The organism is Streptomyces sp. PsTaAH-137 (assembly GCF_003259365.1).
In the GTDB taxonomy this organism is placed as follows: domain Bacteria; phylum Actinomycetota; class Actinomycetes; order Streptomycetales; family Streptomycetaceae; genus Streptomyces.
This window is the reverse complement of record NZ_QLLY01000009.1, coordinates 125,259-181,189: the sequence shown is the minus strand read 5'-3', so window position 1 is coordinate 181,189 and position 55,931 is coordinate 125,259. Positions and strand designations below refer to the sequence as shown.

Sequence of the window (55,931 nt, the reverse complement as noted above, 5' to 3'; positions counted from 1 at the left end):
TGACGCTGAAGCACGTCCACTGGAACGTCGTCGGGCCGCACTTCATCGCCGTCCACGAGATGCTCGACCCGCAGGTCGACAAGGTCCGCGCGATGGCCGACGACGTCGCGGAGCGCGCGGCCGCCCTCGGCGGGGTCAGCCAGGGCACGCCGGGCGCGCTCGTGGCCGCCCGGTCGTGGCAGGACTACAGCGTGGGCCGGGCCGACGCCATCGCCCATCTCGGGGCGCTCGACGTCGTCTACACCGGGATCCTTGAGGACCTGCGCAAGGCGATCTCGGCGGTCGGCGCCATCGACACCGCCACGGAGGACCTCCTGATCGGCCAGCTGCGCGACCTGGAGCAGTTCCAGTGGTTCGTCCGCGCGCACCTGGAGACGGCGGGCGGTTCGCTGCGCACCGGCTCGGCCGACACCGAGGCGGAAGCAGCCCACCGGGCCGTCAACTAGCCGTCCACCAGGGCGCGTTCGCGAGTGAATCAGGTCACGTCGACCACGCCGCGCGCATGGACCGTGACAGGCGGGGCATGGGGAGGTACCTCCCCCCGAGCGAGAGCAGGCCTTCCATGCTGATGCCCGACGCCACGTTCGTCCGTACGCTGCTGAGCCGCTACGCCGATCTGCAGATGCGGTACTGCGAGCGCCCGTCGCAGGAGTTGCGCTGGCAGCTCGACGACGTGACCTACACGCTGTGCGTGTGCACCGGGACCCGGACCATCCGCGACGCCCTCGCCGCCGCCGACCTGGTCCTGGAGCAGGCCGCGGCACGCGGGTCCGACGAACCGCAGGCCGCGTGAGCCGCACACACGAGTTCACGCCTGTTTGAGCCGGGTCGGCGAGGGCACCCGGAGTGTGATCCCGTCATCCGCGAGAGCGGGATCCGATGAGCTGGGGGCGCGTCCTGGGACGAGGACGCGCCTCCGTCGTCATGTCAGGGTGAGCGCAGCGAGGGCCCCGGGCCGAGGGGCAGGCCGAGGCCGTAGAAGACGCCGAGCACGGCCGGTCACGCCACCAGGAACGGCGCGACGAGCACCGAAAGTGCCCGGCCTCAAACAGACCTCCGGCGGACGTGACCTGCTCGTCCTTCGACGATCCGACCCGGCCGCTCATCGGGTTCCCGGCGTCGGTGGTCCACTGCGGGGCCGTTCCCACGGAGGCCCTGCCGAACCGACGCCTCGCACAACTGGTGCTGCACACGCTCGAGCCCGCGGGCCGACTGCTCGACCGACGCGGGCACAGCGTGGCAGCGGTGCTGCTCAACTCCATCCGTCCGGACGGGCGTTGAGCAGCCCGCGGCCCGTCAGACGCGACCGCCGGTCAGTCGCGTGAGCGGCCCCTGGGCGCCGCGCTCCGCACGGCGCCCGGCCGCGTAGGAGCCCACCACCAGAGCCGTGGCGCCGGCCGTCACACCGGCAGCGACGACCTTGTGGTCCTTGAGCGCGGCCCAGGCCGTCGAAGCGGCCGAGGCGGCCTGTCCCGCAGCCGCCGTCGCGGCGGAAGCCGCCTGACCCGCAGCCGACGTCACCGTGGAACGGGCGCCGTCCAGCGCGGCGGTCGCCGTGGTCGCCGCGTGGGCTCCCTCGGTGCCGACCGCACGGGCGACGCGGCCCGCGCCCGCACCGGCCGCCTCCGCCTTGGCCGCGAACTTTCCCGCGGTCTTCTCCGCAGCCTTCGCCGCGGCCGGCTGTGCCGTCCCGGCGGTCGGTGCGGCTGTCTCTCCGTTGTCCTGTGTGTTCGCCATGGTGTGCGAATAGCCGGATCCGGCCGGGACAAACAGCGGGACTCCCCCGGGATGTCGCTCGCATGGCGCCGGTCCGGCCGGTGGACGACGATGGGCACAGGCCGAAGCGAAGGAGCAGGCATGGCTCAGGACAATCCCGACTACCGTCCCGTGGTCTTCCGGGACAAGGCCGCCGGCTACGCGTTCTTGACCCGGTCCACGGCGCGGACGGACGCGACGATCGAGTGGGACGACGGGGAGACCTATCCCGTGGTCGACGTGGAGATCTCGGCGGAGAGCCATCCCTTCTACACGGGGAAGGCGCGCACCGTGGACACCGAGGGGCGCGTCGCGGCGTTCGAGCGCCGCTACGGCAAGGACGAAGGCTGACCGTCGATCGGGCGGTGCGGGCTCATCCGGACACACTCGTGGAGCGGCCCAGGTACCAGACCGGCCCCGGGTCGGGGACCGTCAGTTGCCGGAAACCCAGCCGGTCGTAGAACGCCCGGGCCGCCGTGTTGGCCCGCACCATGCACAGATGGACGGCCGGCACGTCGTGCTTGTGCAGCGCGTCCAGGAGCGTGTGCATCAGGGTGCGGCCGTACCCCCTGCCCTGCCAGGGCGGCAGCAGGTCGATGTGCAAATGCGCCGGGAACGCCGCGAGTTCGTCCCTGACCATGCGTTCGGGGGTGTGCAGCAGCCCGGTCATCTCCTCGCTCGGTGTGCGGGCGGCGCCGTCGACCGGCGGATAGCGGTCCGCCACTCCGGGGAGCCATTCGGTGCGGAAGCGGGCTACGAATCCCGGGGTGTCCGGGACGCCCAGGACGTATCCGACGGCGGTTCCCTCACCGTCGTCCAGGACGAAGGCGAAGTCCGGCTCCAGGTGGACGTACGGGTAGGCGAAGATCGACGGCATCAGTTCGCGGTCGGGGTACAGCGACGACGAGTCCTGCCCCTGATGGGCCGTCATGACGCAGATGTGCCCCAGCGCTTCACGGTCGGAGGACCGGTAGGGGCGGACGAACGGGGTGTTCTTCATGCGCCGCACCCTGCCACGGTGGGAGCGCTCCCGCAGCGGGTTTTCCCGGTCGCCCATGGTCTCCGCCGGTCTCCGGGCGGCGCCGCCCACCACTCCGACGGTCCACACCCGCCCGGTGTACGTCCCGCACACCGGGTAGGGCTCACCCGCACACCCGTCACCCTCACGAGGAGCAGCCCGTATGCAGATCGATCTGGCCGGACGGACCGCGCTGGTCACCGGCTCCACCCAGGGCATCGGCGCCGCGATCGCCACCGGTCTCGCCCGGGCCGGAGCCCGCGTCGGCATCAACGGCCGTACGCGGGAACGGGTCGACGAGGCCATCGGCCGGATCGGCGCCGACGCCCCCGGCGCCGATCTGGTGCCCGTGGCCGCCGACGTCACCACCGACGAGGGAGCCCGGCACGCCGCCGAGGCACTGCCGCGGGTCGACATCCTCGTCAACAACCTCGGCATCTTCGACTCGGCCGACCCGCTGGAGATCAGCGACGAGGAGTGGCGCCGCTACTTCGAGGTGAACGTGCTGGCGGCGGTCCGGATGATCCGCCAGTACCTCCCGGGGATGACCGAGCGCGGCTGGGGCCGGGTGCAGAACATCGCCAGCGACTCGGCGGTGGTGATCCCCGCGGAGATGATCCACTACGGCATGTCCAAGACGGCGCTGCTCGCGGTCACCCGCGGCTTCGCGAAACAGGCGGCCGGAACCGGGGTGACCGTCAACTCCGTCATCGCGGGGCCCACCCACACCGGCGGCGTCGAGGACTTCGTCTACGGCCTGGTCGACCGGGACCTGCCCTGGGAGGAGGCCCAGCGGACGTTCATGCGCGAGTACCGCCCGCAGTCGCTGCTGCAACGCCTCATCGAGCCCGAGGAGATCGCCAACATGGTCGTCTACCTCGCCTCGGCCCAGGCGAGCGCCACCACGGGCGGGGCGCTGCGCGTGGACGGCGGCTACGTGGACTCGATCCTGCCCTAGGCCGTGTCCGGCGGAGCGTGTCGCGCTCTAGCGGGCGATGCCGCCGCCTCCCATGTAGAGGCCCCGCTTCCCGTCGCTCTCGAAGCTGTCGCCGTCCAGCCGCGTGACGCCGTCGGTCGACAGGCCGTGGCCGGTGCCGGGCAGCACCCACGCGGAGCTGCGCACCTCGTCGTCGCCGGGCGCGGTCACCGTCAGGTCGGCGCGGTGATCGCCGTTCATGTCGACGAGGCGCACCGACAGGCCGAACGCGCCTCGGGTGCGCCTGTCGCCACCGATGTCGCCCGCGTCGACGACCTGGGCTCCCTCGCCGGTCAGGCCGTCGGGGCCGCCCAGCAGGAGCATCACCTGTTCCGGGACGGTCTTCGCGTGCGCCTCGTCGCGCGAGAAGCCGGCGACCACGTCCGCGTAGCCGTCGCCGTCGACGTCGCCGGTGTCCAGGGAGGTGTAGGCGGCGTCCTCGTTCCCGGGATTCTTGACGACCGCACCCGGCACACCCGGGGTGTCGCGGTCGATGGTCACCGACGGTTCTCCGTTCCCCGGACCGGTCCTGGAGCCGTACACGACGCTCACCGCGCCGTCGCTCACCTTTCCTCGCCGGGGACTGAGCACGAGGTCGGCGAGGCCGTCGCCGTCCACGTCGCCGACCGCACCGGCCGCCGCGTCGGGCAGGTCGACGCCGTCCGGCTGGACGAGACCGCCGCGACGGGCGTGGAAGTAGCTCACCGGCCGGCGTTCCTCGTAGGTGGCGGTGCCGAGCGGCTCGTCGTGGTGGAAGGCGATCAGCTCGTCGGCGCCGTCGCCGTCCAGGTCCCCGGCGACGAGGTCCTCGTAGTTCGCGGACCTGATGTGCTGCGCGGGCCGGCGGGGTGCAGACACCGGGCCGGTGCTCGCCGGCGAGCCGTCGCGGGTGAAGGGGCCCTTGAGCAGGCCCTTGTCGGAGCCGAGTCCGAAGACCAGGTCGGCGTGCCCGTCGCCGTCGAAGTCGCCGGCGACGAGCCGCTCCTCCAGGATCGGGTCCAGTGCCCAGGAGACATGACTGCCGTCGGTGCCCGGGACGCGGGCGGCGCTCTTCAGCCCGTCCGGGGAGCCCCACATGATGATCACGCTCGGTTCGTCGTCGTAGACGGCGGTGGCGAGGTCGGTGTAGCCGTCCCCGTCGAAATCGCGGGCAGCGACCCACGAACCGAAGTAGGCCTCGTAGTCGGCCTTCCCCGGTATCGCGGCGTCGTTCTGCGTGAGGTGCTGGCAGCGGGCGAGACCGGTACCGTCGCCCGATCCGTAGGCCACCGCGATGCTGCCGCCGCCGGCGTTCTCCACGTCGCCCAGTGCGCCCATGGCCAGGTCGGGGTGACCGTCACCGTCGAAGTCCGCGGCGGGCGCGGTACCGGCCGGTGCCCGACCGGACGTCGCCGGGGCGGCGGAGGGCGCCGTGCCGTGCGCCGTGGTGTGGCAGGTGCCGGGCGCGGCGATGCCGGGGGCGCCGGACCGGGCCAGCACCACTCCGCCCGCGACGGCGACCGCGGCGACGGCCGCACCGGCCGCGATCATCCACCGGCGTGTGCCGCCACGCTTCCGCTCCGCCTTCGGCTCATCCTGTTCGACGTCCATGTGATCAAGCACGTCTCCCCGATGTCCTGCGGTTCCGGGCACCTGGTTCCGAATGGATCACCGGCTCACCGGATCAGGGGTGGAGTCGGCTCGGACTCCACCCCGCGCTTCGGTCAGCCGAGGAAGTCGGCGACCATCGCCGCGAACTCGTCCGGGGTGGCGAGCCGGACGCCGAGGCTCTCCGCCTTGGCCCGCTTGGCTCCCGCGCCCTCTCCCGCCACGAGGAGGCTCGTGTTCTTCGAGACGCTGCCCGACGACTTGCCGCCGGCCCGCTCGATCAGCTCGTTCATCTGATTGCGGGAGAGCTCCTGCAGGGGGCCGGTCATCGCACCCGTGACGACGACCTTCAGGCCCGCCAACGGACCGGCGTCGGCGGCAGGAGCGTCCGGGTCGTCGGCGGCGGGCGGGGTGGCGCCGGGCTCCGTCATGCTCAGGCCGGCCGCCGCGAGCCGGTCGATCTGGTCCGCCAGCTCCGCGAGTTCGGCGACGATGACACGGGCCTTCTCGGCGCCGATGCCGTCGACCCGCTGCATCGCCTCGGCGTCCGCCGCCCGGATGCCGTCCATCGTGGCGAAGTACCGGGCGATCCGGCGGGACATGGACCGGCCCGTCCCGCGCACGCCCAGGGCGCACAGCACACGCGACAGCGGCTGGCTCCGGGCCGCTTCCAGCGCCGCCATCAGGTTGTCGGTGCTGGTCTCCCCCATCCGCTCCAGTCCGAGCAGCTGCTCACGGGTCAGCCGGTCGAAGAGGTCGGGCAGGGCGGTGATCAGACCCGCCTCGACGAGTTGGACCACGCGGGTGTGACCGAGGCCCTCGATGTCGAGCTGGTCGCGCCCGGCCGCGTACGCGATCGAGGCGACGAGATGGCAGTTGCGGCCGCGCTCGCAGCGCCAGCGCTGCTCACTGGTGTCGATGCCCGAGCCGCACTGCGGGCACTCGGCGGGAAAGACGATCTCCCGCTCGTCGCCGGTGCGCAGGTGGGCGACGGGGGCCTCGATGCGCGGGATGATGTCGCCCGCCTTGTAGACCATCACCTGGTCGCCGAGGAGCAGGCCGCGGCGGGTGATGTCCGCCGGGTTGTGCAGGGTGGCGTACGTGACGGTGGAGCCGTCGATCTCGACCGGCTCCAGGACGGCGCGCGGCGCGATGATGCCGGTGCGGCCCACGTTCCACTCCACGTCGAGCAGCCGGGTGATCTTCTCGACGGCCGGCAGCTTGAACGCGACCGCCCAGCGCGGCGCCCGGGTGCCGGAACCCGCCGCGCGCTGGTCGGCGGCGAGGTCGGCCTTGACGACGATGCCGTCGATGCCGAAGGGCAGGTCGGCGCGGAGCCCCGCGATCCGCTCGACCTGCTCCACGACCTGGTCGACGGTCGTGACGACGACTCCGGGCACCTGGGTGCTAGCCGGGGTGTTGACGCCCCAGTCCGCGGCCCGGTCCATGAGGGCGCCGTGCGCGGAGTCCTGGAGTGCGGCAGTGAGGGCTTCGTCGGTTTCGGGCAGCGGCAGCAGTCCGTAGCCGAAGAAGGTCATCGGCACCGTGTAGGCCCGGTCCTTGGCGCGCAGGGTGCCCGCCGCGGCGTTGCGCGGGTTGGCGAACGGGTCGCCGCCGTGCTCGGTGCGCACCTCGTTGGCGTACTCGAACTGAGCGGCCGTCATGAGGACTTCGCCGCGCACCTCCAGCGTGACGGGCTCGGTGAGCCGGTCGGGCAGGCCCTCGATGGTGCCGATGGCGTGGGAGACGTCCTCGCCCGCGGTGCCGTCGCCGCGGGTGACGAGCCGGGCGAGGCGTCCTTCTCGGTAGCGGGCGGCGATGGCGAGGCCGTCCAGCTTCGGCGAGACGTTCCAGCTCGCCACCGCACGGCCGATCCGGCGCTCCAGGGAGGCCGCCCAGGTGGTGAACTCCTCGCCGGAGAACACATTGTCCAGGCTCAGCATGGGCACCGTGTGCGGGACGTCGCCCTCGACCGCGCCGCCAGCGACCTTGCCCGAGGGCGAGTCGGGCAGCACCTCGTCGGGGTGCTCGGTCTCGTACACCGTGATCGCCCGCACGAGCCGGTCGTAGGCGTCGTCGTCCAGGGCTGAGGTGCCGCCGTCGTAGTACGCGGCGGCGGCCCCGCGCGCGTCCCGCACCGCCTCGGCGTAGGCGGTGGAATCGGGCAGCGCGGGCAGGCCGGAGGGACCGGCGGAAGTCGTCGTCATGGAGTTCATCCTGCCTGGTGCCACTGACAATGACGGGTCGTCAGGCCAGGGACAGGTCCGCGTGCCGGGAGCGCGGCGCGGCCGCCGTCTCGCGGGTGAGGGCGACGACGGCGATGTCGTCGGTGAGGTGGTGGGTCCAGTCGTGGACGTCCCTGTTGAGGTGGGTCACCAGCGCGCCCGGTTCGGTGCCGGCGGCCACCTCCAGGCGTTCGGCGAGGGGGTAGAACTCGCCGGAGGAGTTGCGGGCCTCGCTGAGCCCGTCGGTGTGCAGCAGGAGCGTCTCGTCGGGGGCTAGTCCGACCGTGGACGGCCGCGGAAGGTCGTCGCCGAGGGCGCCGAAGCCGAGCGGCAGCAGGGCCGGTACGGCGATCTCGCGCACGCTGCGCCGGGAGACGGCCAGGGGCGCGAGGTGGCCGCAGTTGACGACCTCCACCGCGTCGCCGCCGGTTCCGTGCTGGATCAGGACGGCGGTGGCGAACAGTTCCTCGTCGCCGCGGGCGCCCGCGGCGCGCACCAGTTGCCGGTCCAGGCGGGCGGCGAGTTCCCCGAGGTCCGCGACCTCGTGCGCCTGGCACCGGAAGGCGCCGAGGACGTCGGTGACGGTCTGTACGGCAGGCATGCCCTTGCCGCGCACGTCGCCGACGAGGATGCGGGTGCCGAAGGGGGTGTCGACGGCTTCGAGGAAGTCGCCGCCGATCCCGGTGCCGACGGTGGCGGGCCGGTACAGGCCGGCGAGGCGCAGACCGCCGAGCCGGGGCGGGATCGGGTGCAGCACGGCGTGCTGCAGCGCGCCCGCGGCCTGCTCGGTGCGGGCGTGCCGTTCGGTCTGCTGGCGCCGCAGGAACGTCAGGACACCGGCGAGGACGCCGATGGCGAGGGCGGTGACGACGGTGCCGGGCCGCTGTGCCACCTGCTCTCCGGCGAAGCCGCGGAGGAGCAGGTACTCCAGGCCGGCCGTGCCCGCGACGGCGAGGGCGACGGCGGGCCGTCCGACGACGAGCGCCGCGGCGGCCACGACGCCGACGGCGACCCACAGCAGTTCGCCGATCTCGGCGGAGGCCGGCCCGCTGCTCAGGACCGAGGTGGCGGGCATGGCCTGCGCGGCGGCCGTGCCCAGGACGATGGCGGTCGGGTGGAGCGCGGAGAAGGCGCCCAGGCGGGAGTGCGGCAGCGCGGCGAGGAAGCCCGCCATCTGCGGGGTCTGGGCGGTCATGATGCCGAAGCCGACCAGGGCGGACATCGCGCAGCACATGGCCGTCGCCGGGCCCGCGCCCGCCGGGACGGAGTGCAGCAGGGCCAGGCCCACCGCCGCGAGAGGCAGCCCGAGTGAGCAGCCCGTCAGCGGGGTGAAGGCGGTGCGCCGGGCGAGCAGGCAGGCGGCGGCGCCGCCGAGGCCGAACGCGGAGACGGCCAGGACGCTCTGGGTGCGCGTGCCGCCGCCCGCGAGGACCAGCGCCGGGAGGACGAGGGCGACGACGATCTGGGTGAAGCCGAGGACGACTCCGGCGGCAAGTGCCGTGCCGGGCTGGCGCAGCGGGGCGCCGGTCAGGCGCCGTCGGCTGCGCGAGCACAGCAGACCGGCGGCGACGGCGCCGGGCGCCGCGGCGAGCGGCGCGAGGACCCACGGGTCGGACCAGCCGCGTACGGGCGCGAGATAGAGGCCGGTGATCAGCAGCACCGCCGCGCCGAGGCAGCCGGAGAAGAGCACGTCGAGGCGGGTCGAGGTGCCCGAGACGGCCGTCTCGGGCACGATCCGCAGCACGGCGACGGTGCCCGCGACGGCGAGCACGGCGAAGGCGAGGGAGACGGTCCGCCAGCCCAGGGCGGAGACGATCAGCGAGGCCACATTGCTGATACCCAGGAAGACCAGGGACATGACCGCGAGCCAGGTGCCCATGATGCGGCGCAGCCGGCCGGGCAGCGACAGGGACGGGACGAAGGCCAGGCAGGTCACGAAGATCGCGGAGGCGGCCATGGTGACCAGGACGCGTCCGGCGATGTACGCGGAGGGCTGCGCGACGAGGGCCACGAACAGGCAGCCGGTGGCGAACGCGGCCAGCGACCAGACCAGCACCCGGCGGCGGCCGAGCCGGTCGCCCGCCCGTCCGGTGACGAAGAGGGCGACGATGCCGGCGACGGCGCCGAGCACCTCGCCCACGGCCATCGACTCCCGGCTCACGCCGAGCTCGCGCGAGAGGGACGGTCCGGCGGCCGCCCTGAGCACGGGGCCGATCACGTACAGGGCCGCCAGGGCGCCGAGCACGGCGTACACCCGCTTCGGCGCGTGTCCGGGGCCGGGCGGGCCCGCCGCTCGCACGACCATGTCCCTCGCCACGTGACCGCCTCTTCCTTTCCTCGCGCCCCCTGTCGCTCGGCCCCCGAGCGTGCGCCCCTGATGTCGCACCTCTCATGGGATGCCCGACCGTGCGGCATTTATTCAGAGTGCTAAGTTTTAAGGTCTAAAGTCACGGCCCGTGCGGGCGAACGGCCCGGAGCGGATTCGTATCCTGCCCTTGTGATCAACCCGCCTCAGGACGCCACGTTGCGCCAGGTTCTCGACCAGGACGAGGACGGTGTGCTGCGCCTCGTCCTCGCCCCGTCCGGGCCCGACGTCCCGGTGCGCGGGGTGCTCATCGGCGACGAGGACGCCGTCCGGCCGCACGACGGGTATCTCGTGCTCGGGGCGGGTCTCGCGCCGGACCCGGCCGTGGCGGCGGAGCGGGTGCGGGAGCTGGCGCGGCGGGGTGTCACCGCTCTCGTCCTCAGGGACACCGGCGACGGGCCGCCCCCGGAGGAGATCGTCGCGGCCGCGCGCGAGACCGGGCTGGGCCTGCTGGTGCGGGCCGGGTGGGCGGACTGGGCGGACGCCGTCGAGCTGGTCCGTTCCGCGTGCGCGTTCGCGGCGCTCGGCACCGGGGACCGGCTCGTGGGGGACATCGCGGGCGGCGGGCTCGCCGTACTGGCCGCCGAGGTCGCCCGGTACTGCGGCGCCTCGATCACGGTGGAGGACACCCTGTTCCGGGTGCTCGCGCACTCCGCGACCGGCCCCGACGCCGATCCCGTCCGGCAGTCGACGATCCTCGGCGGGAAGGTCCCCGACTGGCGGGTGGCCGAGCTGCGGCGGGCCGGACTGCTGCGCGCGCTGTGGAGTTCCCGCGACGTCATCCACCGCGCCGCGCAGGGCGGCGATCCGGAGCGGCTCGTCGTCGCGATCCGCAACGGCGGCGAGATGCTCGGCTCGATCTGGGCGGCCGCCGACGGCGGCGGTTTCACGCCCGAGGCGCCGGAAGCGCTGCGCCGCGCCGCCGAGGTCGCCGTGCCGTATCTGCTCCAGCACCGGCTGCGCGTCGGCTCCGAGCGGCGCCGCGAGCAGCACGCGATGCGCGGGCTGCTGTCCGACGAAGGCGACCGGCGCACCCACCTGTGGTCGCTCGGGCTCACGGTGCGGACGCCCTGCGCGGTGGTCGTCGCCGAGCAGGAGGAGTCCACCGCGCCCTTCCCCGAGCGCGTCTTCCAGGCGCTCGCGCTCCAGGCCAGGGCCCACCGGACGGGCACCCGTTATCTGCGCGGGAGCCGCCGGCTCACCGTGCTGCTTCCGGTGCCCGACGGGCAGGACCGGGACGCGGTGACACTCGCCCGGGACCTCGCCTCCCTGGCCGCCGCGATGCCGGACGCCCCGGCCGTGCGGGTCGGCGCGGGCCCGGTCGTGGACTCGCCGCTGGCCGCCGCCGAGTCCGCCGAGGAGGCCCGGCTGGTCGTGCGCGCCCTGCGGGAGCGCGAGGCGCGCGCCGCGCGGGCCGACGACGAGCCGCCGCTGCGGCACGCGGGGCCCGAGGACGTGCGGCAGAGCGTGGCGGTGCTCCGGGTCCTGGACGCGGTCCGGCCGCTGTGGGAGCGGCACGGCGGTCCGGTGCACGACATGGTCGCCGCCGATATCGCCTCCGGGGGCGATCTGGTCCGGTCGCTCACCGCCTATCTGGACGCGGCGGGCGACATATCGCGCGCGGCGCAGCGTCTGGTGCTGCACCCCAACACGCTGCGGTACCGGCTCAAGCGGGTGCGGGAGCGCTTCGGCCTCGACCTCGACGATCCGGACACCCGGCTGATCGTCACCCTCGCGATGCGGCTCGCCACCTCGGACGGCGCCCCGGACGCTCCGGAGGTTTGACCCGTTTCATGGGGGTGTTCGGAACGGTGCACAAAAGAAGACCGCTGTTTTGGCCCGGGGTACGAAGACGGGCCCGCTCGGCGGCGGTCAGGCTCGGGGCACCTCCCCCGTTCCCGTGACGAAGGCCGCCCCGTGACTCTGGATTCCGCCACCTTCCTTGACCCGCGTACGGCAGAGGAGCGCGTCGCCGCGGTGCTGCGGCACGCCGTCGACCGGAGGCTGGTCGGCACCGAGCAGCCCGTCGCGGGCTTCCTCGACACCGACGGCATCCGGGCGTCCGTCGCCGCGCTGCACGCCGCGTTCGGCGAGGTCCCCGACGTACTGCACACCTTCGCGGTCAAGGCGTCGTCATTGATCCCCGTCCTGCGGCTGCTGGCCGATCTGGGGATGGGCTGCGAGGTGGCGAGCCCCGGCGAGCTGCGGCTCGCCCTGGACGCCGGCTGCGCGCCCGACCGGATCGTCCTCGACTCCCCCGCGAAGACCCGCGAGGAGATCGCCGAGGCGCTGGCCCTGGGCGTGGCGCTGAACGCCGACAACCTCGACGAGCTGGAGCGCGTCGACGCGCTGCGGCCGGCCGGCAGCGCGTCCGTGATCGGGCTGCGCGTCAACCCGCAGGTCGGCTCGGGCTCGATCGGCGCGATGAGCACCGCCACCGCCACGTCCAAGTTCGGCGTCGCACTGCGGGACGCGGGCGCGCGCGAGCGCGTGGTGCGGGCGTTCGCCGAGCGGCCCTGGCTGACCCGGCTGCACGCCCATGTCGGGTCGCAGGGCTGCCCGTTGGAGTTGATCGCCGAGGGCGTCGCGGAGGCGTACCGGCTCGCCGAGGAGATCAACGCGGCGGTCGGCCGGCGGCAGGTCACCAGCCTGGACATCGGCGGCGGCCTGCCCGTGAACTTCGCCGACGACGACGTGCGTCCCACCTATGAGGACTACACGCGCGCCCTGCGCGCCGCGGAGCCGGGCCTGTTCGACGGCCGGTACGGCCTGGTCACGGAGTTCGGGCGGTCGCTGCTCGCCAAGAACGGCTTCATCGCGGCCCGCGTGGAGTACGCGAAGGAGGCCGGGGGCCGCCGGATCGCGGTGACGCACGCGGGCGCGCAGACGGCGACCCGCACCGTGCTGATGCCGGGCGCCTGGCCGCTGCGGGTCGGCGCCTTCGACCCGCAGGGCCGGCCGAAGGGCGGCGCGCCCGTGCCGCAGGACGTGGCGGGGCCGTGCTGCTTCGCGGGGGACGTCGTCGCCGAGGACCGCGCGCTGCCGCCGCTGGCGGAGGGCGACTTCGTCGTGCTGCGCGACACCGGCGCCTACTACTTCTCGACGCCCTGGGCCTACAACAGCCTGCCCCGGCCCGGTGTGCACGGATACACCACGGACGCCGGGGGAAGCGTCCGCTTCGCGACGGTCCGCGACGCCCAGACGCTCGACGAGATCGCTGCCGAGAGCGGCGCCCGGCACGCCGACGGGCTCACCGGCCTGTCACACCCCTGAGCGAGCGCGGCTCTCTTCATCAGGGGCGCGGAACAGCACCCGTCGGCCCCGCACCCGGCCACCACCCTTCAGTCCCCTCACCACGTGCCGAGGACCTGCCATGCCCAGAACAGCCGCGGCGCCGGACGCCGCCCCCGCCCGCTCCCGTCCCCTGCGCCGCCCGCTCGCCCTGGGCGCCGCCGTCCTCGCGCTCGTCCTGAGCCTGGTCGCCGGCCTCACCACGAACGCCCCCACGGTCTGGGGACTGCTGCCGATCGCGCTGTACGCGGTGCTCGCCCTCACCGGCCTGGACCTCGTCCTCGTGACCGGCATCGCCCTGGTGAGCGCCGTCCTGGTGGCCCTGCCCACGCCCGGGCAGGCCGGTGACGTCCTGGGCACCTCCGTGACCGACCCGGTGACCGTCATCGGCCTGATCATCGTGCTCGGGTCTGCCGCAGGTGAGGTGCTGCTGCTCACGGGCGTCGCCGACACGCTCGTACGCGCCATCATGCGCACCGCCGACGGCCGCGGCACGACCGTACTGATGTACGGGATGATGGCGGCCTGCATGGTCCTGGTGGCCGGGCTCGGCACCCTCGCCGGGGCGCTCGCCATCGCCGCGCCGCTGCTCGTCCCGGTCGCCGCGCGGGCCGGGTTCACCCGCTCGGCGACGGCGGCGACCATGTTCCTCGGCGGCTGCGCGGGTCTCGCGCTCGCACCCTTCGCGGGCTCCAACATCGCCATCATGAACACGGCCGACACCGGCTATCTCACCTACGTGGCCGTCGGCGCGGGCCCGCTCGCCGTCCTGTCGCTGCTGCTCGCCGCCGTGGTGGTGCCCTGGGTGCAGCGCCGCAGCGCCGCGCAGGGCGACCACTACCGGCCGGAGGAGGTCACCGAGGAGCGGCAGGCCGAGCCCACGCCGCACGAGGCCGCCCGCACCCGCCGGGCCACGTGGACCTTCGTCGCGGCGCTCGCCGCCACCGTCTGCTACGCCACGGCGACGAAGGCGGACACCACGTTCCCGCTGATCGCCCTGCCGCTGCTCATCGTGGTGACCGCGGCCGCCGCCGGGCTCTCCCCGAAGCGCGCCGCCGCAGCGGTCCTGACCGGCGCCCGCCGGATGCTGCCGATGCTGCTGCTGTTCTGGATGCTCGCCGCCCTGTTCGGCTTCATCGACCTGCTGCACCCGTACGACGTGGTGCTCGACCGGTTCGGCCCCGGCCTGCGCGACATGTCTCCGGTGCCGTTCGCGCTCGCCGTGGCGGCGCTCGGCTGGGTGGGGGTGCCGGGCGCGACGGCGGCCCAGGTCATCCTCATCGGCGAGGTGTTCGGCCCGCTCGGCGACCAGCTGGGCATCACCCCGGCCGCCTGGGTCGTCATCCTGCTGTGGGCCTCGAAGGCGGACACCTACGGCCCGCTGCCCAACGCCAACATGGTCGGCGCCATGGGCATGGCCCGCGCCACCCGGCTCCCCTATCTGCTCGGCACCGGCTGGGCGCTGCTCGTCCCGGCGTGCGCGCTCTACGCCGTTCTGCTCATCCTCATCCTGTGACACCCCAGTCCGCCGCCCGACCCGCTCCCCCGCGTTCCTCAGGAAGTGATCCGACATGACCGATCCCACCGCCCCGTACGACGTGCTGATCACCGGCGCCACCGTGATCGACGGCACCGGCGCCGCCCCGCGCCGCGCCGACATCGGCGTACGCGACGGCCGCATCGCCCATGTCGGCGCGCCCGATCCGGAGGCGACGGCCGCAACGGTCCTCGACGCGACCGGTCTCACCGTCACCCCCGGCTTCATCGACCTGCACTCGCACGCGGACTTCTCCGTGCTCGCGATGCCGGACGCGGAGGCCTGTCTGCGGCAGGGCGTGACGACGGTGGTCACCGGCAACTGCGGTCTGTCGCCGTTCCCGACGGCGCCCGGCGAGGAGCCCGAGGACGGCGGGCCCGGCACGCTGGCCGGGGCCCAGTGGACGGACCTCGACGCGTTCGCCGCGGCCGTCGACGCCGCGCGGCCCGCCCTGAACGTCGCCCCGCTGGTCGGGCACGGCGCCCTGCGCACCGCGGTGACCGGCGCCGCCCGCACCCCGGCGGGACCCGCCGAACTGGACGCCATGCGCGCCCTGTTGGCCCGCGCCGCCGAACAGGGCGTCTTCGGCATGTCGACCGGACTCATCTACGCGCCCGGCTCGTTCGCGACCACGGACGAGATCGTCGCGCTGGCCACCGAGGCGGCACGGCACGGGCTGCTCTACGCGACCCACATGCGCGACGAGGGCGACCGGCTCGTCGAGGCCGTCGAGGAGGCGATCGGCGTCGCCGAGGCATCCCACGTACGGCTGCAGATCTCGCACTTGAAGGCGATGGGCCCGGCCAACCACGGCAAGGTCGACACCGCCCTCGCGCTGATCGACGCGGCCGCCGCCCGCGGGCTGGACGTGGCCTGCGACGTGTACCCGTACACCGCGTCCTCGACCCGCCTCACCTCGCGGCTGCCCGACTGGGCGATGGACGGCGGCCCGGGCGCCCTCGTCGAGCGGCTCGCCGATCCCGCGACCCGCGAGCGGATCCTCGCCGATCTGCGGCCCGCCGTCGGCCGGACCTTCCTGCCCGAGGGCGTCGTCCTCGCGATGCTGGGCCCGGGCCGCTACAGCGACCGGGTCGGCGACAGCATCGCCGACATCGCCCGGGACGAGGGCACCGAGCCCGCCGCCGCGGTCCTCGACGTGCTCGCAGCGCACCAGGGCGAGGTCATGATCGTCAACCACGCCATGGCGGAACGGGACGTGGAGACGGTGCTGCGCCACCACGACGCGGCGGTCGCCAGCGACGGCTGGGTGCTGCACGCGCCGGGCGACGGCCACCCCCACCCGCGCAACTTCGGCACCTTCGCCCGCGTCCTGGCCCGCTACGTCCGGGAGCGCAAGGTGCTCGAACTGGCCGACGCCGTACGGAAGATGACGTCCCTCCCGGCATCCCGGCTGCCGCTGCCGGACCGGGGCACGCTGGCCCCCGGCCAGGTCGCCGACCTCGTCGTGCTCGACCCGGAGCAGGTCACCGACACGGCGACGTTCGCCGATCCCTGGCAGTACGCGACCGGTGTCCGGGACGTCCTCGTGGCCGGTGAGTTCGTGCTGCGCTCCGGCGCGACGACGGACGCCCGCCCGGGCCGCACCCTGCGCCGGTGACGGCGCCGGTGACGGCGCCGGTGACGGCGCCGGTGACGGCGCCGGTGACGGCGCCGGTGACATCGGTGGCGAACCTGTGACAAAAGGGCGGGCAACGCATCCGGCGGGTCGCGGGTCGTAACGGGTACGGCGCGAGACGCCGGGGCCGGGTGGTCCGGCCGAACGACCTACACGGGGGATGACACCGATGAACGTACGAGAGAACCGGACCCTGTTCGCGGCGGGTGCGGCGGCGGCCGTCGTGGCGGTCGCCGCCCTGGCCGCCCCGGCGTCGGCGGCGGGCACGCCCCGCTTCCTGTCGCCGTCCGAACTGCCGCCGCACGCCTCGTCCGCCTGGACCGCGGGACCGGTCACCGCCGGGCAGCCCGACCCGCTGCCGCTGTGCGTGGGCGACGCACTGCCGTCGATCTCGGTGCACCGCGTCTACCGCACCGACCTCGACACCGGCGCGCTCCAGGTGACGGTCGTCGAGCGGGACGCGCAGGCGGCCAAGGCGTTCGTGGCGCTGCTGCGCCGGCATCTCGACAACTGCGCGAAGGACGTGACGGCGGCGGACCCCGAGGTCACCGCCACGCAGAAGTACTACGGCAAGCTGTCCGTGGAGGAGGGTGCGTACGTCTACGGCGTGCACACCGAGGCCTCCTGGGGCGCCTCCGACATCAACCTGTTCTCGGTCGGCCGGGACGGCGCGGTCGTGACGGTCGTCCAGTGGGGTGAGATGGGCTCCTTCGCGCAGGCGCCGGTGGCCGCCTTCAAGAAGACGACGGTGACGGCGGTGAACAAGCTGCGCTGACGCGACGGCGCGCGCTCAGGAGTCGGGCACGGTGAAGTCGCACCACACCGCTTTGCCCTCGCCGCGCGGCTCGACTCCCCAGCGCGACGCCATCGCCTCCACCATGACCATGCCGCGTCCGGAGGTGGCCGTCTCCCCCGGTGTGCGCCGGTGGGGGCGGGAGCTGGAGCGGTCCTTGACCCACAGGCGGACGACGCGCGGCGGTCCGGCGAGCACTTCGAGGGTGAGCACGGCGCCGCCCTCGGTGTGCATGAGGGCGTTGACGAGCAGTTCGCCGGCGGCGGTCTCCACGTCGTCGGCCATGACGCCGAGCCCCCACGCGGTGAGGTGTTCGCGCAGGGCGGCCCGCGCGTCGGCCAGGCCCTCCGGGTCCGCCTGGTGGACGTAGCGGTGCATGCGGGGCGCCTGGGGCGTGCCCGAGTCCGGCACCCGGCGCAGCACGACCAGTGCCACGTCGTCGCCGCTGCCCCACTTCTCCCACAGGGAGCGGGAGAGGTGGTCGGCGACCTGCTCGGCCGTGGGCGGCCCGGCGCCGAGCGCGTCGGCGAGTGCGCGCAGCCCGTCGTCGATGTCGGCGCCGGGCTCCTCGACGAGGCCGTCGGTGCAGAGCACGAGGGTCTCGCCCGGGACGAGGTCGAGTCGGGTCTCGGGGAAGTCGTCCTGCTCGAACTCGGTGGCCAGGCCCAGGGGCAGTCCGCCGCGCAGCCGGGGAATGCCGACCCGGCCGTCGGTGTGCCGCACGAGCGGGGGCAGATGTCCGGCCCGCACGGCGCGGACGATGCCGGTGGCGGGGTCGAACTGGGCGTACGTGCACGTGGCGAAGCGGTCCGTGTCCAGTTCGGCGAGGAAGCGGGAGGCCCGCGAGAGCACCGTGGCGGGCGGGTGTCCCTCGCCCGCGAACGCCCGCAGCGCGATCCGGAGCTGGCCCATGATCGCGGCCGCGTGGGTGTCATGTCCCTCGACGTCGCCCACGACGATGCCGAACCGGCCGCGCGGCAGCACGACGACGTCGTAGAAGTCACCGCCGACCTGACGGCCGCCCCACGCGGCGTGGTAGCGGACGGCGAGTTCGGTGTCGGGGACCTCGGGGACGGACTTGGGCAGCATCGTGGACTGGAGGCTGCGGGCCAGGTCGCGTTCCTCGTCGAAGAGGATGGCCCGCTGGAGGGACTGCGCGACGATGCCGGACAGGCCGATGCAGAGGTTGCGGTCGGCGTCGGAGAACTCCCGGCGGCCCCGGTAGAACAGGGCGAGCCCGCCGATGGCGCGGTCCTGGGCGACCAGCGGCAGGAACGCCGCGGCCTCCAGTCTGAGCCGGTCGATGTAGGGGGCCAGACGGGTGAACCGGTGGGCGAGGTCGGACAGGTCCCCGACGAACCGGGGCTGCCGGTTCATGACCACCTCGGCGAGCGGCAGGGAGTCGTCGATCTGGTGCAGCTTGAGTTCGTCGAGGGCCTGCATCGACTGGCCCACCAGGGCGATCAGCTTCAGGTCGGAGCCCTCGACCAGGCCGAGGACCAGCCCGTCGGCGGCGAACCGGTCGAGGCCGCCGGCGCCGGACAGCACGGCCACGACGTCGTCGACGGTCACGGCCCGGGACAGCGCCTCGGTGGTGCCCTGCACCATGAGGGCCACCCGGCGGCGCTTGCCGTCGGCCCCGTCGAGTCCGGCCAGCTCGGCCGGTTCGTGCGGGGCGGCGCGCACCACGCCGACGATCCGCACGGCCCGCCCGCCCGCGTCGCGCAGGACGCGGCCCGAGACATGGGTGAGGCGTGCGGTGCCGTCCCGCATGGCGATCTGGAAGTACGCGCCGTAGACGTCGCTGCCGGTCGCGACCGCCTCGTTGATGACCGCGGTGACCCGGACGGCCTCCTCGGGCGGCATCCGTGACAGCACGGACTCCGCCGTGTCCCGGAACTCTTCCCGGGGCAGGTCGAGGACGGCCAGGCAGTTGTCGTCCAGGCGGAGAGCGCCGCCCTCCAGGTCCCAGTCGAAGCTGCCCATGCCGGTCAGCCGCAGTCGCTCTTCGAGGCCGATGTCCGGCTCGTGTGCAGGGCCCATATGACTCTCCGGTGTACCGCTTCGTCACCATATCGGCACGTCGACATCTGCGCGCGGCGGCCCGGAACGCCCCTCCGCGGGGATCAGTAGCGACCCGCCGTGCCCAGGTACTGCTCGGCGAACGCGGCGGCGGCCCGCGGCGAGGTGAACAGGCGGCGCAGCCTGGCCAGGCTCGTGCCCGTACGGAACGGGTCCCCCGCGGCGGCGCCGTGGTACACCTCCGACAGCCACTGGGAGAATTCCTGGTAGTCCCAGACACGGCGCAGGCAGGTGGGCGAGTAGTCCGTCAGGGCGGTGCCGTCGGGGTCGGGGCCGGTGAGGCGGGCCGTGAGCGCGTCGCCGAGGAGGAAGGCGTCGTGCAGGGCCAGGTTCATGCCCTTGGCCGCGATGGGGGCGACGAGATGGGCGGCGTCCCCGGCGAGCAGGAGCCGGCCGACGGTCATCGGCTCGACGACGTAGTCGTGCATGTCCAGGATCCGCTTCTCGACGAGGCGGCCCTCGGCCAGGGGCGCGGTCCCGGAGGCGGCGAGGCGGCGGTGCAGCCGGTCCCAGATGCGGTCGTCGGGCCAGGCGTCCGGGGTGTCGCCGGGCGGGCACTGGAGGTAGTAGCGGGTGACCTCGGGGCTGCGCGGCATCTGTCCGGCGAAGCCGTCCGGGTGCACCCCGAACAGTACGCAGTCCGCGGAGGGCGGCGCCTCGGCGAGCAGGGCGAGCCAGCCGATTCCGTAGTCGTGCCGGGCCGTGCGGACGCGGCCCGCGGGCAGCGCGGCCCGGGTGGCGCCGCGGGCCCCGTCGCAGCCCGCGACGAAGTCGCAGCGCAGCAGACGGCGCCGTCCGGTGTCGGGGCAGGTGTAGGAGACGGCCGGGTGGTCGGACTCCACGTCGTGCGGCGTGACGTCGCGCACGCCGAAGCGGATGTCGCCGCCGCGCACGTCGGCGTACTCGCGGACCAGGTCCGTGACGAGCAGTGGCTGCGGGTAGACGTAGTGGTGACTGCCCGTCAGCGCGTGGTAGTCAAGGCGGTGTTGTTCTCCTTCGAAGCGGAAGGCGCAGGCGGTGTGCCGTTCGGCGCGCGTCAGGAGGGGTGTGGCCAGGCCGCGCCGGTCGAGGGCGCGCACCGCCCACTCCTCGATGACGCCCGCGCGCGGCCGGTGCTCGATGAACGCGCGGGTCTCGCACTCCAGGACCACGCAGTCGACACCGGCGGCGCGCAGGATGTTGCCGACGGTGAGCCCGGCGGGGCCCGCGCCGACGACGACCACCGAAACACGTTCCGTCACAGGGGAGTTGATCGAGTTGATCTCCGGGGGCAGGGTCACGCGGTCATTATGGGGGCGGGCGTGGGCGGCCGTCAGGCCCCGAGATCGACGTGGATGCCGAGGCCCTTCCGCTCGGCGAGGTCGGTGAGCAGCCGGGTCACGGCGAGATCCTGGAGGCCCACGCCGACGGAGTTGAAGAGGGTCAGGTCGGTGTCGGCGGTGCGGCCGGGTGCGGTGCCCGTGAGGACGTCGCCGAGTTCGGTGCGGAAGTCGTCCTCGCGCAGCGCGCCCTCGGCGAGCGGGATCAGGACCTCGCCGGACTTGGTGCGGGCCGTGTCGTGGGCGTCGACGACGATCCGGCAGCGTCGCACCGCCTCCGTGTCGAGTTCGCGGTGGTCGGGGCGGGGCGGTGCGCCGACCGCGTTGATGTGCTGACCGGGCGTCAGCCAGGCTCCCTCGACGAGCGGTTCGCGGGACGGGGTGAGGGTGCACAGCACGTCGCAGGCCTCGGTGACGGCGCGTGGGCCGTCCAGGGCCTTGGCGGGGACGCCGAGTTCGGCCGTGATCCAGGAGGCGAGGTCGTGGGCGCCGGCCGGGGTGCGGCCCCAGAGCACGACCTGCTCGTAGGGGCGGCCGGGAAGCAGGGCCCTGGCGTGTGCGCGGGCCAGGGGGCCGGTGCCGATCAGGCCGAGGGTGCCGGCGTCGGCGCGGGCGAGGGCGCGGGTGGCGACGGCGGTGGCGGCGGCGGTGCGGACGCGGGTGAGTTCGGCGCCGTCGAGCAGGGCGTGGCAGGCACCGGTGTCCGTGTCGGTGGCGAGGACCGCGGAGCGTTGGACGGGGAGGCCGTGGTCCCGGTTGCCGGGGAGGTCGGCGAGGAGTTTGACGACGGCGAGGCCGTCGGGCGCGGAGGCGGCGGCCATGGCGAGGAAGGTGCCCTGGGTGCCCGGGAGCCGGAGGGCGGGCGGAGCGGGCAGGACGGCCCTGCCGAGGGTGAGGTCGCGGTGGGCGCGGGCCACGGCCGCCTCCACCTCCTCGACCTGGTCGGCCAGCAGCTCGCGGATGGTGGACCGGGTGAGGATCAGGGTCATGGTGCGGGTACTCCTGACGTGGGACATACGGGTGCGGGTGCGGAGGCAGGTCAACTGCCGCGCAGGAAGGGCACGGTGAGGGCCGAGGGGGCGCGGCTGCGGCCCACGAGGCCGCTCACGGCGAGCAGCGCGAACACGTACGGGAGCGTGACGAGCAGGGGTGCCGACAGGTGCAGGCCGAGGGCGGGGGCCGCGAACTGGAGCGACTGGGCGAGGCCGAAGACGAGGCAGGCCAGCAGGGTCGGCCAGGCGCGCCAGCGGCCCGCGATGACGGCGACGACCGCGAGATAGCCGATGCCTCCGGTGATGTTGTCGCTGAAGGCGTGCACTTCGGAGAGGGCGAGGTGGGCGCCCGCGAGGGCGGAGGTGGCGCCGGTGAGCAGGACGACGGCGTAGCGGATCGAGCGGACGGGGAGCCCGCACCGGTCGGCGGTGAGCGCGTCCTCGCCGACGGCGTCGACGGCGAGTCCCCAGGTCGTGCGGCGGCTCAGGGTGAGGGCGAGGAGCGCCGTGATCGCGAACGCCGCGTAGCCGAGGATCGTCTGCTCGAAGAGCGCGGGTCCGAGGACGGGGATCGCGTGCAGTCCGGGCACGGGCAGCGGGTCGAAGCCGGGCAGGGCGCTGCGGCTGCCGTCGCCGAACAGCAGCCGGGAGCCGTAGGTGGTCGCGCCGAGGGCGAGGGCGTTGGCGGTGATGCCGGTGACGATCTGGTCGGCGCGCAGGGTGACGCTGAGGAGCGCCTGGAGGGCGGCGAAGAGGAGGCCCGCGGCGAGTGCGGTGAGCACGCCGACGCCCGCGCTGCCGGAGGCGTGGGCTCCGGCGGCGCCCGCGAAGGCGCCGGTGAGCATCATGCCCTCGACGGAGAGGTTCAGGACGCCCGCGCGTTCGCTGAGCAGTTCGCCGGAGGAGGCGAGGAGCAGCGGCAGCGCCATGCGGACGCCGCCGGAGGCGAGTTCGTCGACGACGGCGCTCATGAGCGGCTCCTCGTCCGGTGGGTGATCAGCATGGCGGCGGCGATGAACAGCACGAGCAGGCTCTGCACGATCTGGACGGTCTGGGCGGGCACCTGGGCGGCGAGCTGGAGGTTGATGCCGCCGCTGGTGAGGAAGCCGAAGAGCAGGCTGGCGGCGGCGACGGCGGTCAGCGAGCCCCGGGCGAGCAGTCCGACGACGAGGCCGGAGAAGCCGTAGCCGGAGGAGAAGTTCTCGGCGAGCACGTACGGGGCGGTGGCGATCAGCGCGGCGCCCGCGAGCCCGGCGAGGCCGCCGGCGAAGGCGAGCGAGCCGCCCTCCAGGCGGGCGACGGGCAGCCCGAGCCGGGCGGACGCGGCCGGCGAGTGCCCGACCGCGCGCAGCCGCACCCCGGTCGCGGTGTGCCGGAGGGCGGCTCCGACGCCGAGGGCGAGGACGGCGGCGATGATCACGACGGCCGTGGCGGGCGACTCGGCGCCGCCGATCAGGGGCAGTTGGGCGCCTGCGGGGAGCGGCGCGGACTGCGGCAGGGTCTCCGAGGAGGTCACGGGCTGGCGCAGCAGGGCCGCTTCGTGGACGGACACCGAGACGAGGCCGAGCCCGATGAAGTTGAGGAGCAGGCTGGTGATCACCTCGCTGGTGCCGCGCCGTACCTTCAGCCAGGCGGCGATGCCCGCCCAGGCGGCCCCGCCGAGGAATCCGGCGAGCAGGACGAGGGGCACGCCGAGCGCGCCGGGGACGGCGGCGGGCAGGGCGAGTCCGGTGGCGGCCGCGGCGGTGCCGCCCGCGCAGAGCTGTCCCTCGCCGCCGACGTTCACGAGTCCGGCGCGGTGGGCGACGGTGAAGCCGGTGGCGATCAGGGCCAGGACGGCGGCGGAGTTCAGGGAGCTGCCGATGGCGTACGGGGAACCGAACATGCCCTCGTCGAGCGCGGCCCAGGCGGTGGCGGGGTCGGCGCCGGCCGCGACGACGAGCAGGATGCCGGCGCCGAGGGCGAGCAGGGCGGCCAGAACGGCGACGGAGACGGGGTGCCGGGCCAGGTCGGCGGGGCGCGGACCCGGCCGGCGGCCCGGTGGGGACGCGGTGGTGGTGGCGGTCACGGGGTTCCTCGGGAGGTCGGGGCGGGGTGTGGGGCGGGTGCGGTGGGTACGCGCGTCAGGGCTCGGCCGGTGCCGGTACGGCTTCCTACGCCGGTGTGGCGCCCACCATCAGCTCCCCGATCCGGTCGCGGGCCTCGGGGTCGCGCGGGTCGACGGGCCCGAGGAGGCGGCCCCGGTAGGCGACGAGGACGCGGTCGCTCAGGGCGAGGAGTTCGTCCAGTTCGGCGGAGACGAGGAGCACTCCGGCGCCGCGTGCGGCGGCTTCCCTGATCCGGGAGTGCACGGCGTCGACGGCGCCGATGTCGAGGCCGCGGGTCGGCTGGGCGGCGGCGAGGGCGACCAGCGGGTCCAGGGCCAGTTCGCGGGCCAGGACGACCTTCTGTTGGTTGCCGCCGGAGAGGGCGGACATCGGCGCGTCCGGCCCCGGGGCGCGGATGCCGTGTGCGGTGATCGCGTCGGTGGCGGCCCGGGCCAGCGCGGCCCGGTCGAGGGCGACGCCCCACGTGCGGAACCGGCCGAGCTGCCCGAGGTGCAGGTTCTCGGCGATCGACAACTCCGGTACGCAGCCCTCGTGATGGCGGTCCTCGGGCACGACGCCGAGCCCGGCCCGGGTGCGGGCGGCGGGGCCCGCGCCGGTCATGTCCCGCCCGTCGAGGGCGATGCGGCCGCTGTCCGCTGCGCGGGAGCCGCCGAGCAGGGCCATGAGTTCGCTCTGCCCGTTGCCCTCGACGCCGGCGATGCCGACGATCTCGCCGTGGCCGATGTCGAGGTCGACGCCGTCGAGGGCGTGGGTGCCGTCGGGGCGGCGCAGGGTGACGCCGCTCAGGGCGAGGGCGGAGCCTGCGGCCCGGGGTGCCTCGCGGGTGGCGACGGCGACCGGTTCGGCGAGGCCGACGGCTCCGGCGAGGGCCGGGTCCAGGGAGTCGGCGGCGCGGCCGATCATCATCGGGACCAGTTGCCGGGTGCCGAGTTCGGCGAGCGGGCCGCCGCCCGCGACGCGTCCGCCGCGCAGCACGGTGGCCTCGTCCCCGGCACGCAGGGCCTCGCCGAGCTTGTGGGTGACGAGGACGACGGCGCCGCCCGCGTCGGCGATGCTCCGGCAGGTGGCGAGCAGCGCGTCGGTCTCCGCCGGGCCGAGGACGCCGGTGGGTTCGTCGAGGACGAGGAGTCGCGGCGCGCGCAGCAGCGCCTTGACGATCTCGACCTGCTGGCGCGCGGCCACCGGCAGTTCCTCGATCCGGGCGTCGAGCCGGACGTCGAGGCCGTACTCGTCCCGGACGCGCGCGAGCCCGTCGTGGAGGTTGGGCAGGCGCAGCAGCCGCAGGTTCTGCTCGACGGTGAGGGTGGGGACGAGGCTGAAGTGCTGGTGGACGAGGGCGACTCCGGCGGCGAGCGCGTCGGCGGGGCGGCGCGGCGCGTAGGTCCCCCCGTAGAGGCTGAGGGTGCCCGTGTCCGGGACGAGGGAGCCGCCGACGGCGTGGCACAGGGTGGACTTCCCGGCGCCGTTCTCACCGAGCACGCAGTGCACGGTGCCGGGTCGCACGACGAGGTCGATGCCGTCCAACGCCCGTACGCCGCCGTAGGACTTGGCGAGCGCGGTGATCTGGAGTGCGGGTGCCGCGTGCGTCATCGGGTGGTGATCTCCCCGGACGCGAGCTTCGCCTTGATGGCGTCGAGCTTCTTCTCGGCGGCGGTCACCTCGTCGCCGGAGCCGCACAGCACCAGGTCGTTGTGCGGGGTGTCGAAGGTGAGGCCGAAGTGCACCGACTCCGCCTTCCAGGCCCCCTTCACCAACTGGTCGGTGGCGTACTCGATCTCGGCACCGATGTCCGTCTCGACGTATCCGGCGTAGGCGCTGTCGCTGCCGCAGTCGTGGGCCAGGGGGCCGCCGACGAGGCGCCCGCCACGGCCCGCGGCGGCCTGGGCGATGCCCTTGTGACCGAGGTTGAGGACCTGGCCGAGCACGTCGGCGCCCGCGCCGTAGTCGGCGAGCGCGGACTGCTTGGACTTGGCGGCGTCGTTGAAGTCGCCGACGTACTGCGGCGCGAGCACCTCGACCTTCGGGTCGGCGGCCTCGGCGCCGCGCTCGAACTCCTTGGCCGCGTTGACGATGGCGGGCAGTTCGGCGCCGCCGACGAAGCCGACGGTGCCCTTCTTCGACAGCAGGGCGGCCGCGGCGCCGGACAGGAACGCGGCCTGGGCCTGCTGCGGGTCGTAGAGGGCGAGGTTCGCGGTGGGCTCGGCATCGGCCGGGCCGCCGATCTCGGCGAACTTCACCTTGGGGAAGCGGGCGGCGACCTTGCGCACGGCGGCGTCGGTCTGCCCGCCGAGCGAGATCACCAGGTCGGACGTGGTGGCGAAGCGGACGAGCGCCTGTTCGTAGTCGGCGGCCTGCACCTGCTCGACCTTGCTGAACGCGACCTTGCCCGAGTGCTGCTTCGCGGCGCGCTGATAGCCGCGGTGGGCGGACTCCATGAACCCGTCGTCGGAGAGCGAACCGGGGAACAGGACACCGACCTTGAGGTCGCCGCCGGAGCCTTTCGCCGCGTCCTGCGCGGAGGACGCGCCGCCGCATCCGGTGAGCAGGGCGAGACAGGCTCCGGCCGCCAGCGCGCCCGGCGTGCGGAGAGGGGTGTGTGCCACTGAGGTGCCTCCCAAGGGGGGCCCGTGGGCCCGTTAGTGGTATACCGTTACGCGCCCTCAGTCTGGGAGGCGCATGTTGCCCGCGTGTTAGCGGCCGGTTAGCACTGCGCGCACTCCCCCGCGGTCCGCTTACTGTGAGATCCGGACCCGAGCGGAGGAGACCCTGGTGACAGCGGCACAGGCGGCGGGCGCGGAGCGCGGCTCGCTGCGCGACCGTGCGTACGACACGCTGCGGCGGCGCATCGTGGAGGCTCAACTCCAGCCCGGTGAAAGGCTGGTGGAGCGCGATCTCGCGGCGGAGCTGGCGGTCTCCCGGATCCCGCTGCGCGAGGCGCTGCGCCGCCTGGAGGCGGAGGGGCTCGTGGTCCTGGTGCCGCGGCGCGGGGCCCTGGTGTCGCCGTTCACGCCCTCCGACGTCCGTGATCTGTTCGACGTACGGGAGTCGCTGGAGTCCCTGGCGGCGCGGCTCGCGGCCGAGCGGGCCGACGCCGATGGTCTCGCGCGGCTCGCGAGCCGGCTCGACGCGGCGCGCGCGGCGACCCGGCGCCGGGACCGGGCCGCCATCGCGGCGGCGAACGCGGGCTTCCACACCGACATCGTGGAGCTGGCCGACAACCCGCTCCTGACGAGCATGATGCGGCCGCTGGAGGCGCGCACGCTCTGGCTGTTCCGGCTCACGGCGCAGCGGGACGCGGCCCGTCAGTGCGCGGAGCACGAGGAGTTGTACGAGGCGATCGCGGCCGGGGCCGCGGACCGGGCGGCCGCGCTCGCCCTCGGCCATGTCGCGGACGGGCGCGCCGAGTCACTGGCGCTGGCGGCCGCGTGGTCGCATCCGGAGATCGACCCGCAGGCGGTCGCGGCCCGCAGGCGCAGGCGCGGCGCGTGACTATCCGCCGTCGGGCCGGTCGACCGTGTCCGCGCCCTCCAGCGGGGCCCGTTCGAGATGGGCCACGGCATCGGGCGCGAGGGAGCGCAGGCGTACCAGGCCGGAGGCGGTGAGGGTGCGGCAGACGGTGTCGCTCTCGGCGAGGACCCGGCGGGTGATGCGCGCCGGGAAGTCGGCGGGGGTGAGCGCGGCGCCGGGGCCCGCGGACCAGGTGCGCAGGGCGGGTACGGCCTTGGCGGCGTCGGCGCAGACGGCGAGGCGGCCGGATTCGACGTACCAGAGGACGATGCGTTCGCGCAGTTGACGAGCCGGGGGTGCGACGCTCTCCCCGTCGGCGAGGCGCAGGGTGTCGAAGGCGTCGGCGAGGAGGGCCCGCAGCTCCGGGTCGACCCGGCCGAACAGGTCGCAGTCGGCGAGCGGCACCGGTGCGGCCGGGTCGAGGCCCAGGCCGCTCAGGAAGGCGTCCTCGCAGGACTCCAGGGCGCGGCCGAGGTCGGGGAACTCGTCGGCGGCGTGCACCATGGCCTGGCGCTGGTCGGGATCGGCGAGGACCATGCGCACGTCCCGGCGGCCCAGGTCCTGGCCGAGGGCGCGCAGCAGATCGGCGGCGACGGGTTCGATGCGCCCCACACGTGTGAGGTCGAGCGCGAACCACCCTACGGCCGCGGGGAGTTCGCGGGCGGCGCGCAGGGTCTGCTCGGCGGTGGCGAAGTCGAGATCGCCCTGCATGACATGGACGCGGATGCGGTTCGGGTGGGCTTCGAGGGCGGCCCGCTGGTCGCGCGGGCGGTGCCGCAGGGAGCGCAGCGGCGCGGGGTCGAGCGAGCGGGGCGGCATCGGCCGCCGCTCGGGCACGCTGGCCCGCATCAGGTGCAGCCCGAACTGGTCGGACAGGAGATGGCAGGCGGCGATGCCGCGCACGCTGTTGCCCTTCTCCTCCAGCGGCGGGCTGAACACACCGATGCCGAACTGGCCGGGCAGCGCGACCCCGATGGCGCCGGAGACGCCGCTCTTGGCGGGCATGCCGACCTGGAGCATCCACTGGCCCGACGCGTCGTACATGCCGCAGGTCGCCATGACGGCGAGGACGTGCTGGGCGTGGCGCGGGGCGACGACGCGGTCGCCGGAGACGGGGTTGATGCCGCCCGCGGCGAGGGTGGCGTGCATGACGGCGAGGTCGTCGCTGGTGACGAGGACGGAGCACTGCCGGAAGTAGACGTCGAGCTGGTCCTCGACGTCGCCGGTGAGGGAGCCCGCGTTGTGCATGAGGTAGGCGAGGGCGCGGTTGCGGTCGCCGGTGGCGCGCTCGGACGCGTAGACGGCCTCGTCGACGGCGAGCGGCCGGGCGGCGAAGGCGCTGAGCCCGTCGAGGATCCGGTCGAAGCGGGCCTCGGGGGTGTCTCCCGCGACGAGTGATGTGGTGACGATGGCACCGGCGTTGACCATCGGGTTCGGCGGCCGGCCGGTACCGGGTTCGAGCCGGATGGAGTTGAAGGCCTCGCCGCTCGGCTCGGCGCCCACCCGGGTGAGCACCTCCTCCAGACCGCGGTCGGCGAGGGCGAGCGCGAACACGAAGGGCTTCGACACGGACTGGACGGTGAACGGCGCCTGTGTGTCGCCGCTGCCGTAGACCTGCCCGTCGAGGGCGCACAGGCTGAGGCCGAACAGGTCCGGGTCGACCCGGCTCAGTTCGGGGATGTACGAGGCGGGCGCGCCACCGCCCAGGTCGCGCAGGCTGCTGCGCACCTGGTCGAGGAGCCCGCTCAGCGGGTCGCCCGGCGGGCCTTGCTGGTCGTGTCGCACCCGTCCATCGAAACCCATGGAGCGCCGGTCCGCGCCCCGGCAGACTGCCCCCATGACCGAGACCGATCACAAGAGCGACCTGCTGCGTTACCTCCAGGACGCCCGTGAGGCGCTGGTGTGGAAGCTGGACGGGCTGAGCGAGTACGACGTGCGCCGCCCCCTCACCGGGACCGGAACCAACCTCCTGGGCCTGATCAAGCACCTCACCGGTGTGGAACTGGGCTATCTCCGCGACACGTTCGGCCGGCCGCACGACGAGCCGCTGCCCGACTTCAAGGAGGGCGCGGATCCCAACGCGGACATGTTCGCCGCCGCGGACGAGTCGCGGGAGCTGATCGTGGAGCGCTACCGCCGGGCCTGGGCCCTGGCCGACGCCACCGTCCGCGACCTGCCGCTCGACACGACCGGCACGGTGCCGTGGTGGCCCGCGGAGCGCGCCGCGATCACCCTGCACCACGCGCTGGTCCGGACGCTGTCCGACACCCAGCGGCACGCGGGACACGCCGACATCCTGCGCGAGGGGCTGGACGGGGAGGTGGGGTACCGGCAGGACAACGACTCACTGCCCTCGCACGACCCGGCCTGGTGGGAGGAGCTCCGGGAGCGGCAGGAGCGGATCGCCCGCGAGGCCGGGCGAGGGACCGGGACCTGAGCCGGGGGGGCGGCCGGGACCAAGGGCCTCACTCCCCTGGCCCAAGGCCCCGTTCGCCACACGCCGCACCGGGCGAGGATGTCCGTAACGCCGCATTTCCCCGTGTGAGGAGAACCCGATGCAAGCACGTGTCGCCGTCGTCTACTACAGCGCCACCGGCAACGTCCACGCTCTCGCGGAAGCCGTCGCCGAAGGCGCCCGGAGCAGGAATGCCGAGGTGCGGCTGCGGCGGGTGCCCGAGCTGGCGCCGGACTCCGCGATCGACGCCAACCCGGCCTGGCGCGCGCATGTCGACGCGACCAAGGACTCGGTGCAGGAGGCGACCCTGGAGGACCTGGAGTGGGCGACGGCGTACGCGTTCGGCACGCCCACCCGGTTCGGCACGCCGACCGCGCAGCTGAAGCAGTTCATCGACACGACCGGTGGGCTGTGGAACGCGGGTGTCTTCCACAACAAGCCCGCCACCAGCTTCACGTCGGCGATGAACCGGCACGGCGGCCAGGAGTCGACGATCCTCGCGCTGAACAACGTCTTCTACCACTGGGGCTGCGTCATCGTGCCGCCCGGCTACACCGACCCGCTGATCTTCAACGCGGGCGGCAACCCCTACGGCGTGAGCTGGCCGAGCGGCGGCGGCGAGGGCCCGGACGAGGCCGTGCTCGAAGCGGCCCGCTACCAGGGCCGCCACCTCGCGGACATCTCGCTGCGGCTGGAGTCCTGAGCGGCGGCGCCGGTCGTCGTCCGCCCTCAGCCTTCCCCGCCGCAGGGACCTGAGTGATCGCAGTACGGCTGATGAGCGCTCGCGCCGCACGCGCAGAGCAGGGCGCGGGTCTCCCGCCGGGGACCCGCGCCTGTCCGCGTCTCCAGGTCCCCGCGCACGGCGAGCTGGCCGGACGCGGTCCTGGCGATGCTCGTCGGCCGTTGCGGCTCCTCCGCGGTGCCGTCGGCGAGGCGGTAGGTGAGCGCGCCCGACGGGCAGCGGCGGACGACCTCCGCCACCTGCGGGGCGTCCGCCGCGTCCGGCAGAATCCAGGGGCGGCGGGAGGTGTCGAAGACCTCCGGGAGACCGCCGACGCACTCGGCGGCGTGCAGGCAGCGGCCCGGTTCGAAGGTGACCTCGATGTTCTGGCCTGCGTACGGCTTCTGCTGGGCGGACACGGCGCACTCCAGTGGGAGAAGGGGTCGAACGCACCATTGTGGATCGCGACCTTCCGGACGTCTGGAGGCTCGTCCGCGCGCGTCACTCCCCTGGCGGCGGCTCAGTCCTCGCGGTGGCGCAGCAGCAGCATGGCCGCGTCGTCGTGCAGCGGGCCCGCCGCGTGCTCGACGAGATCGGTGCGCAGCCGCTCCAGGGCGGCCTGGGGGTCGGTGTCCTTGAGGAAGGAGACCCGGTCCTCCAGCGGATAGAACGTGCCGTCCCCGTCGCGGGCCTCGCTCACCCCGTCCGTGTAGAGGAGCAGTTGGTCGCCGGGGGCGAACGGGACGGCGTACGGTACGGGCTCGTCGCCGCCGTGCACGCCGAGGCCGAGGGGCAGGGCGAAGTGCGGCGGTTCGGGGAACTCGGTGGTGCCGTCGGCGCGGGCGAGCAGCGGGGCCGGGTGCCCGAAGTTGAGGAACGTCGCCTCGCGGTCGCCCGCGGCCACCTCGACGAGCAGGGCGCTGACGAACCGCTCCCCCAGCAGTTCCCGCTCCAGGGCGCGCTCCAGGCGCTTGCCGAGTCCGGCCAGTTCGGCCTCGTCGTGGGCGGCCTCGCGGAACGCGCCGAGGACCAGCGCGGCGGTCTCGACGGCCTCCAGGCCCTTGCCCTGGACGTCGCCGATGATGACGCGGGTGCCGCCGGGGGCGACCACGACCTCGTACAGATCGCCGCCGATGCGCGCCTGTGCGACGGCCGACGTGTAGGAGACGGCGACGCGCAGGGCACCGGCGACGCGCGGGACCGGCCGCAGCAGGACGCGCTGGGCGACCTCGGCGATGGAGCGGACGCTGGCGAGTTCGGCGTCGCGGCGCTCGCGCATCACGACCGCGCCGAGGGCGGCCGCGGTGACTCCGGCGACGCTGATGGAGGCGATGTAGACGCGGCGCTTGCCGAGGGTCCCGTCGGACGCGGCGAGCACGACGCACAGCAGGACGGCGAAGGCCCCGATCCGCGCGGTGCGGCGCTTGCCGCCGCTCAGTCCCGCGAAGGCGGGGCCGAGCGCCATGAGGGACAGCAGCCCGAACCCGGTGGGCGTCACGAACTCGGTGATCACCACCACGCCCATCACCGCGTACGGCAGGACGGCGAGGGCCCGGCCGGCCGGGAACTTCGCCTTCGTCATCGCACTCCCCGTCAGGACGGCCCGTCGGCGTTCGGACATGTCGCGCCTTGAGCGTATGCGGGGTTTCTTGGGAACGGATGAGATAGAGGCAAATCCGTGACCTGACGTGACGCTCCGTCAGCGTCCGGCCACCCCGCCCGAGTCGTGCTGCGCGGCGAGCCGCACCGGGGTGTTCTGCGCGCCGTACCCGCGGTAGCCGCCGTCGCGCTGGACGAGTTCGAAGAAGACCCGGCCGAGGGTACGGGTGTAGCAGTGCCGGAAGGTGCCGTGGTCGTCCTCGTCGTAGAGGATGCCGAGTTCCCGGTAGGTCTCCAGCTCGCCGGGGGCGAACTCGTGGCGGGCCGCGAGGTCGTCGTAGTAGTTGCCGGGCACGGCGAGGATCCGGCCGCCGGCGGCACGGAAGCGGCGGGCGGCGGTGACCACGTCGTCGGTGGCGAGGGCGATGTGCTGGGCCCGGTCGCGGTCGTCGGCGGGGCCCGGGCCGACGCCGAGGGCGAACCGGACGGTGCCGTCGGCGGTGGAGAAGGCACGGCTGCGCAGCAGTCCGTACGGGTCGGCGACGTCGACACTGGCCCGGGCGTCGAGGCCGAGGACCGCGCGGTGGAAGAGCGAGGCCTCGTCGAACTGGTGCCAGGGCTGGGTGAGCGCGAGGTGGTCGACGCGGAGCACGTCGTCGGTCGCGGGCTGCTCACCGGTGGGCGCGAAGTCCGCCTTCCAGTCGGGGAGTTCGGGCCGGCCGGTGGCGCAGAAGAAGAGTTCGGTGCCGTCGGGCGCGGCGACGGCGTCGAGCAGGACGTCGCCGGTGGCGCGGCGGCGTGGCAGGACCGGGGCGAGCAGCGCCTCGGCGCGCCGGGCGGCGCCGGCCGGGTCGGGGCTCTCCAGGCCGACGGCGGCGACGACGGTGCCGTCGCGGCGGGCGGCGGGCCCGGTGTTGAGCAGGATGCGGGCCTCGCCCTGCTCCCACAGGTCGACGGGCTTGCCGCGGTGGCGGCCGGTGCGGGTGAAGCCGAGGGCGGTGAGCAGTTCCGTGGCGGGGGCGATGTCGGGGGTGACGAGTTCGGCGAAGGCGACGCCGGTGGGGACGACGGGCGCGGGCAGGTTCCCCTCTCCCCCGGCTTCCCGCAGGGTGAGCAGCGAGCGATGGGCGTCGACGGCGGCGGGCCCGGCCTCGGCCTGCCGGAACACGTCGTTGAAGACCTCCAGGGACAGCGGCCCGGAATAGCCCGCGCGCAGCACGTGCCGCAGCAGTCCGGCGACATCCAGGTCGCCCTGTCCGGGGAAGCAGCGGTAGTGGCGGCTCCACTGCAGCACGTCCATCGCGAGCCGCGGCGCGTCGGCCAGTTGCAGGAAGAAGATCTTGTCGCCGGGGATCTCCTCGATCCCTTCGAGCTCCTTGGGACCGGCGCCGCGGGCGAGGATGTGGAAACTGTCGAGGCAGGTGCCGAGCGCGGGACGGTCCGCGGCCTCGACGATGCGCCAGGCGTGGTCGTACGTGTTGACGTGGCGGCCCCAGGCGAGCGCCTCGTAGGCGACCCGGATCCCGGACTCGGCCGCCCGGTCCGCGAGGCGCGCCAGCTGCTCCGCGGCGAGCGCGTCGTCGTCCCGGGCGAGCGGGGAGACGCTGGAGCAGACGAGGAGGGTGTCGGCGCCGAGCCGCCGCATGACGCGGAACTTGTGCTCGGCGCGGCGCAGGTTGCGCGCGAACACGTCGTCGGGCACCGCCTCGATGTCGCGCATCGGCTGGTACAGGTCGATGGTCAGGCCGAGGTCGGCGCAGAGGGCGCGGATCTCCTCCGGGGTCAGCGGGCCGGCGAGCAGGTCGTTCTCGAAGATCTCGACACCGTCGAATCCGGCGCGGGCCGCGGCCGTGAGCTTCTCGGTGAGCGAGCCGCTGAGCGAGACGGTGGCGATGCAGGTGCGCACGGCGGACTCCCGGTTAATGTACGAACTGGTTCGTTACTCATATCAAGCGGAACGCCGCAGGGGAAGGGAGTCGGCGCCACCGGCTCGGAAAACCGGCTTCTACAATCACCACCAGCACAGGCCACCGCACGTCCGCCGCTCGAAGGATCGATCCTGATGACCACCACGGAAGAACCGGCGCGGCGCGAGGGCCGCATCCGCGACGCGGCCCGCACCAGGGCCGAGATCCTCGCGGTGGCCACCGAGGAGTTCGCCCGGGCCGGGTACACGGGTGCCCGGGTCGACGAGATCGCGGCCCGCACCCGCACGACGAAGCGGATGATCTACTACTACTTCGGCGGCAAGGAGCAGTTGTTCACCGCGGTCCTGGAGCGCAGCTACACGGTGATCCGCGAGGCCGAGCAGGACGTGGACGTCGAGCACCTCGACCCGGTCGCGGCGATCCGCCGGCTCGCCGAGCTGACCTTCGACCACCACGAGGCCCACCCGGACTTCATCCGGCTCGTGAGCATCGAGAACATCCACGACGCCGAGCACATCACCGCGTCGAAGACGCTCAGCTCGCTCAACTCCCCCGCGATCGACGTGATCCGCCGGATCCTGGAGGCGGGCCGGGCCGAGGGCGTGTTCACGGCGGACGTGGACGCGGTCGATCTGCACGCGATGATCAGTTCGTTCTGCTTCTTCCGGGTCTCCAACCGGCATACGTTCGGCGCCCTGTTCGGCCGCGACCTGACCGCCGCCGACCGCCGCGAGCACTACCGGACCATGCTCGGCGACATGGTCATCGCCTATCTCACGGCCCGTTAGGCGCCCCACCGGCAACCGGCCGCGACACAGCTCTTGACAGGCCGTTGACACCGGCGCAACATCTCAGGCCATCCACTACTAACTATCCAGTGGGTTAATTAACCGGATGCCGAGCCGAGTGCTTCCCGTCCCCCGAAGGAGCCCGTGTGTCCGTCCCCGCACCCCCGCCGCCGCAGGGCCAGCCACGCAAGGCGGCTCTCGCCGCCTGGATCGGCAGCGCCCTGGAGTACTACGACTTCTTCATCTACGGCAGTGCCGCCGCCCTGGTCTTCCCGAAGGTCTTCTTCGACGAGTCCGATCCGGCGAACGCGGCGCTGCTCTCCCTCGCCACCTTCGGTGTCGCCTACGCGGCCCGCCCCGTCGGCGCCCTCTTCCTCGGACACGTGGGCGACCGCCTCGGGCGTCGCACGATCATGGTGTTCACGCTGGTCCTGATGGGCCTGTCCACGTTCCTCATCGGCTGTCTGCCGACCCGCGACCAGGTCGGCGGGCTCGCACCCGTCCTGCTGGTCCTGTGCCGGGTGCTGCAGGGCATCTCCGCGGCCGGCGAGCAGGCCAGTGCGGGCTCGATGTCCCTGGAGCACGCACCCGAGCACCGCCGCGCGTACTTCACGAGTTTCACACTGAGCGGCACGCAGGCCGGACAGCTCCTGGCCACGCTGGTGTTCCTGCCGGTGGCTGCCCTGCCGGAGGACCAACTCCTGTCGTGGGGCTGGCGGATCCCGTTCTGGCTGAGCCTGGTCGTCGCCGTGGTCGGCTACGTCATCCGGCGCACGCTGGAGGAGCCGCCGGAGTTCGCCCGGCAGGCGGCCCGGACCGACAAGGCCGCGCGGCTGCCGCTCGTCGTGCTCGTCACCGAGCACTGGGCGGGGCTGCTGCGGGTCGTCGCGGGCGCGCTGGTCGCCTCGGTGAGCACGATCTTCACGGTGTGGGCCCTGTCGTACGCGACCAGCGACGCGGTCGGCATGGACCGCTCGGCCATGCTGTGGGTGGCCGCCCTGGCGAACGTGGTGGCGCTGGGCACGATCCCGCTCTGGGCCCGGCTCGCCGACCGGATCGGGCGGCGCCCGGTCTACCTGATCGGCGCCGCGGGCAGCATGGCGGCTATGTTCGGCTATCTATGGGCGATCTCCACGGGCTCGTACGCCCTCACCCTCGTCCTCGGGATCCTGGCCTTCGGTGTCGTCTACAGCGCGGCCAACGCGGTATGGCCGGCTTTCTACGGCGAGATGTTCCCGACCAGGGTCCGGCTCTCCGGGATGGCGATCGGTACGCAGATCGGCTTCGCGGTCGCCGGGTTCGCGGTGACGTTCGCGGCGCGGATCGCCGGTCCCGACGGAGCCGACTGGTTCGCGGTGGCGCTGTTCACGGCGGCGCTGTGCGTGCCGCCGGTGATCGCGGCGCTGACGGCGCGCGAGACGTTCCGGGTGCCGACACCGCGGTTGGGCGAGCGGCCCGAGGCCACCGTGCCGGTGGAGGACGCGCGGGGCGCGACGGTCTGACGGAGCGCGCGGAGGTGGCGGGTGACACGGGCCGGGCCCGTGTCACCCGCCACTCCTTCCTTGCGGCCCCCCGTCAGTCGCGGCCCACACCTTCGCGCCCGAGCCCTTCGTGATCCACCTTCTCCTGACCCGTGCTCTCCAGACCGACGCGCTGTGCCGCGGAGTGGAGGGCCTTGAGGGCGAGGAGCAGGACGCCGATGTCGTCCAGGTAGATGGGGTCGGGCAGCAGGTCGACCGGGGAGATCGTGTAGATCACCGCGGTCCAGAACAGGGCCTTGTCGCGCAGCGGGATACCGGCGTCGAGGAGCAGCCGCCGGGCCTTGAACACCCGCACGAGCAGCACCGCGGCGGCCACCAGCATGGCCAGGGCCACGACCGCCGCCAGTACGAGCCAGGTGTTTCCGTCCATAAGTCCCCTCCGTGCCCCCGCACGCGGCCCGGGTGCGCCGCGCCGCGCGTCACGCGATCATGGAGCCCGGATCCCGGCCCGCACAAGGAGGACGGTTCGTGCTCATCTACGTGGCGATGATCCTGGGGGCGGTCAGCGTGCTCTGCATAGGTCTCACGGCCCGCCGGCTCGCGGCGGACCGGCTCGCGCTCGTACCGCCCCTCACAGCCCTGTGCACCGCTCTGCTGTCGGTGGCACTGATGCTGACGGCGGCCTACACCGGCCAGTGATCAATAGGCCGTCCCCTCGTCCTCCTCCACCAGGTGCATGGCGGCCTCCTCGGCCGACGCGGCCCCACCGCCGAAGCCCACGTCCATGGCGACCATGTCCTTCTCGGCGTCCTCGTGGGCGCCTTCGTCGGGTGCGACGAGCCGTCCCGCGCGCACGGTCCCCACCTCGCCGTCGACCGGCTCTCCGGCGCCGCCGGTCAGGTCACCGATGCCGTCACCGGCTCCGTCGCCCGACTCCAGCGCCTCGTACTCCTCGACGACGGGGTCCGGGCTCTCCTCGGCCAGCCGCTCGTCGAGGGTCTCACCGCGCAGCCGCTCGGCCGCCGTGACCCCGCTGTGCTCGACTCCCAGCGGCCGCTCCGGCGGCGACCAGCCCTCGTCGTACGGGTCGACCCCGCGGTCGTAGAGGGTGTCCTCCACCTCGAGGATGCCCTCGTCCTCCCGGGCATCCGGATCACCCGGCTGGTACACCTCGTCACCCATGGCCGTCACATCACTCGACTCGGTCATCCGGTGTCTCCTCCTTCCGGGTCCCCGTTGCGTTCCGTCCCTGTCGTCTGTCCAGTCTGCGCCCGATCACGCCCGCCGGCCGTGCGGACGCGGCGCGAACCGACCCGGTGAAAAATCTTGACAGAGCGCCGACAGGTCGGGAAATTGGCTGAGCCACTCGACCACTGGAGTCGCCCGTGTCCCCGGAACTGCTGTCCGTCCTCGTCCTCGCGGTGATCTTCGTGATCGCCACCACGCGCTCCGTCAACATGGGCGCCCTGGCGTTCGCCGCCGCCTTCGCCGTCGGCGGGCTCGCCGCCGATCTCGACGCCGATGCCGTGTTCGCCGGGTTCCCCGGCGATCTGTTCGTGGTGCTCGCCGGCGTCACCTATCTGTTCGCGATCGCCCGCGCCAACGGTACGACCGACTGGCTGGTGCACGCCTCGGTGCGCCTGGTGGGCGGGCGGGTCGCGCTGATCCCGTGGGTGATGTTCGCCGTCACGGCGGCGCTCACCGCGATCGGCGCGGTCAGCCCGGGGGCGGTCGCCATCGTGGCGCCCCTGGCCCTCGGCTTCGCCGCCCAGTACGGGATCAGTCCCCTGCTGATGGGGATCATGGTGGTGCACGGGGCGCAGGCGGGCGGATTCTCGCCGACGAGCGTGTACGGCTCGACGGTGAACAGCATCGTCGACCGTGAACACCTGCCGGGCAACGAGGGGGCGCTGTTCCTCGCCAGCCTCGTCGTGAACACGGTCATCGCGGGCATCGTCTACACGGCTCTGAGGCGGCGAGGCGGTGTGCCGTCGCGTGCTCCCGAAGGGACCGTGGCAGCCGGTACCGGTGGCGCGACGCAGGGCTCACCGGACACGTCCGGGGGCGGGGGCGCCGTCGACGACGGCACCGCTGCCGGTACGCGTACGGGTACGGGTACGGGTACGGGTACGGGTACGGCCAGCACGACGGCCGGGCCCGCGACGGCGCCTGTCGCTCCGCGTCTGGACGCGCCGATCGCCGTCACACTCACGGGGCTGGTGGCACTCGTCGTCTGCGCCCTCGCCTTCGACCTCGACGTCGGCCTGACGGCGATCACGATCGCGGTGCTCCTGAGCGTCGTGTGGCCCGCGACCAGCAGGACGGCGGTCGCCGAGATCTCCTGGTCCACGGTCTTCCTCATCTGCGGGGTGCTCACCTACGTCGGTGTCCTGGACGAGATGGGCACGATCACGTGGGCGGGCGACGCCGTCAGCGGGATCGGCGTGCCCCTGCTCGCGGCCCTGCTGCTCTGCTACATCGGCGCGATCGTCTCGGCGTTCGCCTCGTCGGTCGGGATCATGGGCGCGCTGATCCCGCTCGCCGTGCCGTTCCTCGCGGCGGGCGAGGTGGGGGCGGTGGGCATGGTGGCGGCGCTGGCCGTCTCGGCGACGGTGGTCGACGTCAGCCCGTTCTCGACCAACGGCGCGCTCGTCCTCGCCAATGCCGCGGAGGTGGACCGGGAGCGGTTCTTCCGGCAGCTGATGGCCTACGGGGCGGCGGTCGTGGTCGTCGCCCCGGCCGTGGTGTGGCTGGCGCTGGTGGTGCCGGGCGGCGTCTGAGGGCCGGGGCACGCCTCGGGCGCGCGGGCGCGAGGATGCGCGCGAGCGGCGAAGCTGTCCTGTCGAGCCCGCCGGTTCGGGGACAGAGCCGTACCCCATGGGGTGGGGCTGCCCCGCGATTCCTTAACTGATCTTGCCGGGGTGGAACCTTTACAGACGTCCGCCTCCCGTGCCGCACGGCGCGGGAGATCCGTCCGTCGTCTCACGCGGAACGAGGTCGTCGCATGCGCCGTACCGGATTCCTTTCCCTGTCCCTCTCCCTGGCCGCGCTCCCCGTGCTGGTCGTCGCCCCGTCGGGCACGGCGGCCGGGGACGACGCGCTCACCGTCACCGCTCCGACCACGGGCTCCGTGCACCGGGTGGGCGCCAGTGTCTTCGTGACCTGGCGCAACACCACCGGGCAGGAGCTGGACATGTGGCTCGTGCACGGCAGCGACGGCCGGGTGATACGGCTCGCGGCCAAGCTGAGCGGGGCGGCGGAGGGCGAGACCGCCACGGTGCTGCCGACCGTCGTGAACGGCGACGGCTACACGATCGAGCTGGCGGCCCGGGCGGGCGGCGCCCGGGCCTCCAGCGGCTCGTTCGCCGTCGCCCCGCGGCTCCGGGCCGCACGCTGACCGGCTTCAGGGGGTCCGTGCGATGTCGTGCCGTACGGTCCCGGCGTCCTGGTCGACCGTGACCAGTTCGGCGCGGGGTGCGTGCCGCTCGCCGGAGACGACCAGGGTGTGGGTGCCCGCCGGGACCGCGTCCAGCGTGTAGGCGCCGCGGTTCACCTGCGCCTTGGCGAGGCGTTTGCCGCGGGCGCTGATCACGGTGATCCAGGCGGGGCAGCCCTCGGGGTGGAGGTCGCAGCGCACGGTCCCGGTCAGCCGGGCGGTGCCGGCGCCCGTGCCGGTGGCGCGAGTGCGTGCCTGCGGTTCGCCCCAGGCGGCCATCAGCGCGCGGGTGGTGCGCTGCATCGGCGTGGTGGTGACGGGTGCGGTGCGGCCCGGCGCGGCCACCGGGAGGCCGGCCTGCTCGGCGTAGGCGGCGAGCGCCTCGTCCAGCGCGGCGATCTCCCGCAGTGCCGTACGCAGCCGGTCCGCGCGCGGTCCCGGCGCGGAGGGGGCCAGTTCGGTCTCCAGTTCGCGGACCAGCGGGCCGACCCGTCGCCAGGCGCCTTCCGGTTCTCCGGTCGCGTAGAACCGGTCGAGCTCCTTCAGGGACGCGGTGAGGGTCTGGGTCACGAGGCGGGCCCGTTCGGCCAGGCGCGGGGGCAGGTCGACGTCGATGTCGGCGGCCGCGGCGAGGGTGCGGGCGTGTCCGGTCGCCGTGGCGAGCAGCGCCACCCGGTGGTCGGCGGACGGGCCGCGCACCCCGAGCGGCATCCGCACCAGGGGCCGGACGATGCCCTGCACCTGGAGCAGCGCGGCGTCCACGGTGCGGGCCGCGCCGCGCAGCCGGACCGGTGCCTCGGGTCCGTCCCAGCGCCGCTCGACCTGCTGGATCACCTGGGCGAGCGCGTCGACCCAGCCGCGCTCGGCCTCCTTGACGACGGTGCGGCGCGAGAGCGGGAAGATCAGCGCGGCGCAGGCGGTGGCGACGAGGATGCCGATGCCGTTGTCCAGGATCCGCTCCCCCAGCAGGTGCTCCATGCCGCTGTCGGGCGTGGTCATGCCGTAGAGCTGGGTGAGGGCGACGACGAGGCCGACGACCCAGCAGGCGTACGCGCGCTGTATGCCCCAGGCGCCGAGCGAGAGCCCGGCGACGATGACGGCGAGCGTGGCGTAGACGTGGTCGCGGCCGATGAGGTGGAGCAGGACGATGCCGAGGACGGCGCCGACGGCGGTGCCGACCATGCGGTGGGCGAACTTGCGCAGCCGTTCGTGGGTGGTGTTGGTGCCGAACAGCGTGATCATCACGCCGACCAGGCCCCAGTAGAAGCGGCGCGGGTCGATGGCGTCGGCGATGGGGCAGACGATGGCGGCGGCGATCGCGGCGTGCGCGGGGACGCGGATGTAGGGGACGACGCGCCGCCAGCCGGTCTCGGTGCCCGCGGCGAGGACCCGGCGGGCCGGTCCCGCGGAGCCCGGGAGGCGGTCGTTCTCCAGGGCGACGGTCGGCTGGAAGGGGACGTCGGCCGGGTTGGCGCACGTGCGCCGCCCGAGGGCGAGCCAGTTGCCGAGGGCGTCCGCGAGGGTGTCGAGGAGATCGCCGGTGCGCCGGGCGAGGACGGCGGCCTCGACGTCGTCGGGGGACGCGGTGGCGTCGCGCAGGATCGCCTCGGCCCGTTCCTGGATGTGGGCGGCGGCCGGGCGCAGTCCCTCGGCGCGGCCGAGCGGGGTGTCGCGGGCCAGCACGAGGCCGACGGCGAGGGCTTCGCGCAGCGGTCCGGGTACGGGCAGCCGGGTGAGGTCGGCGGCGGCCTGGCCGATGCCGCGCAGGGCGAGTTCGGCGTCGAAGAGGTGGCGGTGCAGGAGTTCGGCGGCGGCCGGGTCGGCGGCGACCTCGGGCTGGGCGAGCCGGCCGTCGATGGTGACGGTGGTGATGTTGAGGCGGCGCAGGGCGCGGGTCATCCGGCGCACCGCGCGCTGCTGGTCGGCGTCCGGGTCGAGGGCGTCGACGGCGGCGTCGGCGACCCGGCGGGCCTCGACGACGAAGGCGCGCTGGGTGCGCAGCAGGTCCTCGCGGGGCATCGGGAAGCAGAGCAGCAGCCGGGTCGCGAGCACGGCGGCCGCGGCCACCAGGGCGACGGCGAAGGCCTTGCCGACGAGGGAGGCGGGAATCCCGGCGAGCATGCCGACCATCAGGCCGTTGAACAGCATCATGCCGGTGATCAGCGCGAACGGCCCGAACCTGGCGAGGAGGAAGGTGAGGGCGAGCGCGGCGACCATGAGGGTCATCTGCGCGAGGCGCCGCCCGTCCAGGCTCGCGCACACCCAGAGCACCACGCTGTACGGGAACGGCATCCACAGGATGGCGCGGGCGAGCCGGTCCCAGGTGTTCTCGGCGACCGCGAAGGCGCTCATCAGGCCCATCATCCCGGCGACCATCATGCCGATCATGGCGGGGATGTTCAGCGCCCCGGCCATCCAGTAGCCGACGGCGAGCGAGGTGACCATGGCGACCAGCGACCGCCAGCCCGACTGCAACTGGCCGAGTCCGGGGTCGGCGGCGAGGACCCAGTCCCACCATCTGCGGGGTCCGGCGACCCGGTGCGGGGCGAGGCCCGCGTCGGCGGTGCTCTCGGTGGTGACGGACAGGTCCGGCAGGGTGCCCGGGGTGGTCAACTGGCCTCCGATTCAACGGTGTTCATACGTGCGTTCTGGCTGGTGAGGGCATCCACCAGAGGGGTGATCGCGCTCCGCGCGGCGGCGACCGCGCGCTCGGACGCCTCAGTGCTCCCGGCGGTCCCGGCGGTTCCGGCGCCGCCTTCGAGGGCGGTGAGCAGGGCGGCGGCCATCCGCTGCCGGCCCCGCTCCATCAGGGCGCGTCCGGCGTCACTCAGCGAGGTCTCCACGGCCCGTCGGTCCTCCTCGCAGCGGCGCCGCTCGACGAGACCGGCTTCCTGGAGCTGCTGAAGGATGACGGTGACCCGGGGCTGGGCCATGCCGGTGCGGGCGGCGAGCGCGGTCACCCGGCTCGGCCCCTCTTCCAGCGCGTCGAGCACCGCGACCTGGCTGCGGGTGAGACCGAACTCGCCCGCCCTGAAGAGGATCTGGGACAGCTGCGCGATCCCGCGCAGGAGTCCTCGGGCGGCACCTTCGATGCGCTGCGCCCCGACGACGTCGACCGGGTCGCCCGAGCCGCCGTTCGGACCGTGGGCCGACCCTTCAGATAGATGCATATGGAAAGAATATACATGCCGAATACATTCACCTGCGCCGGGGGCCGCCCCGATGTCGCGCGGGGCCGGGGCGACGTAGCGTGACCGGCATGTGCTGGAGTGCGACGGCGGACCTGGTGGCGGGCAGTGCGATCGGCGCGGTGGGGGTCGCCTGCGTGGCCCGCGCCGCCCGCACCCGGCCCCGCGCCGTGCCGCTCGCCGCCCTCCCGCTGCTGCTCGGGGCGCACCAGATCATCGAGGCGCTGATCTGGAACGACGGCGGCGGCACCGGGCCCGCCACCGTGGCCTGGGCGGTGATCGCGCTGCCGCTGCTTCCCCTGTGGGTGCCGGTGGGCGTGGTGTGCGCCGCGCCGCACCACGCGCGCCGCCGGCTGGCGCTGCCGCTCGCGTCCGGGGTCGTCACGTCGGCGGTCCTCGCGTACGTCCTGGCGACGAGCACGGTCACGGCCGAGGTGCGCGGGCACACCATGGGCTACGCGATCGGGCTGCCGCACGCGCCCTGGCTGCTCGCCGGATATCTGTTCGCGACGATCGGCTCGCTGCTGCTGTCCGGCGAGGCGGGGCTCGTCCTGCTCGGTGTCCTGGCCGGAGTCGGCGCGGGCGTGTGCGCGGCGCTGTGGCGCTGGGAGTTCATCTCGACGTGGTGCGCCTTCGCCGCGGTCTGCTCGGTGGTTCTGTACGGATGGCTGCGGGGCGGCGGAGCCCGTACGCGCCGGGCCGCCCTCAGCTGAAGCTGCGCCGGTACGCCTGCGGGCTGACGCCGGTGGTGCGCTTGAAGCGGTCGCGGAAGGCCGTCGGGGAGCCGAATCCGACCTGCGCGGCGATCCGCTCCACCGGGTGTCCGGTGGTCTCCAGGAGGTGCTGGGCGCGGCGGATGCGCGCGCGGTGCAGCCACTGGAGCGGCGTGGTGCCGGTCTGCTCGCGGAACCGGCGCATCAGAGTGCGGGTGCTGACCCCGGCGTGGTCGGCGATGTCGGCCAGGGCGAGATCGCGGCTCAGGTCGTCCTGGAGCCAGGTGAGCAGCGGCTCGAACGTGGAGCCCTGCGGGGCGGGCGGCCGGGCGTGGACGATGAACTGGGCCTGGCCGCCCTCGCGCTCCAGCGGCATGACGGAGAGCCGGGCGGCGTCGGCCGCGACCGCCGAGCCGTAGTCGCGCCGGATCATGTGCAGACAGAGGTCGAGCCCGGCGGCGGCGCCCGCCGAGGTGAGGATCTGCCCGTTGTCGACGTAGAGGACGTCCGGGTCGACCTCGATGCGCGGATACGCGGCCGCGAGCGCGTCGGCGCCGATCCAGTGGGTGGTGGCGCGCAGCCCGTCGAGCAGTCCGGTCGCCGCGAGCGGGAACGTGCCGGAGCAGATCGAGGCGATCCGCGTACCGTCCGCGGCGGCCGCGCGCAGCGCGTCGCGCACGGCGGGCGCGAGCGGCGCCATTGGCTCGGCCGTCCCCGGCACGATGACCGTGTCCGCCCCGCGCAGCCCGTCGAGCCCCCACGGCGCCCGGATCCGGAAGGCGCCGGCGTCGACCTCGGGCGTCTCGCCGCAGACCCGCACCCGGTAGCCGGGGCGCCCGTCGGGCAGCCGGGTCCGCGCGAACACCTCGATGGGGGTGGACAGGTCGAAGGGGATCACCTGGTCCAGGGCGAGCAGCGCGACGGTGTGCATGGCGAGAACCTACCCCGGCAACGGAAAGATGCCATCCGCGCCTACCAGTTACTGCCCGGCAGAAACCCGTCTTCTCGTGCTGTCGCTATCCCGTTGGAAGGTGTCACGAATGCCACTGGGGCGGAGATCATCCGCTGTCTAGCGTCGGGGGCATGCACGTACAGATCGTCTTGTTCGACGGCTTCGACCCGCTCGATGTCATCGGCCCCTATGAGGTCCTGCACGCCGGAGGCGCCGCGTCCGACGGCGCGGTGAGCGTCGAGCTCGTCTCGGCCGAAGGTCCCCGGGAGGTGGTCGGCGGGACCGGCGGGCTCGCGCTGCGGGCCACCGCCGCCCTTGATCCCGCGCGATCCGGTGTCGTCCTGGTGCCGGGCGCCGCGGGCCGCGTCGGCGCCCCGGACGAGGTTCCGGACCCGGACGCGGCCGAGCCGTCGATCCCGGTGCTCCTCGGCCGCACGCTCACCACCGGACTGCCCGCACTCCTGAGAGCCGTACTGGACCGTCCCGGAACCATCCTCGCGACGGTGTGCGGCGGCGCGCTCGTCCCGGCCATGGCGGGCCTTCTCGAAGGGCGCCACGCCACCACCCATCACCTGGGTCTCGACCTGCTGGACGCCACCGGGGCACACGCGGTGCACGCCCGGATCGTCGACGACGGGGACCTCGTGTCCGCCGGAGCCGTCACGTCCGGCCTCGATCTCGGCCTCTACCTGCTGGAGCGCGAGGTGGGTCCGCGGATCGCCCACGCGGTCGAGGAGCTGTTCGCCCACGAGCGGCGCGGCACGGTGTGGCACCCGCGCGGCCCGCTCCCGGCCGCCTTCTGACGGCCCACTCCCCCGCACGAACCGATCACACGTACAGATCGACCATCACTTGAGGAACATCCACATGACCGTCGCAGGCACCTGGGACCTGACCGTCTCCACTCCGATCGGCGTCCTTCAGGCCGTTCTCGAACTCCGTGACACGGAGGGAGAGTTGTCCGGCGTCGCGCACGGGGCGGGCGAGGAGGTTCCGCTCACGGACGTCGCGCTCGACGGCGACCGGCTGTCCTGGCGGCAGGCCGTCACCAGGCCGCTGCGGCTGAACCTCGCGTTCGCCGTGACCGTCGACGGCGACACCCTCGCCGGGACGTCCAGGGCCGGGCGGCTGCCCGCCTCGAAGGTGACCGGCAGCCGCCGGACGGCCGCCGCGGCGAACGGCGCCCGACCGTGACGAAGCTGCTGCTCATCCTGCATGTCCTGGCCGCCGTGCTGGCCGTCGGACCGGTCGCCGTGGCCGCCAGCATGTTCCCCGCGTCACTGCGGGCGGCGCCCAATTCACCCGGCAAGGCCGATACGGCGGCCACCCTGCGCGTCCTGCACCGCATCTGCCGGGTGTACGCGGGCGTCGGGCTCGCGGTGCCGCTGTTCGGGTTCGCCACGGCGAGCAGTCTCGGCGTCCTCGGCAGCGCGTGGCTGATCGTCTCGATCGTGCTGACGGCCGCTGCCGCCGTGGTGCTCATCGTGGCGATCCTGCCCGGCCAGGAGGCGGCTCTCGCCGCCGAGGAGGAACCGGCCGCCGGACCTCCGCGCCGGGCCGCGGGACGACTCGCCATGGTCACCGGGATCTTCAATCTGCTGTGGGCCACGGTCACGGTCCTGATGATCGTCCGGCCCGGGTCCACCACCGGCGGATGACCCAACAGGCCCTATCGGCACCGTAGTTGAACGGCCGCCGAACACTGGGCGAAGGGCTGCGCCGGACTCTCCTGGGCTGCCGGGAGAGTCCGTACCGTCGTCGCATGGGACGGCTCGACATCACCTTCACGATCGCGGGCCTGGTGCTCGGCGTGCTCTCCATGGCCACGCCGTTCGTCGCCGATCTGCGCGCGCGGCGCAGCAGACGCATCGGCTTCCGCAAGCAGATGGACATCGCCATAGGGCACAACGGCCCGCCGCACGCGTCGGATCCACGGCTCGGGCTCTTCAACGATCTGCCGTCGATGCGCGACGCGACGCTGGTGCTGCTGCGCATCGAGAACGACGGCACCCGGCACATCGAGGAGTCCGACTACATCCACTCCCCGCGGGAGTACGGGCTGACCGCCGAGTTCACCGGGCGCCGCATCGAGGCGCAGGACGTGACCCTGCCGCCCGAACACACCAACCTGATGGGCTACTTCGAGGACGAGCCGGGCCTGCGCGTGGTGGGGTCGAGCACTCTGCTGATCCCCCGGGTGCCGCTGCGGCCGGGCGCGTTCTACAAGATCCTCGTGTTGCTCACGGGCGGCGAGGAGGGCGACCGGGTCACGGTCACCGGTGATGTGCGCGACGGCAGCCTGCACGAGAACCACAGCCTCACCCCGGACGAGAAGCCGCCGGTGTACAGCAAGCGGGCCCGCTGGACCACCGTCGTGCTCGGCCTCTGTCTGATCGCCGCGGTCACCTTCCCCCTTCTGCTGCCGCCGGCGCTGCCCGCCGACTGCGAGACCGGCACCCTGCGGCTCACCGGCTCCACCGCGTTCGAGCCGGTCCTGAGCGAGCTGGCGCAGAAGTACCGGGACCATTGCCAGGACAGGCCGACGATCACGGTCGCGGCGTACGGCAGCCGCACCGGGGTGCGCGAACTCGCCCTGTCCGGGGGCGAGTCGCAGCAGGGGGCGGGTGTCGTCGCGTTCTCGGACGGGCCGCGCCCGGCGAGCTACACCGGGCTCAGCGAGAGCCGCATCGCGGTCTCGCTGTTCACGCTCGTCGTGCACGACGACGTCCGCCTCAAGAATCTGTCCGTCGCCGACGTCCGCCGCCTCTACCGCGGCGAGATCCGCGACTGGTCGCAGCTCGGCGGCCCGGATCTGCCGGTCGTCCTCGTCAGCCGCAGCTCCGGGTCCGGCACCCGCTCCGCGCTCACCAACCGGGTCCTGGACGGTGCGGACGAGCCGCCCGCCACGTCGGACGACTGCGTCACCCGCACCGCGCGCACCACCTCGTCGGTCCTGCGCTGCGAGCTCGACTCCACCGAGCAGGTCCTCCAGGCCGTCGCTCGCACCCCCGGCGCCCTCGGCTACAGCGAACTGCGCGCCGCGTCGCCACCGGACGCGCCGCACGGACTGCACACGGTGACGCTGGACGGCCGGGCCCCCGACCCGGACCGGCTCGACAAGGGCGGCTACCCGTACCGCGAGATCGAGTACGCCTACACGTACGGCCGTCCGCCCGCCGACTCGCTGGCCTCCAGTTTTCTGTCGTACGCGGTCGACAACGGCACCGGCAAGGGTGTGGTCGCCGCCCACGGCCATCTGCCGTGCGGGACGCCGGTCGGCCTGCGGGTGTGCGGCAAGGGCGACTGACGGCGCCATTCCCACCAGGACACCCGCCACGGAACGAACGTACAATTTACGCGTATTTCGGGCGCCCGGAAGTGCCTGTCCCGGAGCGGGCGTCCTGGACGGCGAGGTGACGTCATGACCCGAACGACAGTGGCGGCCGTGTGCGTGTGCGCGAGTCTGTTCGCCGCGGCTCCGGCACTCGCGGACGACGGCGCAGCCCCGGATCCGTCCGCGCGGCAGCTGGCCGACGAGGCGAAGAAGGAACTCCTGGACGCCACGTCCCTGCACATCACCGTGGCGAACCGGTCGGACACCGAACAGGACGTCCGCACCCCGGCCCGGTTCGATCTGCGGCTCGACCAGGACGGCAACTGCGCCGGTTCTCTCCGGATGGGCGTCGGAGGCGCCGACGGCGGCACAGTCGACCTCGTCAAGCGCGGCGACGAGGTCTGGATGAAGCCGGACGCCACCTTCTGGAAGACGCAGGTCAGCGGCGGCTCGGGGGCGCTGGCGGCGCAGCTGTTCGACGGCAAGTACATGCACGGCACCACTGACGACACGATGCTCAAGAGCTTCGCCGACACGTGTGACCTCGACGCGTTCCGCGCGCAGCTCGACGACGGCTCGACCGATGCCGCCCAGCAAAAGCTGACCAAGGGGGACGAGACGAAGGTCGACGGCACCGATGTCGTCCCGCTGACCGGCCGCGACAAGGGCAGCACGGTCACGATGTACATCACCACGGACGCGCCGCACCGCCTGGTGAGGGCGACGGAGAAGGGCTCCGACGAGGACCTGACGATGACCCTGACCGACTACGACAAGCCGGTCCCGTCGGCGACCCCGTCCCCGGCCGAGTCCGTCGACATCTCCAAGCTGAACGACGTGAACCCGAACGAGACGCCGCCGCAGGCCTAAGGCGTTTTCGGGTACCGCACGAAGAGAATCCCGTGCACCTCTCCATCGGGTGCGCCGTAAATGTGGGGCGCGTCGGCGGCCCAGTGGGCATGGCCGCCCGGACCCGCCGTCTGCGGGGCGTGCGGCAGGCCGACGACCGCGGTGCCGGAGAGCACCATCAGGCTCTCGGTGGTGCGCGGGGCGTGCGCGGCCGAGTCCTGGGTCGCGCCGTCGGCGATGGTGACGCGGAAGACGTCGGTGGCGGCCTCCTCGTCCTCGTACCGCTCGATGAGCACCGCGGTGACGGCGCTGCCGGAGACGCCCTCGTGGGCGCCTGCCCGCGGGTCGTCCAGGACCGCGCTGAGCGGGCGGCCGAGCACGGTGGTCAGCGCGTAGAGGGTTTCCAGGGTGGGGTTGCGGCGGCCGCTCTCCAGCTCCGAGAGGGTGCCCTTGCCGACGCCCGAGCGCCGGGCGAGCTCGGACAGGGACAGACCGGCGTCCTGGCGCAACTCCTTCAGCCTGCGCCCCACTTCGTCGTTCAGGCCCAACGCCCCGGCTCCCGTCCGTAGCTGGTTGACGGGCCGGTGCCCGCGTCTCTAGTGTTCCATAAACGGAACGTTCTGTTTATGGAACACATTCGTGATGCCCCGGCCTGCCGTACGTCCCCGGAAGTGATGCCCGCATGTCCGCGTCCCCGCCACCGTCGCCCTCCCCCGTCGCCCGGATACGCGCGGCCGCGCCACCCTCGGCCGTGGCCGCGGGACTCATCGCCGTCCTGGTCGGCGTCACGAGTTCGGCGGCGCTCGTGTTCACCGCCGCGCGGGCCGCCGGGGCGGACGCACGGGAGACGTCCTCGTGGATGCTGGCGATCGGCATCGGCGTGGCCGTGTCGTCCATCGGGCTCTCGCTGCGGTTCCGGGCGCCGGTGGTCACCGCCTGGTCGACGCCCGGGGCGGCGCTCCTCGCCACCAGCCTGGCGGGGGTGTCCATGGCACAGGCCGTGGGGGCGTTCGTCTTCAGCGCGGTCCTGATGGTCGTGAGCGGGGTGACGGGGTGGTTCGCCAAGGCCATGGACCGGATTCCGGTGCCGTTGGCGTCGGCGCTGCTCGCCGGGGTGCTGCTGCACTTCGGCACCGGGCTGTTCGCCTCGATGGACGGCAGTTTCGCGATCGCGTTCCCCGTGTTCGTCCTGTACCTGCTGGCCCGCCGGCTGCTGCCCCGGTACGCGGTGCTCGTCGCGCTCGGCGGCGGTGTCGTGGCGTCGGTCCTGGCGGGCGGCTGGCACCTGGAGCGGATCCGGCTCTCGCTGGCCGAGCCGGTGTTCACCGCGCCGTCCTTCGACTGGAAGGTGCTGATCAGCGTCGGCGTGCCGCTGTTCGTCGTGACGATGGCCTCGCAGAACCTGCCCGGCGTCGCGGTGTTGCGCAACTCCGGCTACCAGGTGCCGGTCTCGCCGATGATGACGTGGATCGGCGCCGTCACCGCGGTGCTGGCCCCGTTCGGCGCGTTCGGGCTGAACCTGGCAGCCATCACCGCCGCCATCTGCACCGGCGAGGAGGCCCACCCGGACCGGGAGCGGCGCTATCTCGCGGCGGTGTGGTCGGGCGTCTTCTATCTCTGCGTGGGGCTGGCCGGCGCGACCGTGGTCTCCCTGCTGGCCGCGATGCCGCACGCGCTCGTCATGGCGGTCGCCGGAGTCGGCCTCCTGGCCACGATCGAGTCGGCCCTGGCCGCGGCGCTCTCCGATGCCACGGCGCGCGAGGCGGCGGCGGTGACCTTCCTCGCCACCGCGTCCGGCGTCACGCTCCTGGGGATCGGCTCGACGTTCTGGGGGCTGCTCGCCGGAGTGCTGACCAGCCTGATCACCTCGGCCCGGCGCGGCAGGACGGCTTCCGCGCCGGTGCCCGCCCAGGCCGCCGTCAGCCCCGGCACACCGCGGCGAACCGCGCGGTGAAGACCGACCACGCCGCGACCGCCGCGTCCTCGTCGGCCAGCGCGCGGGCGTGGAGCCGGTCGCGGTCGACGCCCCGCGCGGCGAGCTGATCGCGGTCCCAGGCGGCGATCCGCGCGGCATCGGCCTCGGGATGGAACTGCACACCCCAGGCCCGCTCCCCCACCCGGAACGCCTGATACGGGCAGCCCTCGCTGGACGCCAACCAGACGGCCTCCGGCGGCAGTTCGGTGATCGCGTCGACATGCCGCTCGATCGCGGGCACCACCGGGCCGAGTCCGTGCAGCAGCGGGTCGGACGCGGCCTCCAGGCGCAGCCGCACCGGTGTGCTGCCGTACTCGGGCGTGCCGTGCTCGGCCTCGACCGTGCCGCCCGCCACCTGGGCGAGCAGCTGCCCGCCGAGGCAGATGCCCAGCACCGGGCTGCCCTCGTCGAGCGCCTGGGCGACCAGGCGCCGGGTCGCCGGGAGCCAGGGGGCGCGCGCGTCGTCGTCGGGGAGGTAGCCGCCGCCGAGCACGAGCAGCGGGCGTCCGCCGAGCGTCGCGGGCAGCGCCTCACCCGCGTACGCCCGCACGACCCGGACGTCGAGCCCGGCCTCGGTCAGCCAGGTGCCGACCCGGCGCGGCCCGCCGTTCGGGGTGTGCTGCACGACGAGGACGTCACCGCTCGCACGCTCACCGGACACCATGCGCAACTCCTCTGCCCTCACCATGTTCTGCCGTGATGAAGGCAGCAGATCAAGGCGTGGCGGCGCACGTCAACGGCGGGAACGCCCCTCTACGCTGCCCTCATGCCCGCCACGCCCTCCGCCGCCGCAGCACGCTTCACCGGCTCGGCCGCCTCCGCCGAGCGCCGTCTCTCCCGCGCGCTCACGGAGGTCACGCTCGCCGACGGGCGGGTGGTGATGGTCAAGTACGCCGACGATCCGGGGGCCGCGCGGGCGGAGGCTGCCGGGCTGCGCTGGCTGGCCGCCGCGGACGCGGTGCGGGTGCCCACGGTGCACGGCCACGACCACACCTGGCTGGTCACCGACCGGGTGACCGAGGGGCGGGCCGGCGCCGAGGGCGCGGAACGGTTCGGCCGGGAGCTGGCCGCGCTGCACGCCGCGGGCGCCCCGGCCTTCGGCGCCCCGCCGCCGGACGGTCCCGCCGAGGCGTACATCGGGCTCGCGCCGATGCGCAACGAGCCGGGTGACACCTGGCCGGAGTGGTTCGCCGAGCACCGGGTGCTGCCCTATGTGCGCCGGGCCGTCGACGACGGGACCCTGCGCGCCGACGAGGCCCGGACCATCGAGCGGGTCTGCGATCTGCTGCCCGGCCTCGCGGGCCCCGCCGAGCCGCCCGCCCGGCTGCACGGCGACCTGTGGAACGGCAACGTGCTGTGGGACGGCGACGGCGCCGCCTGGCTGATCGACCCGGCGGCGCACGGCGGGCACCGCGAGAGCGATCTCGCGATGCTGGACCTGTTCGGCGCGCCCCACCTCGACCGGATCCTGGCCGGCTACCAGCAGGCGGCGCCGCTCGCCGACGGCTGGTGCGAGCGCGTCCCGCTGCACCAGCTCTTCCCCCTCCTGGTGCACACGGTCCTCTTCGGCCGCGGCTACGCCGAGCAGGCGCTGGCCGTCGCCCGAAGCCAACTCACGTAGCGACTCTATGAACTGACACTCCATCAGGTTACGCTCCGGCGCATGACATCCACGGTGGTCTGGGGCACCGGCAACGTGGGCCGCGCGGCGATCAGGGCCGTCTCCGCTCACCCCGCGCTCGCCCTGTCAGGTGTGCTCGTACATGATCCCGCGAAGGCCGGCCGCGACGCGGGCGACCTCGCAGGACTCGACCGCGCCCTCGGGGTGGCGGCCACGACCGACGTCGAGGCGGTGCTCGCGGCCCGCCCCGGTGCCGTCGTGTACGCGGCCTCCGGCGATCTGCGTCCCGACGAGGCGCTGGACGACATCTGCCGGGCGGTCCGCGCCGGTGCCGTCGTCGTCACGCCCGCCCTCTACCCGCTCTACGATCCGGCGAGCGCGCCGCCCGACTTCACGGACCCGGTGCGCGCGGCGATCGCCGAGGGCGGCGGCTCCCTGTTCGTGTCGGGCGTCGACCCGGGCTGGGCCAACGACGTGCTGCCGCTCCTGGTCAGCGGCCTCGGCACGCACATCGACACCGTCCGCTGCCAGGAGATCTTCGACTACTCGACGTACGACCAGCCGGACGCGGTCCGCGACCTGATCGGCATGGGGCATCCCATGGACTACGAGCCGCTGATGCTCGCCGAGTCGATCCCGACGATGGTGTGGGGCGGCCAGATACGACTGCTCGCCCGCGCTCTCGGCGTCGAACTCGACGAGACACGCGAGACGTTGGAGCGCCGGGCGCTGGAGAGCGACGTCACCACGGCGACCATGGGCGACTTCGCCGCGGGCACCCAGGGCGCGGTCCGCTTCGAGGTGCAGGGCGTCGTCGACGGCGAGGTACGGCTCGTCGTCGAGCACGTCACCCGGATCCACCCGTCCTGCGCGCCGGACTGGCCGACCCCGCCCGGCGGCGGAGCGGGCGCGCACCGGGTCGTGATCGAGGGCCGCCCGCACATCGAGGTCACCGTGCAGGCGACCGACGAGGGCGGCAACCACTCCGCCGGGGGCAACGCGACCGCCGTCGGCCGGCTCGTCGGCGCCGTCGAGTGGCTGGTGGCGGCGGAGCCCGGCCTGTACGACGCGCTCGACGTGCCCCTGCTCCCCGCCACCGGCCGCCTGGGAAGGAAACCGCAGTCATGATGATCGACGTACCCGACGACAAGGACCCGATCGCGTACGTGTGGGGCGAGATGGTGCCCGGCATCGGCGTGGCGGCGGCGCAGTACTCGATGTCCGTCTACGACCGTTCCACGCTGGGACTGCGGGAGTTCGAGGCGGCGCGGCTGCGGATCGCGCAGATCAACGGCTGCCTGTTCTGCCTGGACTGGCGCACCGAGCGCGACGGCGAGGAGAAGGTCGAGGAGTCCTTCATCGACGCGGTCGCCGAGTGGCGCACCACGGACGCCTTCGACGAGCGGACCCGGCTGGCCGCCGAGTACGCGGAGCGGTACGCGCTCGACCACCACGGCCTGGACGACGAGTTCTGGCAGCGGATGACCGCGCACTACGACCAGACCCAGATCGTGGAGCTGAGCATGGCGATCGGCTCCTGGCTGGCGTTCGGCCGTCTCAACCATGTCCTCGGTCTCGACGCGGTCTGCGTCCTGCCAAAGTCCTGAACTCCCGCATTCGGTCAGGGAATGCGCGCCACCGCGCCGTAGATCCCGCTCTCCTCGGGAGCGGGCGCGGTGTCGCCGCGGTACCAGTCGGTGGCCGCGACCAGGCCCGGTTCGAGGAGGTCGAGCCCGTCGAAGAACCGGGCGACCTCGGCGCGGGTACGGAAGGCGAGCCGGATGCCCGCGCGCTCGTACTCGTCGACGACCTGCGCGGCGAGGTCGGGCCGCCAGTCCGGGGAGGCGTTGGTGAGGGTGAGGAAGCTGCCCGGCGGGAGCGCGGCGACGAGCCGGGCGACGATGCCGTACGGGTCCTGGTCCTCGGTGACGAAGTGGAGCAGCGCGATCAGCGACAGGGCGATGGGCCGCTCGAAGTCGAGCACCGTGCGGGCGTGTTCGAGGATGGCGTCCGGCTCGCGCACGTCACCCATGAGGTAGTCGGTGACGCCCTCGGGACTGCCTTCCAGGAGGGCCTGGGCGTGCCGCAGCACGAGCGGGTCGTTGTCGGTGTAGACGACGCGGGCGGACGGCACCGCGCGCTGCACGATCTGGTGCAGGTTCGGCGCCGTGGGGATGCCGGAGCCGATGTCGAGGAACTGGTCGACGCCCTGCCCGGCGAGGTGGGACACCGCCCGGTGCATGAACTCCCGGTTCTGCCGGGCCGCGTCCCGGGCCTGCGCGGGCAGCTTGCTGCCGACGGCCTCGTCGACGGGGTAGTTGTCCTTGCCGCCGAGCAGCCAGTCGTAGACGCGGGCGGGGTGGGCCCGGGTGGTGTCGACCGGGGGTACGGACTCCGTCATGGCTGGCTCCAATGTCGCGAGAGCTGGTCCTCTGTCGGGATGATCAGTTCGCAGTGTGCCACGCCAACTGCCGTACGTGACCATCCCGTTGAGACCGGTCGTCGCTCAATCGGTGCCGGGTGCCGCCGTGCTGGCGCGGACCACGAGGCGGGTGGCGAGCTCGACCCGGGGAAGGTCGACCTCCTCACCGTCGATGACCCGCAGCAGGGTGCGGGCCGCCATCGCCGCCATGTCCTGGAGCGGCTGGCGGACCGTGGTCAGAGTCGGATCGCTCCACCGTGTCACCGGCAGATCGTCGAACCCGACCACGCTGATGTCCTGCGGAACCCGCAGCCCGCGCTCGCGCAGCGCCGTGTACGCGCCGAACGCCTGGAGGTCGCTGGCGGCGAACAGCGCGGTGGGGCGGGGCAGTCCGTGCTCCTGGACCTCGTCGAGGAGGGCGATCGTCTCGGCGCGCCCCGAGGGGTCGGTGAACGCGCCGTGGCGCACCGAGCCCGCCGGGACGTCCAGGCTCGCGGCCTCCATGGCCGCCCGGAAGCCGTCCGCGCGCGCCCTGCTGCACAACAGCTGGCGCGGGCCCGCGAGATGGGCGATGTGCCGGTGGCCGAGGCCGATCAGGTGCTCGGTGGCGGCGACGGCGCCCGCCCAGTTGGTGGCGCCGATGGTCGGCACGCCCGCCTCGACGTTGCCCACGGGGTCGACGAGGACGAACGGGACGCCCAGCGAGGCGAGCCGGTTGCGCTGGCCCAGCGTCAGGTCGGAGACGACGAGGATCGCGCCGTCGGAGCGGCGCGCCGCGAGCTGGTCGAGCCAGGCGCTGGTCTGCGAGCTGCTGCCGTGCGCCGCCGACAGGACCATGCTGACCCCCGCCTCGCGCAGCGTCTCCTCGGCGCCGCGGATGATCTCGACGGACCACAGGCTGTCGAGTTCGTTGAGGACGAGGTCGACGATGCCGCCGCGGCGCCGGGGACGGCGCGGGTGGTAGTGAAGGCGCGCCATGATCTCCTGCACCCGTTCCCGGGTCGCCGCGGAGACGTCGCTGCGGCCGTTGAGCACCTTGGACACCGTGGCCGTCGACACTCCCGCCTCGGCGGCGATCGTGCCGATGGTGGCGCGGGGACGGGACTGTGCGGTCATGCGGCGGAGGACTCCCGTGAGACGGCGGCGTGCGGAGTGGGGTGGGCGCGGGTCGTGGGGTGAAGCCTAGGGCCTGTCTTCAAACTCCCCTCGTCGCCCGGAGGGCGGCCCCGCGGCGTCTGGTGCGTGCTCTCAGGGGGTCCCCCCGGCCGAAGGCTGGGG

53 protein-coding genes (1 of these 53 only partly in view) are annotated in these 55,931 nt (G+C 73.6%); 28 read left to right on the top strand and 25 right to left on the bottom strand.

Annotated features, from left to right (window positions below; all coding sequences use genetic code 11):
- From K377_RS21260 to K377_RS21250, 3 genes are all read left to right on the top strand, one after another.
- On the top strand, positions 1-446 hold the 3' portion of the coding sequence (locus tag K377_RS21260) for a Dps family protein (protein ID WP_111665029.1). The gene continues 112 nt to the left of window position 1, outside the view; 446 of the gene's 558 nt are visible here — the last part of the coding sequence; the start codon falls outside the window, past its left edge; its stop codon occupies positions 444-446.
- Between the two features lie 116 nt (positions 447-562).
- Positions 563-793, top strand: a complete 231-nt coding sequence (locus K377_RS21255) for a DUF5133 domain-containing protein (protein ID WP_111665028.1) — start codon at positions 563-565, stop codon at positions 791-793.
- A gap of 272 nt (positions 794-1,065) precedes the next feature.
- Positions 1,066-1,281: a hypothetical protein gene (locus K377_RS21250; RefSeq protein WP_111665027.1), complete on the top strand. Its 216-nt coding sequence runs from the start codon at positions 1,066-1,068 to the stop codon at positions 1,279-1,281.
- 15 nt (positions 1,282-1,296) lie between these two features.
- On the opposite strand, the gene K377_RS21245 is transcribed toward K377_RS21250, so the two are convergent.
- Positions 1,297-1,737, bottom strand: coding sequence for a hypothetical protein (locus tag K377_RS21245; protein WP_111665026.1), 441 nt, complete (start codon positions 1,735-1,737; stop codon positions 1,297-1,299).
- A gap of 120 nt (positions 1,738-1,857) precedes the next feature.
- Between K377_RS21245 and K377_RS21240 the strand changes: the two genes are divergently transcribed.
- Positions 1,858-2,106 carry a type B 50S ribosomal protein L31 gene (locus K377_RS21240; RefSeq protein ID WP_111665025.1) on the top strand — a complete coding sequence of 83 codons (249 nt, stop codon included), beginning with the start codon at positions 1,858-1,860 and terminating at the stop codon, positions 2,104-2,106.
- Positions 2,107-2,128: 22 nt separating this feature from the next.
- On the opposite strand, the gene K377_RS21235 is transcribed toward K377_RS21240, so the two are convergent.
- The gene (locus tag K377_RS21235) at positions 2,129-2,755 is read right to left on the bottom strand and encodes an N-acetyltransferase (protein WP_111665213.1); all 627 of its coding nucleotides are present in this window, start codon (positions 2,753-2,755) and stop codon (positions 2,129-2,131) included.
- 181 nt (positions 2,756-2,936) lie between these two features.
- On the opposite strand from K377_RS21235, the gene K377_RS21230 reads away from it, so the two are divergent.
- Positions 2,937-3,731 (top strand): SDR family NAD(P)-dependent oxidoreductase, encoded by a 795-nt coding sequence (locus tag K377_RS21230; protein WP_111665024.1) that lies wholly within the window; start codon positions 2,937-2,939, stop codon positions 3,729-3,731.
- A 27-nt stretch (positions 3,732-3,758) separates the two neighbouring features.
- Here the strand turns inward: K377_RS21230 and K377_RS21225 are convergent, their stop codons facing one another.
- The 3 genes from K377_RS21225 to K377_RS21215 all read right to left on the bottom strand — a co-directional run bounded on the left by K377_RS21225 (position 3,759) and on the right by K377_RS21215 (position 9,878).
- On the bottom strand, positions 3,759-5,339 hold the full coding sequence (locus K377_RS21225) for a VCBS repeat-containing protein (protein WP_237551362.1): 1,581 nt from the start codon (positions 5,337-5,339) through the stop codon (positions 3,759-3,761).
- Positions 5,340-5,452: 113 nt separating this feature from the next.
- Positions 5,453-7,552 carry an NAD-dependent DNA ligase LigA gene (gene ligA, locus K377_RS21220; protein WP_375605941.1) on the bottom strand — a complete coding sequence of 700 codons (2,100 nt, stop codon included), beginning with the start codon at positions 7,550-7,552 and terminating at the stop codon, positions 5,453-5,455.
- 31 nt (positions 7,553-7,583) lie between these two features.
- On the bottom strand, positions 7,584-9,878 hold the full coding sequence (locus K377_RS21215) for an MFS transporter (RefSeq protein ID WP_146614747.1): 2,295 nt from the start codon (positions 9,876-9,878) through the stop codon (positions 7,584-7,586).
- Positions 9,879-10,058: 180 nt separating this feature from the next.
- Between K377_RS21215 and K377_RS21210 the strand changes: the two genes are divergently transcribed.
- The 5 genes from K377_RS21210 (at position 10,059) to K377_RS21190 (ending at position 17,165) form a co-directional block, all read left to right on the top strand.
- Positions 10,059-11,711, top strand: a complete 1,653-nt coding sequence (locus K377_RS21210) for a PucR family transcriptional regulator (RefSeq protein WP_111665021.1) — start codon at positions 10,059-10,061, stop codon at positions 11,709-11,711.
- Positions 11,712-11,849: 138 nt separating this feature from the next.
- Positions 11,850-13,199: a diaminopimelate decarboxylase gene (locus K377_RS21205; RefSeq protein WP_202454736.1), complete on the top strand. Its 1,350-nt coding sequence runs from the start codon at positions 11,850-11,852 to the stop codon at positions 13,197-13,199.
- Between the two features lie 100 nt (positions 13,200-13,299).
- Entirely contained in the window at positions 13,300-14,733 is a 1,434-nt protein-coding gene (locus tag K377_RS21200) for a permease (protein ID WP_202454711.1), read from the top strand.
- Positions 14,734-14,788: 55 nt separating this feature from the next.
- Positions 14,789-16,372, top strand: a complete 1,584-nt coding sequence (locus K377_RS21195; protein WP_111665019.1) for an amidohydrolase family protein — start codon at positions 14,789-14,791, stop codon at positions 16,370-16,372.
- A 187-nt stretch (positions 16,373-16,559) separates the two neighbouring features.
- Complete coding sequence (locus tag K377_RS21190; RefSeq protein WP_181512613.1) at positions 16,560-17,165, top strand: hypothetical protein; 606 nt, start codon at positions 16,560-16,562, stop codon at positions 17,163-17,165.
- 15 nt (positions 17,166-17,180) lie between these two features.
- On the opposite strand, the gene K377_RS21185 is transcribed toward K377_RS21190, so the two are convergent.
- The 7 genes from K377_RS21185 to K377_RS21155 form a co-directional block, all read right to left on the bottom strand.
- Positions 17,181-19,226 carry a SpoIIE family protein phosphatase gene (locus tag K377_RS21185; protein ID WP_111665017.1) on the bottom strand — a complete coding sequence of 682 codons (2,046 nt, stop codon included), beginning with the start codon at positions 19,224-19,226 and terminating at the stop codon, positions 17,181-17,183.
- 83 nt (positions 19,227-19,309) lie between these two features.
- The gene (locus K377_RS21180; protein WP_202454735.1) at positions 19,310-20,539 is read right to left on the bottom strand and encodes a 4-hydroxybenzoate 3-monooxygenase; all 1,230 of its coding nucleotides are present in this window, start codon (positions 20,537-20,539) and stop codon (positions 19,310-19,312) included.
- 38 nt (positions 20,540-20,577) lie between these two features.
- Positions 20,578-21,573 (bottom strand): ornithine cyclodeaminase family protein, encoded by a 996-nt coding sequence (locus K377_RS21175; protein WP_111665016.1) that lies wholly within the window; start codon positions 21,571-21,573, stop codon positions 20,578-20,580.
- A gap of 50 nt (positions 21,574-21,623) precedes the next feature.
- The gene (locus K377_RS21170) at positions 21,624-22,547 is read right to left on the bottom strand and encodes an ABC transporter permease (protein ID WP_111665015.1); all 924 of its coding nucleotides are present in this window, start codon (positions 22,545-22,547) and stop codon (positions 21,624-21,626) included.
- Entirely contained in the window at positions 22,544-23,644 is a 1,101-nt protein-coding gene (locus K377_RS21165) for an ABC transporter permease (protein WP_111665014.1), read from the bottom strand. Before K377_RS21165 ends, K377_RS21170 begins: the two co-directional genes overlap by 4 nt.
- Positions 23,645-23,729: 85 nt before the next feature.
- The gene (locus tag K377_RS21160) at positions 23,730-25,274 is read right to left on the bottom strand and encodes an ABC transporter ATP-binding protein (RefSeq protein ID WP_111665013.1); all 1,545 of its coding nucleotides are present in this window, start codon (positions 25,272-25,274) and stop codon (positions 23,730-23,732) included.
- A complete protein-coding gene (locus tag K377_RS21155; protein WP_111665012.1) occupies positions 25,271-26,287 on the bottom strand; it encodes a BMP family ABC transporter substrate-binding protein in 1,017 nt (338 codons plus the stop codon). The genes K377_RS21160 and K377_RS21155 overlap by 4 nt, the downstream gene beginning before the upstream one ends.
- Positions 26,288-26,453: 166 nt before the next feature.
- On the opposite strand from K377_RS21155, the gene K377_RS21150 reads away from it, so the two are divergent.
- Entirely contained in the window at positions 26,454-27,173 is a 720-nt protein-coding gene (locus tag K377_RS21150; RefSeq protein ID WP_111665011.1) for a GntR family transcriptional regulator, read from the top strand.
- Here K377_RS21150 and glsA read toward each other — a convergent pair whose 3' ends face one another.
- Positions 27,174-28,976 carry a glutaminase A gene (glsA, locus tag K377_RS21145; protein ID WP_161194995.1) on the bottom strand — a complete coding sequence of 601 codons (1,803 nt, stop codon included), beginning with the start codon at positions 28,974-28,976 and terminating at the stop codon, positions 27,174-27,176.
- A 52-nt stretch (positions 28,977-29,028) separates the two neighbouring features.
- On the opposite strand from glsA, the gene K377_RS21140 reads away from it, so the two are divergent.
- Complete coding sequence (locus tag K377_RS21140; RefSeq protein WP_111665009.1) at positions 29,029-29,628, top strand: DinB family protein; 600 nt, start codon at positions 29,029-29,031, stop codon at positions 29,626-29,628.
- 118 nt (positions 29,629-29,746) lie between these two features.
- Positions 29,747-30,349, top strand: coding sequence for an NAD(P)H:quinone oxidoreductase (gene wrbA / locus K377_RS21135; RefSeq protein ID WP_111665008.1), 603 nt, complete (start codon positions 29,747-29,749; stop codon positions 30,347-30,349).
- Between the two features lie 26 nt (positions 30,350-30,375).
- Here the strand turns inward: wrbA and K377_RS21130 are convergent, their stop codons facing one another.
- The 3 genes from K377_RS21130 to K377_RS21120 form a co-directional block, all read right to left on the bottom strand.
- Positions 30,376-30,786 (bottom strand): (4Fe-4S)-binding protein, encoded by a 411-nt coding sequence (locus tag K377_RS21130; RefSeq protein ID WP_111665007.1) that lies wholly within the window; start codon positions 30,784-30,786, stop codon positions 30,376-30,378.
- A 101-nt stretch (positions 30,787-30,887) separates the two neighbouring features.
- Positions 30,888-31,949 carry a PP2C family protein-serine/threonine phosphatase gene (locus tag K377_RS21125; protein ID WP_111665006.1) on the bottom strand — a complete coding sequence of 354 codons (1,062 nt, stop codon included), beginning with the start codon at positions 31,947-31,949 and terminating at the stop codon, positions 30,888-30,890.
- Positions 31,950-32,066: 117 nt separating this feature from the next.
- Complete coding sequence (locus tag K377_RS21120) at positions 32,067-33,872, bottom strand: bifunctional sugar phosphate isomerase/epimerase/4-hydroxyphenylpyruvate dioxygenase family protein (protein ID WP_111665005.1); 1,806 nt, start codon at positions 33,870-33,872, stop codon at positions 32,067-32,069.
- A 156-nt stretch (positions 33,873-34,028) separates the two neighbouring features.
- Here K377_RS21120 and K377_RS21115 point away from each other — a divergent pair, with 156 nt between their 5' ends.
- Entirely contained in the window at positions 34,029-34,682 is a 654-nt protein-coding gene (locus K377_RS21115) for a TetR/AcrR family transcriptional regulator (protein WP_111665004.1), read from the top strand.
- 146 nt (positions 34,683-34,828) lie between these two features.
- Positions 34,829-36,184: an MFS transporter gene (locus K377_RS21110; RefSeq protein ID WP_111665003.1), complete on the top strand. Its 1,356-nt coding sequence runs from the start codon at positions 34,829-34,831 to the stop codon at positions 36,182-36,184.
- A 73-nt stretch (positions 36,185-36,257) separates the two neighbouring features.
- Here the strand turns inward: K377_RS21110 and K377_RS21105 are convergent, their stop codons facing one another.
- Positions 36,258-36,593 carry a YkvA family protein gene (locus K377_RS21105; RefSeq protein WP_111665002.1) on the bottom strand — a complete coding sequence of 112 codons (336 nt, stop codon included), beginning with the start codon at positions 36,591-36,593 and terminating at the stop codon, positions 36,258-36,260.
- Positions 36,594-36,691: 98 nt separating this feature from the next.
- On the opposite strand from K377_RS21105, the gene K377_RS41705 reads away from it, so the two are divergent.
- On the top strand, positions 36,692-36,862 hold the full coding sequence (locus tag K377_RS41705; protein WP_161194994.1) for a hypothetical protein: 171 nt from the start codon (positions 36,692-36,694) through the stop codon (positions 36,860-36,862).
- On the opposite strand, the gene K377_RS21100 is transcribed toward K377_RS41705, so the two are convergent.
- Positions 36,863-37,372, bottom strand: a complete 510-nt coding sequence (locus K377_RS21100; protein ID WP_111665001.1) for a DUF5709 domain-containing protein — start codon at positions 37,370-37,372, stop codon at positions 36,863-36,865.
- 176 nt (positions 37,373-37,548) lie between these two features.
- On the opposite strand from K377_RS21100, the gene K377_RS21095 reads away from it, so the two are divergent.
- Together K377_RS21095 and K377_RS21090 are read left to right on the top strand one after the other, a co-directional pair.
- Complete coding sequence (locus tag K377_RS21095; RefSeq protein ID WP_111665000.1) at positions 37,549-38,943, top strand: SLC13 family permease; 1,395 nt, start codon at positions 37,549-37,551, stop codon at positions 38,941-38,943.
- A 224-nt stretch (positions 38,944-39,167) separates the two neighbouring features.
- Entirely contained in the window at positions 39,168-39,560 is a 393-nt protein-coding gene (locus K377_RS21090; RefSeq protein ID WP_111664999.1) for a Ser-Thr-rich GPI-anchored membrane family protein, read from the top strand.
- Between the two features lie 6 nt (positions 39,561-39,566).
- Here the strand turns inward: K377_RS21090 and K377_RS21085 are convergent, their stop codons facing one another.
- Together K377_RS21085 and K377_RS21080 are read right to left on the bottom strand one after the other, a co-directional pair.
- The gene (locus tag K377_RS21085) at positions 39,567-42,212 is read right to left on the bottom strand and encodes an FUSC family protein (RefSeq protein ID WP_111664998.1); all 2,646 of its coding nucleotides are present in this window, start codon (positions 42,210-42,212) and stop codon (positions 39,567-39,569) included.
- Positions 42,209-42,769: a MarR family winged helix-turn-helix transcriptional regulator gene (locus K377_RS21080; protein WP_111664997.1), complete on the bottom strand. Its 561-nt coding sequence runs from the start codon at positions 42,767-42,769 to the stop codon at positions 42,209-42,211. The genes K377_RS21085 and K377_RS21080 overlap by 4 nt, the downstream gene beginning before the upstream one ends.
- A gap of 89 nt (positions 42,770-42,858) precedes the next feature.
- On the opposite strand from K377_RS21080, the gene K377_RS21075 reads away from it, so the two are divergent.
- On the top strand, positions 42,859-43,500 hold the full coding sequence (locus tag K377_RS21075; protein ID WP_111665209.1) for a DUF6629 family protein: 642 nt from the start codon (positions 42,859-42,861) through the stop codon (positions 43,498-43,500).
- Here K377_RS21075 and K377_RS21070 read toward each other — a convergent pair.
- Positions 43,493-44,431: a GlxA family transcriptional regulator gene (locus K377_RS21070; protein WP_111664996.1), complete on the bottom strand. Its 939-nt coding sequence runs from the start codon at positions 44,429-44,431 to the stop codon at positions 43,493-43,495. The two genes, K377_RS21075 and K377_RS21070, sit on opposite strands and share 8 nt — an antisense overlap.
- A 152-nt stretch (positions 44,432-44,583) precedes the next feature.
- Between K377_RS21070 and K377_RS21065 the strand changes: the two genes are divergently transcribed.
- The 5 genes from K377_RS21065 (at position 44,584) to K377_RS21045 (ending at position 48,656) form a co-directional block, all read left to right on the top strand.
- On the top strand, positions 44,584-45,255 hold the full coding sequence (locus K377_RS21065; RefSeq protein ID WP_111664995.1) for a DJ-1/PfpI family protein: 672 nt from the start codon (positions 44,584-44,586) through the stop codon (positions 45,253-45,255).
- Between the two features lie 64 nt (positions 45,256-45,319).
- On the top strand, positions 45,320-45,646 hold the full coding sequence (locus K377_RS21060; RefSeq protein WP_111664994.1) for a hypothetical protein: 327 nt from the start codon (positions 45,320-45,322) through the stop codon (positions 45,644-45,646).
- Positions 45,643-46,110: a DUF2269 family protein gene (locus tag K377_RS21055; protein ID WP_111664993.1), complete on the top strand. Its 468-nt coding sequence runs from the start codon at positions 45,643-45,645 to the stop codon at positions 46,108-46,110. Before K377_RS21060 ends, K377_RS21055 begins: the two co-directional genes overlap by 4 nt.
- Before the next feature lie 104 nt (positions 46,111-46,214).
- Positions 46,215-47,759 (top strand): PstS family phosphate ABC transporter substrate-binding protein, encoded by a 1,545-nt coding sequence (locus tag K377_RS21050; RefSeq protein ID WP_111664992.1) that lies wholly within the window; start codon positions 46,215-46,217, stop codon positions 47,757-47,759.
- 114 nt (positions 47,760-47,873) lie between these two features.
- The gene (locus tag K377_RS21045) at positions 47,874-48,656 is read left to right on the top strand and encodes a hypothetical protein (protein ID WP_202454709.1); all 783 of its coding nucleotides are present in this window, start codon (positions 47,874-47,876) and stop codon (positions 48,654-48,656) included.
- Here the strand turns inward: K377_RS21045 and K377_RS21040 are convergent.
- Positions 48,653-49,183: a helix-turn-helix domain-containing protein gene (locus tag K377_RS21040; RefSeq protein WP_111664990.1), complete on the bottom strand. Its 531-nt coding sequence runs from the start codon at positions 49,181-49,183 to the stop codon at positions 48,653-48,655. The genes K377_RS21045 and K377_RS21040 overlap by 4 nt on opposite strands.
- A gap of 134 nt (positions 49,184-49,317) precedes the next feature.
- Between K377_RS21040 and K377_RS21035 the strand changes: the two genes are divergently transcribed.
- Entirely contained in the window at positions 49,318-50,589 is a 1,272-nt protein-coding gene (locus tag K377_RS21035) for a benzoate/H(+) symporter BenE family transporter (RefSeq protein ID WP_111664989.1), read from the top strand.
- Here the strand turns inward: K377_RS21035 and K377_RS21030 are convergent.
- Entirely contained in the window at positions 50,555-51,274 is a 720-nt protein-coding gene (locus tag K377_RS21030) for a type 1 glutamine amidotransferase (RefSeq protein ID WP_111664988.1), read from the bottom strand. The two genes, K377_RS21035 and K377_RS21030, sit on opposite strands and share 35 nt — an antisense overlap.
- 102 nt (positions 51,275-51,376) lie before the next feature.
- Between K377_RS21030 and K377_RS21025 the strand changes: the two genes are divergently transcribed.
- Genes K377_RS21025 through K377_RS21015 form a run of 3 tightly spaced genes read left to right on the top strand, consistent with a single transcriptional unit; the run spans position 51,377 to position 53,838 of the window.
- Positions 51,377-52,231 (top strand): fructosamine kinase family protein, encoded by an 855-nt coding sequence (locus K377_RS21025; protein WP_111664987.1) that lies wholly within the window; start codon positions 51,377-51,379, stop codon positions 52,229-52,231.
- A 42-nt stretch (positions 52,232-52,273) separates the two neighbouring features.
- Positions 52,274-53,359, top strand: a complete 1,086-nt coding sequence (locus tag K377_RS21020) for a dihydrodipicolinate reductase (protein WP_111664986.1) — start codon at positions 52,274-52,276, stop codon at positions 53,357-53,359.
- A complete protein-coding gene (locus tag K377_RS21015) occupies positions 53,356-53,838 on the top strand; it encodes a carboxymuconolactone decarboxylase family protein (RefSeq protein WP_111664985.1) in 483 nt (160 codons plus the stop codon). Before K377_RS21020 ends, K377_RS21015 begins: the two co-directional genes overlap by 4 nt.
- Before the next feature lie 14 nt (positions 53,839-53,852).
- Here K377_RS21015 and K377_RS21010 read toward each other — a convergent pair whose 3' ends face one another.
- The gene (locus K377_RS21010; protein WP_111664984.1) at positions 53,853-54,632 is read right to left on the bottom strand and encodes an SAM-dependent methyltransferase; all 780 of its coding nucleotides are present in this window, start codon (positions 54,630-54,632) and stop codon (positions 53,853-53,855) included.
- A gap of 105 nt (positions 54,633-54,737) precedes the next feature.
- The gene (locus K377_RS21005) at positions 54,738-55,769 is read right to left on the bottom strand and encodes a LacI family DNA-binding transcriptional regulator (protein ID WP_111664983.1); all 1,032 of its coding nucleotides are present in this window, start codon (positions 55,767-55,769) and stop codon (positions 54,738-54,740) included.
- Positions 55,770-55,931: the final 162 nt, after the last annotated feature.

Coding starts and splice junctions, on each gene's coding strand:
- K377_RS21015 (WP_111664985.1), top strand. CDS start 53,356: ATGATGATCGACGTACCCGACGACAAGGACCCGATCGCGTACGTGTGG.
- K377_RS21230 (WP_111665024.1), top strand. CDS start 2,937: ATGCAGATCGATCTGGCCGGACGGACCGCGCTGGTCACCGGCTCCACC.
- K377_RS21140 (WP_111665009.1), top strand. CDS start 29,029: ATGACCGAGACCGATCACAAGAGCGACCTGCTGCGTTACCTCCAGGAC.
- K377_RS21255 (WP_111665028.1), top strand. CDS start 563: ATGCTGATGCCCGACGCCACGTTCGTCCGTACGCTGCTGAGCCGCTAC.
- K377_RS21115 (WP_111665004.1), top strand. CDS start 34,029: ATGACCACCACGGAAGAACCGGCGCGGCGCGAGGGCCGCATCCGCGAC.
- K377_RS21225 (WP_237551362.1), bottom strand. CDS start 5,339: ATGGACGTCGAACAGGATGAGCCGAAGGCGGAGCGGAAGCGTGGCGGC.
- K377_RS21125 (WP_111665006.1), bottom strand. CDS start 31,949: ATGACGAAGGCGAAGTTCCCGGCCGGCCGGGCCCTCGCCGTCCTGCCG.
- K377_RS21025 (WP_111664987.1), top strand. CDS start 51,377: ATGCCCGCCACGCCCTCCGCCGCCGCAGCACGCTTCACCGGCTCGGCC.
- K377_RS21190 (WP_181512613.1), top strand. CDS start 16,560: ATGAACGTACGAGAGAACCGGACCCTGTTCGCGGCGGGTGCGGCGGCG.
- K377_RS21170 (WP_111665015.1), bottom strand. CDS start 22,547: ATGAGCGCCGTCGTCGACGAACTCGCCTCCGGCGGCGTCCGCATGGCG.
- ligA (WP_375605941.1), bottom strand. CDS start 7,552: ATGAACTCCATGACGACGACTTCCGCCGGTCCCTCCGGCCTGCCCGCG.
- K377_RS21080 (WP_111664997.1), bottom strand. CDS start 42,769: ATGCATCTATCTGAAGGGTCGGCCCACGGTCCGAACGGCGGCTCGGGC.
- K377_RS21045 (WP_202454709.1), top strand. CDS start 47,874: ATGACCCGAACGACAGTGGCGGCCGTGTGCGTGTGCGCGAGTCTGTTC.
- K377_RS21100 (WP_111665001.1), bottom strand. CDS start 37,372: ATGACCGAGTCGAGTGATGTGACGGCCATGGGTGACGAGGTGTACCAG.
- K377_RS21075 (WP_111665209.1), top strand. CDS start 42,859: ATGTGCTGGAGTGCGACGGCGGACCTGGTGGCGGGCAGTGCGATCGGC.
- K377_RS21060 (WP_111664994.1), top strand. CDS start 45,320: ATGACCGTCGCAGGCACCTGGGACCTGACCGTCTCCACTCCGATCGGC.
- K377_RS21245 (WP_111665026.1), bottom strand. CDS start 1,737: ATGGCGAACACACAGGACAACGGAGAGACAGCCGCACCGACCGCCGGG.
- K377_RS21010 (WP_111664984.1), bottom strand. CDS start 54,632: ATGACGGAGTCCGTACCCCCGGTCGACACCACCCGGGCCCACCCCGCC.
- K377_RS21005 (WP_111664983.1), bottom strand. CDS start 55,769: ATGACCGCACAGTCCCGTCCCCGCGCCACCATCGGCACGATCGCCGCC.
- K377_RS21070 (WP_111664996.1), bottom strand. CDS start 44,431: ATGCACACCGTCGCGCTGCTCGCCCTGGACCAGGTGATCCCCTTCGAC.
- K377_RS21090 (WP_111664999.1), top strand. CDS start 39,168: ATGCGCCGTACCGGATTCCTTTCCCTGTCCCTCTCCCTGGCCGCGCTC.
- K377_RS21065 (WP_111664995.1), top strand. CDS start 44,584: ATGCACGTACAGATCGTCTTGTTCGACGGCTTCGACCCGCTCGATGTC.
- K377_RS21175 (WP_111665016.1), bottom strand. CDS start 21,573: ATGACCCTGATCCTCACCCGGTCCACCATCCGCGAGCTGCTGGCCGAC.
- K377_RS21105 (WP_111665002.1), bottom strand. CDS start 36,593: ATGGACGGAAACACCTGGCTCGTACTGGCGGCGGTCGTGGCCCTGGCC.
- K377_RS21050 (WP_111664992.1), top strand. CDS start 46,215: ATGGGACGGCTCGACATCACCTTCACGATCGCGGGCCTGGTGCTCGGC.
- K377_RS21030 (WP_111664988.1), bottom strand. CDS start 51,274: ATGGTGTCCGGTGAGCGTGCGAGCGGTGACGTCCTCGTCGTGCAGCAC.
- K377_RS21200 (WP_202454711.1), top strand. CDS start 13,300: ATGCCCAGAACAGCCGCGGCGCCGGACGCCGCCCCCGCCCGCTCCCGT.
- K377_RS21020 (WP_111664986.1), top strand. CDS start 52,274: ATGACATCCACGGTGGTCTGGGGCACCGGCAACGTGGGCCGCGCGGCG.
- K377_RS21235 (WP_111665213.1), bottom strand. CDS start 2,755: ATGAAGAACACCCCGTTCGTCCGCCCCTACCGGTCCTCCGACCGTGAA.
- K377_RS21185 (WP_111665017.1), bottom strand. CDS start 19,226: ATGGGCCCTGCACACGAGCCGGACATCGGCCTCGAAGAGCGACTGCGG.
- K377_RS21035 (WP_111664989.1), top strand. CDS start 49,318: ATGTCCGCGTCCCCGCCACCGTCGCCCTCCCCCGTCGCCCGGATACGC.
- K377_RS21195 (WP_111665019.1), top strand. CDS start 14,789: ATGACCGATCCCACCGCCCCGTACGACGTGCTGATCACCGGCGCCACC.
- K377_RS21240 (WP_111665025.1), top strand. CDS start 1,858: ATGGCTCAGGACAATCCCGACTACCGTCCCGTGGTCTTCCGGGACAAG.
- wrbA (WP_111665008.1), top strand. CDS start 29,747: ATGCAAGCACGTGTCGCCGTCGTCTACTACAGCGCCACCGGCAACGTC.
- K377_RS21160 (WP_111665013.1), bottom strand. CDS start 25,274: ATGACGCACGCGGCACCCGCACTCCAGATCACCGCGCTCGCCAAGTCC.